The 56,058-nt window shown below is 65.2% G+C and carries 56 protein-coding genes (2 of these 56 running past the window's edge); 13 read left to right on the top strand and 43 right to left on the bottom strand.

Annotated features, from left to right (window positions below; translation table 11 throughout):
• From ACXR2W_RS00525 to rpsB, 9 genes are all read right to left on the bottom strand, one after another.
• Positions 1–1,534 carry the 5' portion of an HNH endonuclease signature motif containing protein gene (locus tag ACXR2W_RS00525; protein WP_489948818.1) on the bottom strand. 368 nt of this gene lie to the left of the window's left edge, so only the first 1,534 of its 1,902 coding nucleotides appear in the window; it begins with the start codon at positions 1,532–1,534; its stop codon lies off the left edge, out of view.
• A gap of 58 nt (positions 1,535–1,592) precedes the next feature.
• The gene (locus ACXR2W_RS00520) at positions 1,593–1,892 is read right to left on the bottom strand and encodes an Rv1322 family protein (protein ID WP_489945521.1); all 300 of its coding nucleotides are present in this window, start codon (positions 1,890–1,892) and stop codon (positions 1,593–1,595) included.
• A gap of 8 nt (positions 1,893–1,900) precedes the next feature.
• Positions 1,901–2,422 carry an aggregation-promoting factor C-terminal-like domain-containing protein gene (locus ACXR2W_RS00515; protein WP_458815612.1) on the bottom strand — a complete coding sequence of 174 codons (522 nt, stop codon included), beginning with the start codon at positions 2,420–2,422 and terminating at the stop codon, positions 1,901–1,903.
• 188 nt (positions 2,423–2,610) lie between these two features.
• Entirely contained in the window at positions 2,611–3,213 is a 603-nt protein-coding gene (locus tag ACXR2W_RS00510) for a DivIVA domain-containing protein (RefSeq protein ID WP_458815599.1), read from the bottom strand.
• Complete coding sequence (locus ACXR2W_RS00505) at positions 3,213–4,130, bottom strand: phosphatidate cytidylyltransferase (protein ID WP_458815597.1); 918 nt, start codon at positions 4,128–4,130, stop codon at positions 3,213–3,215. Before ACXR2W_RS00505 ends, ACXR2W_RS00510 begins: the two co-directional genes overlap by 1 nt.
• Positions 4,131–4,135: 5 nt before the next feature.
• Positions 4,136–4,654 carry a ribosome recycling factor gene (gene frr / locus ACXR2W_RS00500; protein ID WP_458815610.1) on the bottom strand — a complete coding sequence of 173 codons (519 nt, stop codon included), beginning with the start codon at positions 4,652–4,654 and terminating at the stop codon, positions 4,136–4,138.
• 109 nt (positions 4,655–4,763) lie between these two features.
• Positions 4,764–5,483, bottom strand: coding sequence for a UMP kinase (gene pyrH, locus ACXR2W_RS00495; RefSeq protein ID WP_458815595.1), 720 nt, complete (start codon positions 5,481–5,483; stop codon positions 4,764–4,766).
• Between the two features lie 217 nt (positions 5,484–5,700).
• Positions 5,701–6,531: a translation elongation factor Ts gene (gene tsf / locus ACXR2W_RS00490; protein ID WP_458815593.1), complete on the bottom strand. Its 831-nt coding sequence runs from the start codon at positions 6,529–6,531 to the stop codon at positions 5,701–5,703.
• 42 nt (positions 6,532–6,573) lie between these two features.
• Positions 6,574–7,407 carry a 30S ribosomal protein S2 gene (gene rpsB / locus ACXR2W_RS00485; RefSeq protein ID WP_458815591.1) on the bottom strand — a complete coding sequence of 278 codons (834 nt, stop codon included), beginning with the start codon at positions 7,405–7,407 and terminating at the stop codon, positions 6,574–6,576.
• Between the two features lie 275 nt (positions 7,408–7,682).
• On the opposite strand from rpsB, the gene ACXR2W_RS00480 reads away from it, so the two are divergent.
• Positions 7,683–8,204, top strand: a complete 522-nt coding sequence (locus tag ACXR2W_RS00480; RefSeq protein ID WP_458815589.1) for a M23 family metallopeptidase — start codon at positions 7,683–7,685, stop codon at positions 8,202–8,204.
• Between the two features lies 1 nt (position 8,205).
• Here the strand turns inward: ACXR2W_RS00480 and ACXR2W_RS00475 are convergent, their stop codons facing one another.
• The 9 genes from ACXR2W_RS00475 to ACXR2W_RS00435 all read right to left on the bottom strand — a co-directional run bounded on the left by ACXR2W_RS00475 (position 8,206) and on the right by ACXR2W_RS00435 (position 16,972).
• Entirely contained in the window at positions 8,206–9,153 is a 948-nt protein-coding gene (locus ACXR2W_RS00475; protein ID WP_458815587.1) for a tyrosine recombinase XerC, read from the bottom strand.
• A 7-nt stretch (positions 9,154–9,160) separates the two neighbouring features.
• Positions 9,161–10,429, bottom strand: a complete 1,269-nt coding sequence (dprA, locus tag ACXR2W_RS00470) for a DNA-processing protein DprA (RefSeq protein WP_458815585.1) — start codon at positions 10,427–10,429, stop codon at positions 9,161–9,163.
• Complete coding sequence (locus ACXR2W_RS00465) at positions 10,426–12,009, bottom strand: YifB family Mg chelatase-like AAA ATPase (RefSeq protein WP_458815583.1); 1,584 nt, start codon at positions 12,007–12,009, stop codon at positions 10,426–10,428. The genes dprA and ACXR2W_RS00465 overlap by 4 nt, the downstream gene beginning before the upstream one ends.
• Positions 12,006–12,455 carry a YraN family protein gene (locus ACXR2W_RS00460; RefSeq protein WP_458815581.1) on the bottom strand — a complete coding sequence of 150 codons (450 nt, stop codon included), beginning with the start codon at positions 12,453–12,455 and terminating at the stop codon, positions 12,006–12,008. Before ACXR2W_RS00460 ends, ACXR2W_RS00465 begins: the two co-directional genes overlap by 4 nt.
• Positions 12,456–12,616: 161 nt before the next feature.
• Positions 12,617–13,378, bottom strand: coding sequence for an iron ABC transporter ATP-binding protein (locus ACXR2W_RS00455; RefSeq protein ID WP_458815579.1), 762 nt, complete (start codon positions 13,376–13,378; stop codon positions 12,617–12,619).
• Positions 13,375–14,475: an iron chelate uptake ABC transporter family permease subunit gene (locus tag ACXR2W_RS00450; RefSeq protein WP_458815577.1), complete on the bottom strand. Its 1,101-nt coding sequence runs from the start codon at positions 14,473–14,475 to the stop codon at positions 13,375–13,377. Before ACXR2W_RS00450 ends, ACXR2W_RS00455 begins: the two co-directional genes overlap by 4 nt.
• Positions 14,472–15,458 (bottom strand): ABC transporter permease, encoded by a 987-nt coding sequence (locus tag ACXR2W_RS00445; RefSeq protein WP_458815575.1) that lies wholly within the window; start codon positions 15,456–15,458, stop codon positions 14,472–14,474. Before ACXR2W_RS00445 ends, ACXR2W_RS00450 begins: the two co-directional genes overlap by 4 nt.
• Positions 15,455–16,441: a siderophore ABC transporter substrate-binding protein gene (locus tag ACXR2W_RS00440; RefSeq protein WP_458815608.1), complete on the bottom strand. Its 987-nt coding sequence runs from the start codon at positions 16,439–16,441 to the stop codon at positions 15,455–15,457. Before ACXR2W_RS00440 ends, ACXR2W_RS00445 begins: the two co-directional genes overlap by 4 nt.
• 207 nt (positions 16,442–16,648) lie before the next feature.
• On the bottom strand, positions 16,649–16,972 hold the full coding sequence (locus ACXR2W_RS00435) for a DUF2469 domain-containing protein (protein WP_458815573.1): 324 nt from the start codon (positions 16,970–16,972) through the stop codon (positions 16,649–16,651).
• Between the two features lie 109 nt (positions 16,973–17,081).
• Between ACXR2W_RS00435 and ACXR2W_RS00430 the strand changes: the two genes are divergently transcribed.
• The 6 genes from ACXR2W_RS00430 to ACXR2W_RS00405 are packed head-to-tail and all read left to right on the top strand — an operon-like array spanning position 17,082 to position 26,047.
• A complete protein-coding gene (locus ACXR2W_RS00430) occupies positions 17,082–17,708 on the top strand; it encodes a DnaE2-dependent mutagenesis accessory factor ImuA' (protein ID WP_458815571.1) in 627 nt (208 codons plus the stop codon).
• Entirely contained in the window at positions 17,705–19,315 is a 1,611-nt protein-coding gene (locus tag ACXR2W_RS00425; RefSeq protein ID WP_458815569.1) for a DNA polymerase Y family protein, read from the top strand. The genes ACXR2W_RS00430 and ACXR2W_RS00425 overlap by 4 nt, the downstream gene beginning before the upstream one ends.
• A 30-nt stretch (positions 19,316–19,345) precedes the next feature.
• Entirely contained in the window at positions 19,346–22,915 is a 3,570-nt protein-coding gene (locus ACXR2W_RS00420; protein WP_458815567.1) for an error-prone DNA polymerase, read from the top strand.
• Positions 22,915–24,273 carry a nicotinate phosphoribosyltransferase gene (locus ACXR2W_RS00415; RefSeq protein WP_458815565.1) on the top strand — a complete coding sequence of 453 codons (1,359 nt, stop codon included), beginning with the start codon at positions 22,915–22,917 and terminating at the stop codon, positions 24,271–24,273. The genes ACXR2W_RS00420 and ACXR2W_RS00415 overlap by 1 nt, the downstream gene beginning before the upstream one ends.
• Positions 24,274–24,330: 57 nt before the next feature.
• A complete protein-coding gene (locus ACXR2W_RS00410; protein WP_458815563.1) occupies positions 24,331–24,831 on the top strand; it encodes a cation:proton antiporter regulatory subunit in 501 nt (166 codons plus the stop codon).
• A 13-nt stretch (positions 24,832–24,844) separates the two neighbouring features.
• Positions 24,845–26,047, top strand: coding sequence for a cation:proton antiporter (locus ACXR2W_RS00405; RefSeq protein WP_458815561.1), 1,203 nt, complete (start codon positions 24,845–24,847; stop codon positions 26,045–26,047).
• A gap of 2 nt (positions 26,048–26,049) precedes the next feature.
• Here ACXR2W_RS00405 and ACXR2W_RS00400 read toward each other — a convergent pair whose 3' ends face one another.
• The 3 genes from ACXR2W_RS00400 to ACXR2W_RS00390 form a co-directional block, all read right to left on the bottom strand.
• Positions 26,050–26,322 (bottom strand): DUF3039 domain-containing protein, encoded by a 273-nt coding sequence (locus ACXR2W_RS00400; RefSeq protein ID WP_458815559.1) that lies wholly within the window; start codon positions 26,320–26,322, stop codon positions 26,050–26,052.
• 63 nt (positions 26,323–26,385) lie between these two features.
• The gene (locus ACXR2W_RS00395) at positions 26,386–27,957 is read right to left on the bottom strand and encodes a hypothetical protein (RefSeq protein WP_458815557.1); all 1,572 of its coding nucleotides are present in this window, start codon (positions 27,955–27,957) and stop codon (positions 26,386–26,388) included.
• A complete protein-coding gene (locus ACXR2W_RS00390; protein ID WP_458815555.1) occupies positions 27,927–28,808 on the bottom strand; it encodes an ABC transporter ATP-binding protein in 882 nt (293 codons plus the stop codon). The genes ACXR2W_RS00395 and ACXR2W_RS00390 overlap by 31 nt, the downstream gene beginning before the upstream one ends.
• A 131-nt stretch (positions 28,809–28,939) precedes the next feature.
• Between ACXR2W_RS00390 and ACXR2W_RS00385 the strand changes: the two genes are divergently transcribed.
• Both ACXR2W_RS00385 and ACXR2W_RS00380 read left to right on the top strand, forming a co-directional pair.
• Positions 28,940–29,728 carry an ABC transporter permease gene (locus tag ACXR2W_RS00385; RefSeq protein WP_458815553.1) on the top strand — a complete coding sequence of 263 codons (789 nt, stop codon included), beginning with the start codon at positions 28,940–28,942 and terminating at the stop codon, positions 29,726–29,728.
• Between the two features lie 2 nt (positions 29,729–29,730).
• Positions 29,731–30,498: an ABC transporter ATP-binding protein gene (locus ACXR2W_RS00380; RefSeq protein ID WP_458815551.1), complete on the top strand. Its 768-nt coding sequence runs from the start codon at positions 29,731–29,733 to the stop codon at positions 30,496–30,498.
• An 89-nt stretch (positions 30,499–30,587) separates the two neighbouring features.
• On the opposite strand, the gene pyk is transcribed toward ACXR2W_RS00380, so the two are convergent.
• The 13 genes from pyk to rpe all read right to left on the bottom strand — a co-directional run bounded on the left by pyk (position 30,588) and on the right by rpe (position 41,625).
• Entirely contained in the window at positions 30,588–32,054 is a 1,467-nt protein-coding gene (gene pyk, locus ACXR2W_RS00375) for a pyruvate kinase (RefSeq protein WP_458815549.1), read from the bottom strand.
• Between the two features lie 10 nt (positions 32,055–32,064).
• Complete coding sequence (lgt, locus tag ACXR2W_RS00370) at positions 32,065–33,063, bottom strand: prolipoprotein diacylglyceryl transferase (RefSeq protein WP_458815547.1); 999 nt, start codon at positions 33,061–33,063, stop codon at positions 32,065–32,067.
• Between the two features lie 98 nt (positions 33,064–33,161).
• Entirely contained in the window at positions 33,162–33,986 is an 825-nt protein-coding gene (gene trpA, locus ACXR2W_RS00365) for a tryptophan synthase subunit alpha (RefSeq protein WP_458815545.1), read from the bottom strand.
• Positions 33,983–35,221, bottom strand: coding sequence for a tryptophan synthase subunit beta (gene trpB / locus ACXR2W_RS00360; protein WP_458815543.1), 1,239 nt, complete (start codon positions 35,219–35,221; stop codon positions 33,983–33,985). Before trpB (ACXR2W_RS00360) ends, trpA begins: the two co-directional genes overlap by 4 nt.
• 15 nt (positions 35,222–35,236) lie before the next feature.
• Positions 35,237–36,010 (bottom strand): indole-3-glycerol phosphate synthase TrpC, encoded by a 774-nt coding sequence (trpC, locus tag ACXR2W_RS00355; protein ID WP_458815541.1) that lies wholly within the window; start codon positions 36,008–36,010, stop codon positions 35,237–35,239.
• Between the two features lies 1 nt (position 36,011).
• Complete coding sequence (locus ACXR2W_RS00350; protein ID WP_458815539.1) at positions 36,012–36,245, bottom strand: DUF6704 family protein; 234 nt, start codon at positions 36,243–36,245, stop codon at positions 36,012–36,014.
• 79 nt (positions 36,246–36,324) lie between these two features.
• The gene (locus ACXR2W_RS00345; protein ID WP_458815537.1) at positions 36,325–36,930 is read right to left on the bottom strand and encodes a Trp biosynthesis-associated membrane protein; all 606 of its coding nucleotides are present in this window, start codon (positions 36,928–36,930) and stop codon (positions 36,325–36,327) included.
• A 1-nt stretch (position 36,931) separates the two neighbouring features.
• Positions 36,932–38,542, bottom strand: coding sequence for an anthranilate synthase component I (locus ACXR2W_RS00340; protein ID WP_458815535.1), 1,611 nt, complete (start codon positions 38,540–38,542; stop codon positions 36,932–36,934).
• Between the two features lie 9 nt (positions 38,543–38,551).
• A complete protein-coding gene (hisI, locus tag ACXR2W_RS00335; RefSeq protein WP_458815533.1) occupies positions 38,552–38,926 on the bottom strand; it encodes a phosphoribosyl-AMP cyclohydrolase in 375 nt (124 codons plus the stop codon).
• Positions 38,923–39,714, bottom strand: coding sequence for an imidazole glycerol phosphate synthase subunit HisF (gene hisF, locus ACXR2W_RS00330; protein WP_458815531.1), 792 nt, complete (start codon positions 39,712–39,714; stop codon positions 38,923–38,925). The genes hisI and hisF overlap by 4 nt, the downstream gene beginning before the upstream one ends.
• Before the next feature lie 11 nt (positions 39,715–39,725).
• The gene (gene hisG / locus ACXR2W_RS00325) at positions 39,726–40,568 is read right to left on the bottom strand and encodes an ATP phosphoribosyltransferase (protein ID WP_458815529.1); all 843 of its coding nucleotides are present in this window, start codon (positions 40,566–40,568) and stop codon (positions 39,726–39,728) included.
• A gap of 101 nt (positions 40,569–40,669) precedes the next feature.
• Positions 40,670–40,933 carry a phosphoribosyl-ATP diphosphatase gene (locus tag ACXR2W_RS00320; protein ID WP_458815527.1) on the bottom strand — a complete coding sequence of 88 codons (264 nt, stop codon included), beginning with the start codon at positions 40,931–40,933 and terminating at the stop codon, positions 40,670–40,672.
• Between the two features lie 23 nt (positions 40,934–40,956).
• Entirely contained in the window at positions 40,957–41,625 is a 669-nt protein-coding gene (gene rpe, locus ACXR2W_RS00315; protein ID WP_458815525.1) for a ribulose-phosphate 3-epimerase, read from the bottom strand.
• A gap of 76 nt (positions 41,626–41,701) precedes the next feature.
• Here rpe and ACXR2W_RS00310 point away from each other — a divergent pair, with 76 nt between their 5' ends.
• Positions 41,702–43,213: a hypothetical protein gene (locus ACXR2W_RS00310; protein ID WP_458815523.1), complete on the top strand. Its 1,512-nt coding sequence runs from the start codon at positions 41,702–41,704 to the stop codon at positions 43,211–43,213.
• A 102-nt stretch (positions 43,214–43,315) separates the two neighbouring features.
• On the opposite strand, the gene ACXR2W_RS00305 is transcribed toward ACXR2W_RS00310, so the two are convergent.
• Together ACXR2W_RS00305 and ACXR2W_RS00300 are read right to left on the bottom strand one after the other, a co-directional pair.
• Entirely contained in the window at positions 43,316–44,785 is a 1,470-nt protein-coding gene (locus ACXR2W_RS00305) for an RsmB/NOP family class I SAM-dependent RNA methyltransferase (RefSeq protein WP_458815521.1), read from the bottom strand.
• A complete protein-coding gene (locus ACXR2W_RS00300; protein WP_458815519.1) occupies positions 44,782–45,714 on the bottom strand; it encodes a methionyl-tRNA formyltransferase in 933 nt (310 codons plus the stop codon). The genes ACXR2W_RS00305 and ACXR2W_RS00300 overlap by 4 nt, the downstream gene beginning before the upstream one ends.
• 196 nt (positions 45,715–45,910) lie before the next feature.
• Here ACXR2W_RS00300 and trpB (ACXR2W_RS00295) point away from each other — a divergent pair, with 196 nt between their 5' ends.
• Positions 45,911–47,134 (top strand): tryptophan synthase subunit beta, encoded by a 1,224-nt coding sequence (gene trpB, locus ACXR2W_RS00295; RefSeq protein WP_458815517.1) that lies wholly within the window; start codon positions 45,911–45,913, stop codon positions 47,132–47,134.
• A 56-nt stretch (positions 47,135–47,190) separates the two neighbouring features.
• On the opposite strand, the gene ACXR2W_RS00290 is transcribed toward trpB (ACXR2W_RS00295), so the two are convergent.
• The 4 genes from ACXR2W_RS00290 to ACXR2W_RS00275 form a co-directional block, all read right to left on the bottom strand.
• Entirely contained in the window at positions 47,191–49,215 is a 2,025-nt protein-coding gene (locus tag ACXR2W_RS00290; protein WP_458815515.1) for a primosomal protein N' family DNA-binding protein, read from the bottom strand.
• Between the two features lie 20 nt (positions 49,216–49,235).
• Positions 49,236–50,429, bottom strand: coding sequence for a methionine adenosyltransferase (gene metK / locus ACXR2W_RS00285; RefSeq protein ID WP_458815513.1), 1,194 nt, complete (start codon positions 50,427–50,429; stop codon positions 49,236–49,238).
• A 142-nt stretch (positions 50,430–50,571) separates the two neighbouring features.
• Positions 50,572–50,892: a DNA-directed RNA polymerase subunit omega gene (rpoZ, locus tag ACXR2W_RS00280; RefSeq protein ID WP_458815511.1), complete on the bottom strand. Its 321-nt coding sequence runs from the start codon at positions 50,890–50,892 to the stop codon at positions 50,572–50,574.
• 104 nt (positions 50,893–50,996) lie between these two features.
• Positions 50,997–51,641, bottom strand: coding sequence for a DUF8185 domain-containing protein (locus ACXR2W_RS00275; protein WP_458815509.1), 645 nt, complete (start codon positions 51,639–51,641; stop codon positions 50,997–50,999).
• Positions 51,642–51,723: 82 nt separating this feature from the next.
• On the opposite strand from ACXR2W_RS00275, the gene ACXR2W_RS00270 reads away from it, so the two are divergent.
• Positions 51,724–52,590, top strand: a complete 867-nt coding sequence (locus ACXR2W_RS00270) for an acyl-CoA thioesterase (protein ID WP_458815507.1) — start codon at positions 51,724–51,726, stop codon at positions 52,588–52,590.
• Between the two features lie 49 nt (positions 52,591–52,639).
• On the opposite strand, the gene ACXR2W_RS00265 is transcribed toward ACXR2W_RS00270, so the two are convergent.
• The 3 genes from ACXR2W_RS00265 to ACXR2W_RS00255 form a co-directional block, all read right to left on the bottom strand.
• Positions 52,640–53,107 carry an acyl-CoA thioesterase gene (locus tag ACXR2W_RS00265; protein ID WP_458815505.1) on the bottom strand — a complete coding sequence of 156 codons (468 nt, stop codon included), beginning with the start codon at positions 53,105–53,107 and terminating at the stop codon, positions 52,640–52,642.
• A gap of 93 nt (positions 53,108–53,200) precedes the next feature.
• Positions 53,201–54,883, bottom strand: coding sequence for an energy-dependent translational throttle protein EttA (gene ettA, locus ACXR2W_RS00260; protein ID WP_458815503.1), 1,683 nt, complete (start codon positions 54,881–54,883; stop codon positions 53,201–53,203).
• A gap of 146 nt (positions 54,884–55,029) precedes the next feature.
• Positions 55,030–55,560, bottom strand: coding sequence for a DUF6993 domain-containing protein (locus ACXR2W_RS00255; protein ID WP_458815501.1), 531 nt, complete (start codon positions 55,558–55,560; stop codon positions 55,030–55,032).
• Between the two features lie 238 nt (positions 55,561–55,798).
• On the opposite strand from ACXR2W_RS00255, the gene ACXR2W_RS00250 reads away from it, so the two are divergent.
• Positions 55,799–56,058: the start of a single-stranded DNA-binding protein gene (locus tag ACXR2W_RS00250; protein ID WP_458815499.1), read on the top strand. 292 nt of this gene lie beyond the right edge of the window; 260 of the gene's 552 nt are visible here — the first part of the coding sequence; the start codon lies at positions 55,799–55,801; its stop codon lies beyond the right edge, outside the window.

Raw genomic sequence — 56,058 nt, 5'->3', positions numbered from 1 at the left:
ACCCCACAATCCGCCCCGTCTCACCCACCAGCACCCGCTGCGTCGCGCCCGCACACATGCTGTGCCGCACCGCCGCAAACCCCACCGGCACCGGCACCCCGTCAGCACCGTGTAGCCACGCCGCCCCCACCCGCTCGGGCCGGCCCTGCACACCCGTGCTGGTACAGCCACCACCAGCATGCGTGCCGCCGCGGCCCGCCGACTGCTGCGCTTCAGCCTGATCGGCGCGCGCGATATCGCGGGCCAGGCTCGCCGCCAGCTCGGCCTGGGTCGTCTGAATGAGTACCGTCACCGGCGCCCCACCCTGAGTAGGCATCTCGGCGGCCTGACCCGCCATCTGAGCGATCAACATGAGCGAGTCATGCATCTTCTGCCCCTGTGACCGGGCATCCTCTGGCCGGGGCGTCAAGTCGGGCTCAAGATCTTCGGAGCCTGGTTCATCAGCGGCACGAAACCGCACCCGCGACGCCTCGGAAAGATCACCCGTCGGGTTGTCGGTTGACACGGCTGACTCGGTTGAGTCGGTCATGTTGCCCGGGTCGGCCGCACTCGCCGGGTCCGCCGCGCTCGCCGGGTCGGCCGCGCTCGCCGGGTCGGTCGTGTTGGTTGCCGTCCTTGGGGAGTCGAGCGCCGTGATCAAGTTGCCCAGCAGCGCCGCCACCTCGGGCGTGAGCGCCCCACGCACGGGCACCAGGCCCCGCCACATACGCCCCAACCGAAACGAACGACGAGCAAGCACCGACTCCTCGTCAGGCTCAGGCCCGTCTTGATCAAGCGCCGTCACCCAATACGCACAAATCTCGCGCACCGTGTCATGCCCCACCGGCAACCGCTCCGCCACCCCACCCGCATCAACATCGCCGGCCGCGTCAACATCAGCATCAGCATCAGCATCAGCATCAGCATCAGCATCAGCATCAGCATCAGCGCCAGCATCAGCGCCAGCATCAAGGTCAGCATCACCCGCAGCACCTGCAAAGCCGTGGTCTTCGGGATACCCCGCCGCTTGATTCACAATGCACCGCTCAGCCTCTGCCACCTCCGCCGGGCCAACATGGCCAGGCACCTTGCGCAGCGCGTCAGCAATCATCTGCGCTGTCTCAAACGACACATCGCCCGCATAAAACGCGGCCGCGATCGCCGGAAACACGGGCCCAATCACACCACCCGAATACCCTTGATCAGGGCGTAGGTCACTCGCCAACAGGGCACGCTGCCGCAGTAGCCGATGAGACCTACGCGTAATGCGCTGCAGCACATCAAGCCCGTCGCGACACCCCAACCGGCCCGCGAGCGTCTCACGCGTATCACCCACGCAACGCTCCACCACTGTGCCCTCGGCCCGCACAATCAACGCTTCGAGCTGCCGGGACGCCTGCTCAAGCCCGGTTACGAGGGCGAGCAGGGAGTCATCTGCGATGAGTGCGAACTCGCGGTCACCCATACGCTCAGAAAGGTCAGCCAGACCTGACACAAGCTGCTCCGCTTCAGCTTCAACGGTCAAATCCTCTGTCCCAGCTACATTGCTGGACATAATCTAAGTATAACACAAATATGGAAGATGTGTTCGAATAATGCTCAAGTATTCGAAATCAAGACCCGATGCGCCAGCAGTGCGTATGAAAATGCCGCCGGTCGCGCACCGCTGCACCATCACCCATCACGTGATCAGCGCGCCAAGCCACTATGTGTGCCTGGCCAGCAGGAACCGTCACCCCGCACGCGGGGCACAGATAAGGCTTCTCTGCCCGGTGAGCCGGGATATCGCGCACAAACCATTCGTCGCCGCGATAGCTCTCTTTACGCGCCCCACCGTAAGACAGTCGAGTCACATCGGCGGGAGGGTTTCGCGCGGCCCGCTCATACTTGTTGACCCGGCGATTGCGCGCCATAAGTCAGATCACCACCAGTGGTTAGCGGTCCAGAAATCGTAGGCCTGCGCCCACCCACCATAACGGCCAGAGGCGTAACCGCTCGCCCAGCGTAGATTATCGATCGGATCGTAACCATTGCCTGGAACCTTGCTGCAGGGATACGCCTGAATCAATCCGCAGGCGCCTGTGCTGGCGTTTGTGGCGTTCGGGTTCAGGCTGCTTTCTCTCTCAGCAATGTAGTAGACGTAGCTCCAGTCAGATTCGGCGATGCCCGCTGCAGCCATCCATTCAGCCATGGACCCGCCACCCGTGTATTTGGGAGGGCCAGCGGCACGCGCAGCCTCAGCGGCTTCAGCAGCTTCAGCAGCTTCCTTCGCCGCAGCTTCGGCCGCCTTGGCTGCCTCGTCACGGGCGCGCTCAGCAGCAGACAAGTCAACCGGAACATCAGTGAAGACCAGGTCGAGCTCGGCGCTCGTATTGGGGGTGAACTGCTGATGGATGCGCGCTTGGAAGGCCAGTTCATCAGCCGAGGCCTGCTCGGTAGGCATCGTGAGAGGCGCCACGACGGCGGTTCCCAAGAAGCCCGCAGCTACAACCGCGGCGACAGGGGCGCGAAGGCGCGACCAGCGGGATACAGGTTTCAAATTCGGCACAATATAACGATTCTATCTCAGCGTGACCGTGTGATCAATAAATCGACCGGTAAAAGCCGAAGCGCACGAGTGCGACGAAGTTACTATCGCGTCGCGAGCATCAGATCGACAACGGCGTCGAGCAGCGCGTCGACCTGATCCTCGTCGTATCCGCTACGTTCAGAGTGAAACACCACGTCACGCACGTCGGCAGGCTTCAAGTCAAACTCGCGGCGCTCAAACATCTCGCCCACGCGCTCAAGAAAAGCATCAACCTGCGAGCGACGATAGCCCGTCGCGAGAATGCTGCGGCGTTTAAACTTGCGGCCGCGGGGCCGACCGATCCTGCCACGCACTTCAGAAAGAAGTGCGCGCGTCTCGTCCCACCAGGCGTTCTCGTCACCGCCGCGCACGGCGGCGCGACGCTCGCGTTCGAAGAACACCTCCTCGAGCCGATCGAGGGCCGCGTCGACGTAGCGGGCGGCGTATCCGCCGCGTTTCACGGCGAAAGAGGCGCCCCGAACATCACGCGAAGTGAGGGCTGCCGCCTGATCCGGAGCGCCCTCATAGGCGCCGCGAGCCAGCGACAGGAACGCATCGACCTGATCGGGGCGGTAGGCCAGTTCTGACCCTGTAGCGAGGGGAAACGCGGTGTGCATCTTGCCTTTGTCGTGCACGGGCTCTGCCGGCTTCTGAGAACTAGGCATTAGAGCGCCCCTAGCGCGAGCGCGATACCGTACACGCCAACCGCAGACGGCAGCAGCGAATCGAGCCGATCAAGAAATCCACCGTGGCCCGGAATCCAGGTACTCATGTCTTTCACTCCGAGGTTTCGTTTAATGAGGGACTCAGTCAGGTCGCCTCCGGTCGCAGTGAACAACACCACGATTCCGAGGAGAACACCAACCCACCAGGGCTGTTCGAGCGCAGTAAGTGAGACAATCACCCCTGCAGTCATGGCGACCACCGCCGCCCCGGCAAAGCCTTCCCAGGTCTTATTGGGGCTAATGCGGGGAGTCATCTTGTGTTTGCCAAGCGTGACGCCGGCCGCGTAAGCGCCAACGTCAACCGAAACAACCACGAGCACGAGGGCGAATACCCACCACTCACCCCGGTCTGCCTCCACGAGTAGCACGGTAAATGACGCGAGAAACGCCACGTACACGAGCGTGAAAAGGCCCGAGAACACGTCTCGCACGAGAGTGCGAGGTGGCGTCTCGTACCGGGGCATTAGGCCCTCGATGAGACGCCAGAGCGTGAGCAGCAGGGATCCGGCAAAAAGCCCGAAGAGCATGCCGCTCGCGCCCCAAAAATACGCGCCCGCAACGATCGTCAGCCCGCCGAGTACGACGCCAATGCGCGGTACTCGGCGGCCAGCGACACGAAATGCACTCGCGAGCTCAACGAGCGCGATTGACACAAGCGCGGCCACCAGCGCCACAAACAGCTGCTTTACGAGCAGCAGGCTGACCAGAAAAACCGCGCCAAACAGCAGCCCCGACCCAATCGCGAAGAACAGGTTACGACCGGCGCGGGCCTCGATCTTCGCGTTCGTCGCTTCGAGCTGCGCGCGCCTCGTTTCGAGATGCGCACGCAGATCTTCGCGCTTGTCGGGCTGTGTCATGGGTACTAGACCTCCAGCAGCTCTGCTTCTTTGCGCTTGAGCGTCTCATCGATCTGCTCAATGAACTGCTTCGTGAGAGCGTCGAGCTCCTTCTCAGCACGCACAATGTCGTCCTCGCCTACCTCTGACTTGAGGGCGTCAAGGTCGTCCTTGCCCGCGCGACGCACGTTGCGGATCGCGACGCGAGCGTCCTCTGCGCGGCCCTTCACAAGCTTGACGAACTCCTTGCGGCGCTCCTCGGTGAGGTCGGGTAGCGTCACGCGAATCACGGTGCCGTCGTTCGACGGGTTAGCGCCGAGGTTCGGCATGTCGCGAATCGCGATCTCGATGTCCTTCATGGCGCCCTTGTCGTACGGCGTCACGAGCAGGCTGCGGGCGTCCTGGTTCTGCACCGAGGCCAGCTGCGGCAGCGGCGTCGGCGTGCCATAGTAATCGACCATGAGGTTCTGCAGCAGGGCAGGGTTTGCGCGGCCGGTGCGCACAGTGGCGAAACCTTCCTTGGCAGACTCAACCGCGCGGTTCATGCGGTCCTTTACGTCGACGAAGACCTCTTCGATCACGGTGTTCTCCTTCTCGCAGGTACGAATGACTCAAGCTTACCGGTGCCCGCTTGGGGGCCCGGCGCAAAATTGGTTAGCGGTGTACGAGCGTGCCGAGCTTTTCGCCCCGGATCGCCGCTGTGACATTGCCCGCGGGCTCCATTCCGAAGACGCGCATCGGCATACCGTTGTCCATGCAGAGGCTGAATGAGGTTGAGTCGACAACCTTCAATCCGCGCACGAGCGCATCGTTGTAGCTGATCTCTTCAATCAGCGTCGCGTCTGGATCCTTGTTGGGATCTGCCGTGTACACGCCGTCGACGCCGTTCTTCGCAACGAGCACCTCTTCGGCATGAATTTCGAGCGCGCGCTGCGCCGCCACCGTGTCAGTGGAGAAATAGGGCAGACCGGCGCCGGCTCCGAAGATCACGACGCGGCCCTTCTCCATGTGGCGAATCGCGCGCAACGGAATGTAGGTCTCTGCGACCTGCGTCATCGTAATGGCCGACTGCACGCGGCTATCGACGCCCGCCTGCTCGAGGAAGTCCTGCAGGGCGAGTGCGTTCATGACGGTGCCAAGCATGCCCATGTAATCGGCACGGGCACGGTCCATACCGCGCTGCGAGAGCTCGGCGCCGCGGAAGAAGTTCCCTCCTCCCACCACAACCGCAACCTCAGCGTGCTCCATTGCAGCTGCGATCTCGCGGGCGATCTGACTGATCACGTCGGGGTTGACGCCGAGGGTGCCGCCTCCGAAGGCCTCCCCTGAGAGCTTCAGCAGTACGCGTCGTTTGCGGGTAGCGGTCTCGGTCATGTGGTTCCCCTTCGCGGATCTGGGAGATGGTGTGTTCGTTTCGGAGCCCGGGTGTGGGCAGTGCGCGCAGCCTGAGCCGCGCACGAGCCTCTGCTCGAGGCCATGCTATCGGTGCGGCGGGTAACCTGCCGATTGTCCTGCGTGGGGCGCATGTAAATAGCGCCCTGGCACAGCGAAGGACCCGGGCCACATGGGCCCGGGTCCTCGGGTGGTCAGCTTACGCGCCGACCTTACTGCGGGAGAAGCCCGTAACCTTGATGCCGGCTGCTTCAGCAACCTTGCCGACCTCGCGCTTGTCAGCGTCGAGCGAGTGCACCTGCTCGTTGAGCGCGACCTGCTTGAAGAAAGCGGTCAGGCGACCCTCGACGATCTTGGGCAGAGCCGCCTCGGGCTTGCCCTCGTTCTTCGAGATCTCGGTGACGATCTCGCGCTCCTTCTCTACGTCTGCTGCGGGGACATCCTCGCGGCTCACGTAGAGCGGGTCAGCGAACGAGATGTGGCGAGCGATCGACAGAGCAGCCTCTGCGTCGTCACCCTCGTAGCCAACGACCACGCCGATCTGCGGGGGCAGATCCTTCGAGGTCTTGTGCAGGTACACCGAGGTACCGGGAGCTTCGACGCGCGTTACCTTGCGCAGAACGATGCGCTCGCCAATGATGGCCGACTCGTCGGTGATGACCTCACCGACGGTCTTGCCTTCAGCGGGAGCTGCCAGGGCAGCCTCAGCGTCGGCAGCGCCTGCGGCGGCAATCGCCTCGAGCATACGGTCAGCAAGTGCGATGAACTTCTCGTTCTTAGCAACGAAGTCGGTCTCGCAAACGAGCTCGATCATCGTGGCAGCGCCCTCGGTCTGCTTGACGGCTACGAGGCCCTCGCTTGCTTCGCGATCGCCGCGCTTGGCAACACCCTTGAGGCCCTTGAGACGCAGGATCTCAATCGCCTTCTCGATGTCGCCGTCAGCCTCAACGAGTGCGTTCTTGCTGTCGAGCATGCCAGCGCCGAGACGCTCGCGAAGCTCCTTCACAGCGGCCATGCTTACTGCAGCCATGTGTGACTCCTTAAGTCTTATTAGTCGTTGGGTGAACCGAAATTACTCGGCTGCCGGTGCTTCTGCGGCGGGAGCCTGAGCAGCTTCGGTAGCCTCAGCGGCGGGAGCCTCGGTCTTGTCTGCACCGAGCAGCTCGACCTCCCACTCAGCGAGGGGCTCAGCAGCAGCTTCGCCAGCCTCGGGCTTCTGGTGGCGCTCCATGAGGCCCTCAGCAACCGCGTCAGCGATCACGCGGGTGAGCAGTGCCACCGAACGGATTGCGTCGTCGTTACCCGGAATCGGGTATGCAACCTCGTCGGGGTCACAGTTCGTGTCGAGGATACCGATGACGGGGATACCGAGCTTTGCAGCCTCGTCGATCGCGAGGTGCTCCTTCTTGGTGTCAACGACCCAGATCGCCGAGGGGGTCTTGCCCATGTTGCGGATGCCGCCGAGCGACTTCTGCAGCTTCTCGAGCTCGCGCTTCTTGAGCAGCAGCTCCTTCTTGGTGAAGCCGCTGGTGGTGCCCTCGTAATCGAGCTGCTCGAGCTCCTTCATGCGCTCCAGGCGGCCGGTGACCGTCTGGAAGTTGGTGAGGAGGCCGCCGAGCCAGCGCTGGTTCACGTAGGGCTGGTTGACGCGGGTCGCCTGCTCGGCGATCGCTTCCTGTGCCTGCTTCTTCGTGCCAACGAAAAGAATGTTGCCGCCGCGTGCGACGGTGTTCTTCACGAACTCGTAGGCTGCATCAATGTAACCGAGCGACTGCTGCAGGTCAATGATGTAGATACCCGAACGCTCGGTGAAGATGAAGCGCTTCATCTTCGGGTTCCAGCGACGCGTCTGGTGTCCGAAGTGAACGCCGCTGTCGAGCAGCTGGCGCATAGTTACAACGGCCATTGCCGTCTCCTTTTCTGCGCGCAAAAACGCGCATTGGTTAATATCGACCGCGGATGCGATCAGATCCTGGTGCCCGCGATCATCCCCGCTCTGCCAGGGCAGAGACCGTGGCGACGTTCGTTCGATCGGGCACGCGTAGTCACCTCGTTAAAGGTGCAGCGAAAAGTCTACCATCTACGTCGTCCACAACACGCACAGTTCGTGATTTTCGTGAAGTTATCCACCGATCCGGTTTCGCACGCCCACGCTCATCGCGGGCGTGCGACCCTCAGTGCATGCGATACCAGTTCTTCTCCCGGGTCATGCTGACGGCGCTGCTCGCCGCGAGCTTCTTGGCCGCGGGCTCCGGATCCGGGCCAGCAGTCGCCTCGCTGCCGGGGCCGTCACCGCGCTGGCTCCCACCCCTGGGCGCATCGCTCAGCATTGCTGCACCGTTTCGCGCACCGGCTCATCGGTACGCCGCGGGGCACCGCGGCTTCGACCTCGTGGCTGTGCCCGGGGCCTCAGTGGCGGCTCCAGCCTCGGGCACGGTCACCTTTGCCGGGCGGGTGGTGGACCGAGATGTCATCTCGGTCCAGGTAGACGCCGTCACCGTGGTGTCCCTTGAACCGATCACGAGCACGCTCACGCGGGGTGACACCGTTGCCGCTGGCGGTGCACTGGGCGAGGTATCGCGCGGCGGACACTGCGATGGCGCATGCGTACATCTGGGGGTGCGAGTGGATGACTGGTACGTGAACCCAATGCGATTCTTTCGCGACAAACCCATCCTTTTGCCCTGGAACGAGGCAGGGTAGGTTACGCGCGCGGGTGCGCCCGCCGATAGTTCGCCGCGAGTCGGTCTGTCGTCACGTGCGTGTACACCTGCGTGCTCGCAAGGCTTGCGTGACCGAGCATCTCTTGCACGACCCGCAGGTCTGCCCCACCGTTGAGCATGTGGGTGGCGGCCGTGTGTCGAAACGTGTGTGGCCCGCTCGGCCCGCTTCCCGGCGTGGCTTCAAGCTCCCGTGCGACGAGCTTGTAGACGGCGGCCGGGCCGATCGGGCCGCCACGGCTTCCGAGAAACAGCTCCCCGCGCGGCGGACCAGTGTAGGCCTGGGCGGCGCTGCCGCCCGCCTGGTGCGCTCGCATCGCGATGACCGGCCTGCCGAGCGCGAGGTACTGCTCGAGCGCCCGGGCCGCTGGCGCCCCCACCGGCACCACTCGCTCTTTGCCACCCTTGCCCAGCACACGCACGGTGCGCTCACGTTGGTCAAAACCGTGCTCGTTCAACCCGCACAGTTCAGACACTCGCAGCGCTGAGGCGTAGAGGAGCTCGAGGATCGCGTGATCGCGCAACGCCACGGGGTCTCCCCCTTCAGCGCGCCTGCGCGCGCGCTCTAACAATCGTGCAATGTGTTCCTCAGACAGCACCCGCGGCAGCGTCTGCGCTGGCTTCGGTGCCCGCAGTCGCGCGGCTGGGCTTGCGGGAACGTGCTCGCAGCGTTCGAGCCATGCACCAAAGGATTTGAGGGTAGCGACACCGCGCGCAAGCGTCGCTTTCGCGAGCCCCTGCTGCTGCCGCGCCCACATCCAGTCACGCATGAGCTCGATATCGCACGCCGCGACCGTCTTGCTGCCGCGCCCCTCGGCAAAGCGCGCGAAGTTCAACAGGTCGGTGCGATACGACTTGACCGTAAGCTCTGAGTATCCGTACTCCAGCTTCACCGCCGTGAGAAACTCGTCAATCGCGAAGCTCAGCAACATGGTTCCATTATCGCTTGAGGAGCCGCCACCCCGCTTCACCCTCAGCCGCTTCGTCAACTCGCACGATGTGCCCCAGCAGTTCGAGCTCTGCGAGCGCACCCCGCGCCTCCTCTCGGGTGACCCCGGCCTCTCGAGTCACCGCCGCAAGCCCCCTCGCACCCCTCAGTGGCAACGCGTCAAGCACACGCCTGTGTAGCGGCGGCGGCCGGTCAACGTCGGGCGCCAGGTCAAACAGTGCCACGTCGACACCGATGCCCAGTAACTCTTGCGCTTCAACCGCGCTCGTGACGAGCGTCGCGTTATAGTCACGAATAAGCCGGTGACACCCCGCAGATGCCGGGCTCGTCACCGGCCCCGGCACCGCCCCCAACGGCCGCGCCAACTCTGCCGCGTGCCCCGCAGTATTCAGCGAGCCCGAGCGCATGCCCGCCTCGGTCACGAGCGTCGCACGCGCGAGTGCCGCGATCACACGATTGCGCTGCAAGAACCGCCACCGGGTCGGAGCAGAGCCCGGCACCATCTCTGAGCAGATCAGACCGTGCCTCGCGACACTCGCGAGCAACTCAGCGTGACCTTGGGGGTATGGCCGTTCTACGCCGCCCGCAAGCACCGCAACCGTCTGGCCGCCGGCGGCGAGCGCCGTGCGGTGTGCAACCGCATCGATACCGTAGGCCGCCCCCGAGACAATGGCCACGCCCGCAGCGCAGATGCCGTCGGTGATCTCAGCGGTGACGTGGGCCCCGTACCCCGTGCAGGCGCGCGCCCCCACGACCGCGAGCGATGTCGCATGCAGCAGTGTCGGGTCACCCCGCAGCCACAGCATCAGCGGTGCATGCCGCCCCAGGTCTTTGAGGCCGTCGGGCCACAGGCTATCGCTCGGCACGAGCACGCGCGTGCCGGTCTCCTGCGCTCGCCTCAGGTCAAACAACGTGGCGCGCTGATCGAGCCTGGGCTGCCAGCGCGCGAGTCCCTTCGCAAATGTGGCCGGGTCGCATGCGTCTGCCTCGACGAAAGCCGCTGGCTCGGCCCGCGCGGCCCCGCCCACGATCCCATATTCACCTCGAATGACCGCGTCGAGCGCGGGCGCCGCGCCCACGGCCGCGATGAGCGCGCCGGCGGCTGCGTCCCCCGGTTCCGCGAGCCTCGCCCACGCTGCTCGCGCGAACACTTCGAGCGCGCCCGCTGCATCGCTTTCTGGCTCATCTGCGGGCTCCGGCCCGCTGGCACGCAGCGCGCGAGCAAGCTGCAGTGCCTCAGCGTCCATGGTGATGGTCATGGTGTCTCCCCTCCCCTGAGTGTGAGCGCCTGCGCCAGTTCGGCGCGGCCCGGCTTCGCCTTACCCGCAAGGTCGGCGACGCTCCAGGCGATGCGCAACGATCTGTCATAGCCACGCATGGTGATCGCACCGCGCGCGTATGCCTGGTCGAGCACTGCTGTGTCTGCCCGGTCGAGTCGCAGCGCGCCGCGCAGCATGGGCCCCGGCACCTCGGCGTTTACCCGCCACGGGGTGCCACTCAACCGATGTGCCGCCCGTTCGCGCGCGGCAAGAACGCGAGCGCGAAGCTCACTGCTTGTCGGCCGCTTGCCCACATCGGCGTTCACGAGTGCCCGCGATACCCTGTGCAGCGTGAGCCGCACGTCGATACGGTCGGCGAGCGGGCCCGAAATGCGCTGCTGATAGCGCACACGCGTCACCGGTGTGCACGTACACTGAATCGCCGTTTCCACCGACCCCGCATTACCGCACGGGCACGGGTTCGACGCGAGCACAAGCTGCAACTGGGCTGGTAGCACCGCCCGAACACGGGAACGGTGAATCTCAACCGTGCCCGACTCGAGCGGCTGCCGCAGCGCCTCAAGCACGTCACGCGCAAACTCGGGCGCCTCATCCATAAACAGCACGCCGTGGCAGGCCCGGGTGATCGCGCCCGGTCGCACCTCACTCCCGTGGCCGCCCCCGATAATCGCGACCGTCGAAGCCGTGTGGTGCGGGCTTTCAAACGGCGGGGTGCGCACGAGTGCGCCCAGAGCCGTGCCTCCCAGCGATGCGATACAGCTGGCCCGCAGCGCCTCATCGTCGTTTAACGGTGGCAAGATACTGGCAAGCCTCGTCGCGAGCAGGGTCTTACCCGCGCCCGGCGGGCCCAAGAGCGATATGTGGTGTCGCCCCGCCGCAGCCACCACAAACGCTTCTACTGCTTCTGGTTGCCCGATCACATCAGACATGTCGCCCGCATACGGTGTACCGACCGGCACCTGCTGCTCGTGTGCGGAGCCCCGTACGCTCGGCGAGTCTGCGGCGCTCGCCGCCGCCTGAGCTGCGGCGAGCGCCGCGGGCTTGCCGCTGTACCAGTCGACCGCCGCCGCGAGGTCTGCCACGGGCACCACGTCAATGCCGGGCACCAGGCGTGCTTCGACGGCGCAGTCGGCGGGCACCATGACCCGGGTGAACCCGTGGGCGCGCGCAGCGACCACAGCGGAGAGCAGTCCCGCTGGTCTGCGCAGTTCACCGCTGAGCCCCAGCTCGCCCAGGTGCACCGTCTCGTGCATGTTGCCCTCGGGGACTTTGCGCGACGCGGCGAGGGCCGCGAGGGCGATGGCGAGGTCGAAGCCCGAGCCGTGTTTGGGGAGGGCTGCCGGGGAGAGATTTACTGTCACGAAACGTTCAGCGACTGACAGCCCGATCTGGCTGGTGGCGGTGCGCACCCGCAGTTTTGCCTCTGCGAGCGCCGCGTCGGGGAGCCCAATGATGGCCATGCCCGGAAGCTGTTGTGAGACGGCAGCCTCGACGAATACGACGGTCCCGTCGAGGCCCGTGAGCGAGACTGCCGCCGCGCGGCACACCCTGGCGCTCACGAGATGCCCCGCAGGTGTTCGATGTTGGGCGAGAGTCGCTGGCGCAGCACGATGCCAATGGCATCTATGCGCAGGTTGGCCCACCACGGGCGATCGGGTCGCCCGGCCGCATCGGTAAACCCCGTCGCGTTGGCGTCGCTCGTGCGGCACCAGTCGAGCAACAGCCTGCGCAGCCTGTCGGCTTTACGCTGCGTGATGGCTTGGAGCGGGTGCCCGTAGCCGAGGCCCGTGCGCGTCTTCACCTCGACCGCCACGAGCGTGTCGCCCTCTGCTGCGACCAGGTCGAGCTCGCCGTACCGGCTATACCAGTTGCGGTCGAGAATGCGGTACCCCAGGCCTTCAAGGTAGGCCGCCGCAATCGTCTCACCCCTGGCTCCCACCGCCTTGTTGTGGCTGACCGCGGGCGTGGCCGTGGTCCTTGAACCCGCCACGTTTTTTTGATTCATGGTGCACCTCCTGGTGCACCATCATTGGCCCCGATGCCCCCTCTCCAACAGTGGGTAAACGAGATTGTGGATATCTTGCCCGCTTGTATGCAAATCACTGGGCTGTGGACGACGTGTTGCGATCCGGAGCAGCCTCGCGAGCAGCGTCGCGAGCGAGCAAACTACGCCCGGTAGTACACCGCGACCCGCTTGCCCGCGTGCTCGAGTACTTCGACGGGCGTCTCAAACACGCGCTCGAGCACCTCGGGGGTAATGATTTCGTCGGGGGTGCCAGAGGCGACCACGCGACCGTCGGCGAGCGCGACGATGCGGTCGGCATAGGCAGCCGCAAAGTTCACGTCGTGGATCACCAGCACCACGGTTTTTCCGAGCGCATCGGCGGCGGCACGCACCTGCCCCATCATGGCGACCGCGTGGCGCATATCGAGCCCCGTGAGCGGCTCGTCGAGCAGCACGTAGTCGGTATCTTGCGCGAGTACCATCGCCACGAAGGCGCGCTGCCGCTGCCCGCCCGAGAGCTCGTCGATGAATCGTTCCTCCATGCCTGCAAGGTTGAGAAACGCGATTGCGGCGTGAATCGCACGCTCGTCTACGGGCGTGATGCGGCCCGCAGAATGTGGAAATCGGCCGAACGTGACGAGCTGGCGCACCGTGAGCCGCGCCATGAAGTGGTTCTCTTGCCGCAGAATCGAGACCGCTTTCGCGAGGTCTTTGGGGTGTGCCGTGCGCACGTTAAGCCCGCCCACTTCTACCCGGCCACCGTCGGCCTGCAACAGCCGGCCGATGATCGTGAGCATCGTGGATTTGCCCGCCCCGTTGGGCCCGATCAGCGCGGTCACCCCGCCGCGTTCGATCGTAATATTGATCGGCCCGAGCACCTGGCGCCCCCGATAGCTCTTGATTATTTCTTCGAGGCGTATCAACGCAGTCCCTTTCGCAGCAGCATGATGAGAAATAGCAGCCCGCCCGCAAACTCGATGATCACGGTGACAAGCCCCGCCGCCGCGAACACGTTCTTGAGCACAAACGTGGCACCGAGCAGCGTTACGAGCCCGATCCCAATGGCGAGCGGCAGGGTTTCTGAGTGCGAATCGCCGCGGGCAAGCTGGTACGCGAGCGTCGCGACTAAAAACCCGTAGAACGTCATGGGCCCCACCATTGTCACCGACACCGAGATCAACACCGCCACCGTGATGAGAATGCCAATGACCTCGCGCCGATAGTGCACGCCCAAGCTCGTCGCGACATCGCGGCCCAGGGACACGACGTCGTACACACGCCTGCGTCGCCACACCCACACGAGCACAGCCACGACAATCACGGCCGCCACCGGCAGGTACTCGGTGTTGCCCTTCCCAATCGATCCAAAGAGCCTGGCGCTCAGCACGTCAAACTCGCTCGGAGTCAACAGTCGCTGCATAAACGTCGACACCGAAGCAAATCCCATGCCCAGCACGAGGCCCACGAGCAGCAGGAGGTGCAGGTTGGTGCGTTTGCCCGAGAACAGCCAGCCGTAGAGCACCGTCGCAAACGCGATCATCATAAGGCTCTGCGCGATGATCTTTGTGATGCCCTCGAAGCTCTGCGCAGACACCCCAAACACAAACACAAGCGCGGTCTGCGACAGCACATACAGCGCGTCAAAACCCAAAATTGACGGCGTCAAAATGCGGTTTGCGGTCGCCGAGTGAAACAGCACGGTGGCGACCGCCTGGCAGACCGCGACAAGCGCGATCGTGCCGAGGGAGCCAAGCCGCGAGCGCACGATCGTCATGAAACCGGCGGATCCGGGTTCGGCGGGGTTGCCATAGGTGAGCATCGCGATCGCGAGGACGGCCGCGATCACAAACGCGGTCATCACGGGCATGTAGCGCCGGATCGGTGTCACCCGCTGCGCTGGCAGCTTGGGGTCATCGCCCAAACTGCCCAGCTGCACGGCGCCAGCCGCGCTGGTGTCATCGGTCGTCCTGACGTCGCCGGTCGACCTGACGTTGGCAGCAGGCCTAACGTCGCCGGTCATGCGGTCTTCCTGAGGAGCAGCGCAATAAATGCGGCCGCCCCCACGAGGCCGAGCACCATCGATACCGGTATCTCAAACGGCATGATGATGAGCCTGCCAATAATGTCGCAGGCGACGACAAGCCCCACCCCGCCGAGGCACACCCAGGGCAGGTTTGAGCGCACATTATCGCCGCGCGTCATGGACACAATGTTGGGCACCACGAGACCAAGAAACGGCAGAAACCCCACCACCACGGTGGTCACCCCCGACGCGATAGCCACGAGACCTGTGCCGAGAAATAGTACGCGCCGGTAGTTCAACCCCACGTTCGTTGCGACGTCTTTACCCAGCCCCGCAACCGTGATGCGATCGGCGAGCACAAACACGAGCACGGTGACGATGCCGACGATCCACAGCACTTCGTAGCGACCGCGCACGACCTGCGTAAAACTGCCCATGAACCAGGTGGCCAGCATCTGCAGCAGGTTGAACTGCGCGGCGAGAAAGGTCGTGACGGCGCTCACCACGGCGCCGAGCATGATCCCCACAAGTGGCACAACGAGCGTCGTGCGAATGGCGATGCGCCCCAGGATCGTCATGAACAGCACCACTCCGATGAACGCGCACACGCTTGAGATGACCATGCGGGTGACCATGCTGGCGTCGGGCGCGAGCAGCACGGTAACGAGCAGGCCGAGCGCCGCCCACTCCGTGGTGCCCGAAGTGGTGGCGTCGACAAATCGGTTCTGTGTGAGCATCTGCATCACGAGCCCGCTCACGGCCATCGCAGCTCCCGCCAGCACGAGTGCGAGGGTGCGCGGCACCCGGGTGATCCAAAACAGCTCAGACCCAAACTGTGTACCCGAAATGTCGTACACACCCACTGACAGTGAAGCGACAAGGAGGCCCGCCACGACGAGCACCGCGGCGGCGAGCGCCCACGGCTTGGCTGGCCTTGTGCCGGGGCGCACCGCAGTGCTCAAACCTTCATGCGCGCTCATGCGGTGGCGAATGCCTCCGAGATTTGGTCGAACAGCGACGTGTATGCCTGGATTCCCTCGGTGAGATAAAAGTTAGCATCCAGCACGACAACGCGGTCGTTCGTGACCGCGGGCACCTGCTTGAGGGCCTCGGCGTCGCGAATGAGCTCATTCGCGGGTGCCGATCCGGCCTCGCGGTCTTGGGGCGCAAAAGCCGCATCACGGTCGAGCGCGAAGATCCACTCGGGATTCGAGTCCGCGATGGCTTCGACGGAAATATCATCGCCCTGGTGGTCGCTCGAGGCGTTTTCGATTTCGAGGGCCGGGGTCAGGTCAAGAGCCCCGAACACGGGTCCGAGCGCACGGCCGACACCGGGGGCGATATAGCCGATCTGCCCCGCTGAGGTGTTGACCGCCATCACGCTTTCTCCGGTCGGGTAGTTGGCCTTGGCCTGTTTGATGGCCCCGTCGAGTCGGTCATTGAGCTCGGCCGCTTCTTCTTCATGGTCAAAGATCTGCCCCAGGATCTGGGTTTGACGCTTCAGCTCAGAGAACTTATCTTCTCCGTCACGCGGTGAGATCTCGATCACGGCGGCGCCCGGGTTTTGCTTTTTGATCTCGTCATAGTGATCGCCGAACCGGTAGCCGCCGATGATCAGATCGGGCTCGGCCGCCACAATCATCTCGAGGTCGGGTTCGCGGTGGTTGCCCACATCGAGCACGGCGTCGTCGTCGGTGTACCCGGGCCAGACCGAGCCCATCACACCCTTGGGGGCCGCAACAAGCTCGACATCCCATTCGGTGAGGGTGTCGAAGGCCGTGTTGTCTAGCGCTACGACGCGCTGCGGGTTCACGGGCACTTCGATGACACCGTGATTGTCGGTGATACTCACGACGCCCGCAGGCTCAGCGTCACTGGGTTGCTGGGCCGCGCTGGTCCCCGCGTCGGTGGGCGCGCAGGCGGCCAATCCAGCGGTGAGCAGCAGCGCGGTGCTTGCTGCCAGCGCAAGCCGGGTACGCCGGAGTGCGCCTGCGGTGGAATGAGTGCGAGTGGGGCGAGCTGCCACGATATGGGCTCCTTAACGGTTGGAGATTTTTACCTGAGGACAGCCTATCCTTACATTCATCAGATGATCAAAATGAGGATAAAAAATGCCAGTGGGCGGGGGTGAAATAACTTCACCCCCGCCCACTGGCAGCTCACCGCCGCGTTACTCGTCGAGCGCAAGCTCCTGTGGCAGCGAGAACTCGCGCGCCGACAACTCCTCGACATTGACGTCTTTAAACGTCAGCACTCGCACCGATTTCACAAACCGGTCAGAGCGGTACACATCCCACACCCACACGTCACTCATGGTCAGTTCGAAGTAAAAATCACTTCCGGCATCCTGGCGTTTCAGGTCAACCTCATTGGCCAGGTAAAACCGGCGCTCGGTTTCCACCACGTAACGAAACTGACTGGCGATATCGCGGTACTCGCGAAAGAGCGACAGCTCAGCGTCACGTTCGTAATCGTCTAGCTCGTCCTCGTTCATCCTCACCATCCTACGCCCTCCGGGCACAAGTGGCGGCTCCGCGCCAAACGGGCCACGCGCACAGGCCCTTCGGGTTGACTTATTCGAATAAACATTCGAGCATTGAACCATGGCTTCTCTCACCGTTCAGTCGCTGCAGCAACGCATCTCGCAGATGCAGCCCGCACGCATGCCAGAACGCAGCCTGCCCACCCATCCGGGGCTCAGGCCGTTGCTGCCCGGCGGCGCCATCAAGGCGGGGGCCGCGTACACCGTACACGGGTCATGGCAGCTCGCCCTCGCGTTTCTGACCGAGGCATCGGCCTCGGGCGCCTGGTGCGGTGTAATCGGGTGCCCCTCGTTTGGTGCCGAGTCCGCGGCGGCGCTCGGCGTCGCGCTCGACCGCTGCATACTCATCCCCCAGCCTGGCCCCGATGCCCACGCCCTCGCGGGGGCACTCAGCGAAGTACTCACGATCACTCTGCTGCACACTGCAACCCCCACCACGACCGGCTCTGTGGAGCGTATCGCCGCCAGGCTTCGCGAGCACGGTTCCGCCCTCATCGTGACCGGCGCCTGGCCCGGTGCCGCAGCCACGCTCGACGTCACCGGATCACGCTGGGAAGGGATCGAACGCGGCTTCGGCCGCCTACACACACGGGCGCTCACAGTCACCGCCAGCAGCAATCGCGGCCCTTCTAAGCGGCACACTCTGCGTTTCACGGCCGGCGCCCTCTCGCCCTCGGAACCCACATGACCGTTTCACCTCCGTCCCAATGCGCTGAGCGCGTGATCGCCGTGTGGGTGCCCGACTGGCCCGTACACGCCCTGCGCCGCTCACTCGCGGCCACCGCAACAGCCACCCCGCTCGCGCTGGTAGCTCGCCACCGCATCGTGGCGTGCTGTTCTGACGCCCGCGAGGCCGGGGTGCGCACGGGCATGCGCGAGCGAGACGCGCAGGCGCTGTGCCCCACACTCGAACTGCACGCGCATGATCCGGCGAGAGACGCCCGCAGTTTTGCGCCTGTCGTGAGCGCGCTTGAAGAGGTCGTGACAGGCGTTGAAGCGCGTCGCCCGGGGCTCGCAGCGCTACGCGCGCGCGGCCCCGCCCGTTACTACGGCGGCGAAGAAGCGGCAGCGCACACGGTTATTCACCGATTGGAGGCTCTCGAGGTGACGGGCACATGCGTTGGCGTCGCCGACGGGCTCTTCGCCGCCGAGCAGGCCGCCCGCGCACCCCGGGGCGATGCCAGCCACGCGGTAACGGTGATCCCCGCGGGAGCGGCGCGTGCCTTCCTCGCGCCGCTGCCCGTCGCCCGCGCAGCCCCCGGGCCGCTTGCGACCACCCTGCAGGGGCTCGGTATTCACACCCTCGGAGCGCTCGCCGCGCTGCCAGAAGACGCCGTACGCCAGCGTTTCGGAGTCGACGGTATCGCGGCTCACCGGCACGCGCTAGCGCTCGGGCCGCAGCACGGGTCTGATGTGCGCGCGCGCACCCCGCCGCGTGAGCTAGCGACCGAAGCCGAGTTCGAACCGCCACTCAATGCGGGCGCCCAGCTCACCGAGGCGGCCAGCGGCACCGTTGCACGATTCTTCGCTTCGCTGCACGAGGCAGGCCTCGTCTGCACCGGGCTACGCATTGAACTCACCGACGACACCGGCGCTCGCCACGAACGCGTCTGGTCTCACCCCTCTCGCTTTACCGAAGAGGATCTGCTCGACCGCGTACGCTGGCAGGCTGAAGGCGGCACCCCCGGGCTCACCGCGGGCGCTGCCCCGGGCGAAGAACGCGGGGGTGCCGGGATCGTACACCTGAAAATCACGCCCACGCACACGGGGCGTGCACAACTGAGCGAGCTGTGGGGCGCAGAATCCGATGAACGCGTGCGCCATCACCTGCGCGGCATTCAGTTAGCCCACGGCCAAGGCAGCGTTGTGACGGCGTCGCTCGGCGGCGGGCGGCTCACAGCCCGCCGTCAACAGTTCACGCCCTGGGGCCACGCGTCTCGTGCCAGCCCATCCGACACTGCCCGGGGCACAGCTGGGCTGCCGTGGCCAGGCGCTGGCCCAGCGCCAACGCTCGTGTTTCCGACTCCCCTCCCCGTCACTCTCGTAGGTGCCACAGGAGTCCCTGTGCGCCTCAACGAAGAAGACCTCTTGACCACAGACCCCGCCCTTTTCAGTGTGCTCGCGCCACCCATGAACGCCCCCGTGATTGCGTGGTCTGCCCCGTGGCCGCTGCGGGAGCGTTGGTGGGTGGATACCCCGCCACGCGCACGCTTACAGGTGGTGACCGCCTCGGGCAGCGCATGGCTGCTCGTGCACGAAGCCGACCGCTGGTTTGCCGAGGGGAGGTACGACTAGCAGCACACCGAACGTTCAAAGGAAGACACCATGGGATGGAATAACCCGCCGCTATCGTGGCAGGAGTTCGAGCGCAGGCTTTCGCGCCGCCCCGCTCCCGCCGCTCATCATGAGCACACGATGCCAGACGCTGCACAGGCAGGCGCTCCCCTCGCGAGCCCGCCCGAAGCAGAAGCAGAAGCAGAAGCAGAAGCAGAGGCACACCGCGCACCGGCGGTGCCCTACGCCGAGCTACACGCCCACTCGAGTTTCAGCTTTCTCGACGGCGCCTCATCACCCAAAGACCTTATCGAAGAGGCAATGCGGCTCGGCCTCACGGGGCTCGCCCTCACCGACCACAACGGGCTCTACGGCGCCGCAAGTTTTGCCCAAGAGGCACAGCTCGCCGCACGCAAGACGCCGAGTGCACCCCCGCTGCTCACCGTCTACGGCGCCGAACTCTCAATCGGACTTGGCGCCCCACCGTTGGGGGTCGCAGACCCTGCTGCTACCCATCTGCTCGTGCTCGCCCGCGGGGCGGCCGGGTACCACAAGCTCGCCGCCGCGATCACCGAAGGGCAGCTTGCGGGCGGCCAGAAGGGCCGGCCGCTCTACGACATCGAGCAGCTCGCTGACACCGCCGCGGGCGACTGGGTGGTGCTCACGGGCTGCCGCAAGGGCGCTGTGCGCCAGGCTCTCGGCGGTAACGCGAGCGCGGTCGGCGGGGGCCGCTCAGACCGCGAAGCGCACGCCGCCCGCGAAGTGCGCACGCTCGTCGAGCTCTTTGGCGAGAGCAACGTCGCGGTCGAGCTCACCCACCACGGCCACCCGGGTGACGACGACACCAATCTGGCGCTCGCGCAGCTCGCGCAGCAGCACGGGCTCCCCACGGTCGCGACGGGCGGCGTGCACTACGCGTCAACCCAGCAGGCGCCCCTCGCCGACGCCCTCGCTGCGGTGCGGGCCAGGCGCAGCCTCGACCAGATGGACCCCTATCTGCCCGCCACGGGGGCGGCGAGGCTCCGATCCGGCGCGGCAATGGAACGCAGATTCGCGAGGTTCCCGGGGGCGGTGGCCCGCACCGTGCCGCTCGCGCGCGAGCTGGCTTTCCCATTGCGGGCCGCGACCCCGCGGCTCCCAAAGCTCGATGTGCCCGAGGGACACACGCAGATGAGCTGGCTCAGGCGGCTCACCTGGGAGGGGGCCGAGAGGCGTTACGGCAGCATCTCCCCCGGCACCCGAGAGCGGCTCGAACGCGAGCTCCAGGTGATCGAGGCGAAAGATTTTCCCGGCTACTTTCTGATCGTGCACGACATCGTGCAGTTTGCGCGCGGCCGCGGGATCCTGTGCCAGGGGCGCGGCTCAGCCGCAAACTCGGCCGTGTGTTACGTGCTCGGCATCACCGCCGTTGACTCTATTTTGTACGACCTGCCCTTCGAGCGGTTTCTGTCGAGCATGCGTGATGAAGAACCAGACATCGACGTCGACTTCGACTCGGGTCGCCGTGAAGAGGCGATCCAGTACGTGTACGAGCGCTACGGTCGCCAAAACGCCGCTCAGGTCGCGAACGTGATCAGTTACCGTCCCAAGGCCGCCATCAGGGACGCGGCGAAAGCCCTCGGATACAGTGCGGGGCAGCAGCTTGCCTGGTCACGGCAGGTCGAGCGCCGCGGCGCGATCGAAGCGAGCCAGATTCCGCCGCGGGTGCAGCAGCTCGCCACACAGATGCTGAGCCTGCCACGGCACCTGGGGATCCACTCGGGTGGCATGGTGCTCACCGAGCGACCGGTGGGCGAGGTCTGCCCCATCGAACACGCGCGCATGGAGGGGCGCACCGTACTGCAGTGGGACAAAGAGTCGTGCGCGTTTATGGGGCTCGTGAAGTTCGACCTGCTGGGCTTAGGCATGCTGAGCGCGCTGCAGCAGGCAATGGATCTCGTCGCCTTGCACACGGGCACGAGGTGGGAGATGAGCACGATTCCCAAAGAGGAGCCCGCGGTCTATGACATGCTCTGCCGGGCCGACGCGATCGGCGTGTTTCAGGTCGAAAGCCGCGCGCAGCTGAACACGCTGCCCAGACTCAAACCACGCCGCTTTTACGACCTCGTCATCGAGATCGCACTGATTCGCCCCGGCCCCATTCAGGGCGGCGCGATCCACCCCTACCTCAGACGGCGGGGCGGCGAAGAGCCCATCACCTACCCGCACCCGGCGCTCGAGCCGGTACTCAAGCGCACCCTCGGGGTGCCACTGTTTCAAGAGCAGCTCATGCAGATGGCGATGGCTGTAGGCGGCTGCAGCGCCGAAGACGCCGACCTGCTGCGCCGTTCGATGGGCTCAAAGCGCGGCGAAGAGCACGTCATCACTCTGCGCGAGAAGCTGTTCGCCGGCATGCGTGCGAACGGGCTCGCACAAGAAGACGCGCAGCGCATCTACGATCAGATCGAGGCCTTCGCGAGCTTCGGCTTCGCCGAGAGCCACTCGATCAGCTTTGCGCTGCTCGTCTACGTGAGTGCCTGGTTCAAGCTGCACTATCCCGCCGCGTTTCTTGCGGCGCTCTTAAACGCGCAACCCATGGGGTTCTACGCGCCCCGCACCCTCGTGGATGACGCCCGGCGTCACGGCGTCGCAGTTCTACCGGCCGATGTGCAGCACTCGGCGGCCTCGGCGGGGCTCGAGACCGCCGGCAGCACCGCAGGCAGCACCGCAGGCAGCACCGCAGGCTCCGGATCCCGCGCGCGCGCGGCCCGCGACTGTACCGCGGCCCCCGGGCCGGTGCCGCCCAGCGGCCCGGGCGCTGACCCCGGCGGCCCTGCCGCCGATCCGGCGCAGTCACAGCACCCGCAACAGCCCAGCGCCGCAACACCGTTCGACCCCGCCGCCCCCGACACGAGCGGGGCGCACCGGCTCGACCGCGGATTTGCCGTGCGCCTCGGCCTCACTGGCGTGCGGGGCATCGAGCCTGCAGCGGCCGAACGCATCGTCGCGGCCCGCGAGCGAGGCCCGTTCAGGGGCCTGCCCGACCTCGCCAGGCGCGCCCACCTGGGTCGCCCCCAGCTCGAAGCTCTCGCCGCGGCGGGGGCTCTCACCAGTCTCGGGCTCGACCGGCGCGCCGCGCTGTGGGCCGCAGCCGGCGCGGCCGAGCACAGGGAGGAGTTTCTCGCGGGCAGCGCGATCGAGGTGCAACCGCCGCTGTTGCCGGTGCTCAATGCTCAAGAACAGAGCGCGCTCGACCTGTGGGCGACGGGCGTCACGACCGGCGTGCACCCGCTGGCGCATGTGCGCCCGCAGCTCGACTCCCGCGGAATTGTGCGCTCAGACGGCCTGCCGCGGGCACGCCCGGGCCAGCGAGTCACGGTCGCGGGCATCGTGACGCACCGCCAGCGGCCCGCCACCGCCAGCGGCGTCACGTTCATTTCGCTCGAAGACGAATCGGGGTCGGTCAACATCGTTGTGTGGCCCAAGGTGTGGGAGCGTAACCGGTTTGTCGCGAAGTCTGCCCCCGCACTCGTCGTGTGTGGCGTGTACGAGCGTTCGCCCGAGGGCGTCGGCAACATCATCGCCCAAACCTTTGAGCCACTCGCGGCCCCCGCCAGCGTGAAGTCACGAGATTTCCAGTGATGCTGAAACCCTCGCATCGCGCACGCAGATACACTGGGCAGGTGCACGAGTCTTCAGCCCTGTTCACCGATCACTACGAACTCACCATGGTCGACGCCGCCCTACAAGCGGGCACGGCGCACCGCCAGAGTGTGTTTGAGCTCTTTGCACGCAGGCTCTCGGGTGCTCGCCGCTACGGGGTCGTAGCTGGTACCGGCCGACTTCTCGAGGCCATCAACCGGTTTCGCTTCGATGACGCCGAGCTCAGCTTTCTCAGCAGCACCCATGTGGTGCGGCCAGAAACGATCGATTGGCTCGCCAACTACAAGTTTTCGGGCGATATTTGGGGCTACCCCGAAGGCGAAGTATTCTTTCCCGGCTCCCCCGTGCTCACGGTCGAGTCGACGTTTGCCGAGGGCGTGCTGCTCGAGACGCTTGCCCTGAGCATTCTGAACTCTGACTCTGCCATCGCCACCGCCGCTTCGCGCATGGTCAATGCGGCAGCCGGTAAACCGCTCGCCGAGATGGGTTCGCGCCGCACGGGCGAACACGCCGCCGTCGCAGCCGCCCGCGCCGCATACATTGCGGGCTTCAACGCCACGTCAAATCTCGAGGCGGGCCGTAGCTACGGCGTACCCACCATGGGCACCGCCGCGCACTCCTTCACCCTGCTGCACGACACCGAGCGAGACGCGTTCGCTGCCCAGGTCGCGGCCCTCGGGGTCGATACGACGCTGCTCGTCGACACCTACAACATTGAGCGCGGCGTGCGCACCGCCATTGAGGTCGCGGGCACGGGCCTCGGTGCTGTGCGCATCGACTCGGGTGACCTGCCCGTCGTCGTCGCACGTGTGCGCCGGCTGCTCGACGATCTGGGCGCCACTCGCACGCGCATCACCGTCACGAATGACCTCGACGAGCACACTGTTGCAGCCCTCGCCGCTTCTCCCGTCGACAGCTTCGGCGTGGGGACCTCGGTTGTTACCGGGTCTGGCACCCCCACCATGAGCATGGTGTACAAGCTCGTGGCCAGGCAAGACGACGAAGGCTCGTGGGTGTCTGTCGCCAAGAATGCCGAGGGTAAGGCTTCTGTGGGTGGCCGTAAAAACGTACTGCGCGCACACGACGAATATGGCACGGCGACCGCAGAGCTGATTGCCGTGGGTGATGGCCCCGCAGGCATGGACGAGTTTGAGGGACAGCCCGGTCGCCGCGTACTCACGCCGCTCATGCTGGCGGGTGAGGTGCAGCCCGGCCACACCGGCGCCGAAGGGATCGCCGCTGCACGTGCTCGGCACCGGCGCAGCGTCGCCGAGCTGCCCCCCGTAGCGATGAGCCTCACCCGCGGCGACCCCGCGATTGTCACCCACTACCGCTAGCAGCGGCCCCGCTCGGGTGGGATAATTGGGGGTGTTCTAACGCTCACGGGAGGCACCATGCCCAGCGATGATTCCATCGAGGTGAATGAATCCCCGCTGCCCGGTATCGGGCTGCGCGACGACTTTGTCACGGCAGGCGGGAAGCGGGTCGGCGTCGTGTCGCACCACACGGGTCAGCGCGACCTTGTGGTCTACGACGACAACGATCCAGACGCATGCGCGGCCTCCGTCTCGTTGACCCCGGGAGAGGCCGACACCCTCGCCGAGTTTCTGGGAACCAGGCGCGTGGTTGAACGTCTCGCTCAGCTCTCAGAACAGGTCGAAAGCCTGCGCACCAAGAAGCTCACCGTCGCAGCCGGATCACGGTTTGACGGCGCCGCGCTCGGCCACACTCAAGTACGCAGCCGCACCGGAGCCTCGATCGTCGCGGTGCTGCGCGGGGCAGAGGCAATCGCTTCTCCCCCACCCAGTTTCACGCTCAACGGCGGCGACGAGCTCATCGTCGTGGGCACCGACGAGGCGCTCACCGCGGTAGCGACCATTCTCGAGCAACCCTGAACAGGCGCGCACGATGGATGCCGAGACGACGAGGAGCGCGCTCACGCTGCTCGAACTCGGATGCATCATTACGGCGCTGGGTTTACTCGGCCGGCTCGCCACCCGCATCAGGCTCTCCCCCATCCCCCTGTACCTCATAGCCGGGCTACTGTTTGGGGTGGGCGGTATCGCCCCGCTGCACACGAGCGAGACCTTCGTGAGGACGGGCGCCGACATCGGCGTCATCTTGCTCCTGCTGCTATTGGGCCTCGAGTACACGGCCCACGAACTCATTGTGAATCTGCGCAGCCACACCACCTCAGGGCTCGTCGATTTCGTCGTGAATGCTACGCCCGGCGCGCTCGTGGGCGTGTTGCTGGGTTGGTCTGTGCCCGGCATACTCGCGATGGCGGGTGTCACCTACGCCAGTTCCTCTGGTATCGCGGCCAAGCTGCTCGCTGATCTCGGTAGGCTCGGCAACCGCGAAACGCCCACAGTGCTGTCGCTCCTAGTGTTCGAGGATCTCCTCATGGCGATCTACCTGCCGCTCCTCACCGCGATGCTCGCGGGCGTGGGTCTTTGGGGCGGCCTATTGAGCATTGGGGTGGCTATCGCGGCGGTCACGGTCGCGCTCATCGTGGCGCTACGCTTCGGCCGCGTCATCAATCGGCTCGTCTTTTCGCCCAATGACGAGCTCTTGCTGCTCGGCGTCTTTGGGCTCGTGCTCGTTGTCGCGGGCGTCGCCGAGTCGCTCAACGTGTCAACCGCCGTGGGCGCGTTTCTGGTGGGCATCGCGCTCTCGGGCAAGGTGGCGGAGAGCGCGCGCGCCGTACTCACGCCGCTGCGCGACCTCTTCGCGGCGGTGTTCTTTGTGTTCTTTGGGCTCGAAACTGACCCCCGGCAGATACCGGCGGTGCTGCCCCTGGCACTCACCCTCGCGGTAGTCTCGGCGATCACCAAAATCGGCACTGGAATGTGGGCCGCCCGGCGCGCGGGCATCGCGAGGCCCGGCCAGCTTCGCGCGGGCACAGCACTCGTGCCTCGCGGCGAATTCAACATCGTCATCGCTGGTCTCGCCGCCACCGCCGGCGTGCCGGGCATTGGCCCGCTCGCCGCTTGCTATGTCATGATCATAGCGGTGGCGGGCCCGGTGCTTGCGCGCGCGGCCGGCGGCGCGGTACAGTCCCTGGGATCCGGATCAAAAAAGCCCGGGAGCCGCAGCTCCCGGGCTTCGTAGCGCTACTTCTTCATGCGCTCGTAGACCTTTTTGCAGTCGGGGCAGACCGGAAACTTCTCGGGGTCGCGCGAAGGGGTCCACTTCTTACCGCAGAGGGCCCGCACGGGCTTACCCGTCATGGCCGACTCCATGATCTTGTCTTTTGGCACATAGTGCGAGAAGCGCTCGTGGTCACCGTCTTCGATTTGCGCGTCTTCGAGGAGCTTTTCAAGCTCACGATCGAGCACATCGGTGCCACCGCCGGTGGACTTGTCATCACGCGTGAAGATACCCATGGGGTGATTCTACCGCGCTCGCGCCCGGATCGGCAGTGCGCGGCCGCACCGATGCGTGATGAATCAGTCGAACACCTGGGTGACGGCGATCAGTTCTGGGCCATTGCGTTCAAACAGTTTGCCGCCAATGTAGATGCCGAGCAGCAGCACGAACAGCCCGTAGCCCGCCCCGAACAGCAGCGCCCACAGGTTCTCGAAGAAGGTGACGTCGATCACAGCGTGAATAGCAATCCAGACGGGTGGCACCGACAGGCCCAGCGCGAACAGCATCGACAGCGTCTGCGACAGCCCCGAGCCCGAGCCCGACCACTGCGGCTGCACAAACGGGCTGTCGCCCGGCCTCGTCGTGGGGTAGGGCATGACCACCGAGAACACGCTTGTGACGCCGGCGGCCACGAACAGCACGGCCAGGTTGAGCCCGAGCACCGCGGGCAAGATGCGCCACTCGCCCGCAAACGCGACCGTGACACTCGAACCAATGATCGCGAGCGGTACACCGAGCATCAGCACCGGGGCGAGGCGGCCAGCGCGGTCAGCCGTGCCGCGAATTCCGCTCGCCACGTGCTCCCAGATAGCTGTTGAATCCATGGCCACGTCGTTGTGCTGTGACCACGCGAGCAGCAGCAATACCACAGGCAGCGGCACGAGTGCGAGGTTGCGCATGTCTGCCCCCGCCACCGTAAACGCGACAAGCATCATGATCGGCGCGATCGGAACAGCGAACAGTGCAACGCGGTATCGAGGGTCACGCGACCAGTAGGTGAGGCTGCGCGCGGCAATCACCTGTGCGGGGCGAGCAGCGAATCGCTCAAACCAGCCCAAACCACGGCGAGCGACACCGGGGTCATATGGACGGTCCACCCGAAACAGCGTCACCCGCACGAGCGGGATCCACAGCAGCAAGAGCACGGCGATCGCCCCCGCCGTGAGACCCAGGTGCACGAGGGCGGCCTCGGTATCGCCCGCGGCGGCGAAACCGATCGCCGCAAACGGTGCCCCGAACGGGGTCAGTCCCGCTATGCGTGCCGCTTCCGCTGTGGCGGCCTCACCACTCGCGCTGATCGCCGCAGAGGCGGCCAATACGATGAAGGGGACGCTGGCGACGAGCAGCACGACACCCGCGGTGCGCAGGGCGCCCGCGTAACGTCGACCGGTTAACCGCTGAGACAGCGCCGACATGACACGCACGGAGGCGACTGCAAGCAACGCCGCGAGCACCAGCGCCACGGGCTTGACCCAGCCAGACCCATGCCATTCTGAGCGAGTCACGCCCAACGCAACGAGCCAGGCCGTCAGAAGCAAGAAGGGCCAGCTCACTACCGTGGTGATGAGCAGTCCGCAGCCTACGCCGCCAGGTGTGGCCGGAAACTGTGCGAGGTGTGCGGGCGACAGGGAGCGCTTGTTCGAGAAGAATGGCACCGCAAAAGTCGCCGCGAGTACCGAAGCACCAGCGAGCACATCAATCATGGCGCGCTGGGCGTCTGAGATGTCAAGCAACGACGGGGCCGCGGCAGCAGCAGCGACGGCCGCAAATGCGACGACAAGCCCGAGGCTCACCCGAATCGCGCGCCCCACCGACCCTCGAAAGATCCCGCCGAGCAGCGCTATTCTGAGTCGGAAGAGCCGTGCAGCCATTCGAGTCCCTTTCGTGTGTCCCCGCCACCGGTGAGCTGCACGAAGCGCTCTTCGAGGCTCTGCCCGTCACGCACCGCGTCAACGGTGCCCTGCGCAATGACGCTGCCATCAACGATGATCGACACGTGGTCACAGACGCGTTGAATGAGGTCAAGGCTGTGGCTCGACATGACAACGCTGCCGCCGCCCGAGACATACTTCTCGAGAATCTCGGTGACGTTTGAAGCCGAGACCGGGTCGATTGCTTCAAAAGGCTCATCGAGCACGAGTACCTCGGGCGCGTGAATCATTGAGCAGGCGAGCGCAATCTTCTTCTGCATACCCGCAGAGTAGTCAGATACGAGCCTGCCGAGCGCAGACTCCAACCCAAACGCTGCCGCGAGTTCACCCGCGCGCTGCGCGACAGAGGCTTCGGGGACTCCGTGCAGCACACCCGAGTAGTAGAGCAGCTGCGCGCCGGTAAGTCGGTCAAACAGGCGCAGCCTGTCTGGCAGAGTGCCGATGAGTCGTTTGGCCGCTCGGCCGTCACGCCACACATCGACTCCGCCGACTGTGACACGCCCGGAGGTTGGTCGCAACAGGCCACTGATCATCGAGAGGGTCGTGGTTTTGCCCGCACCGTTGGGGCCCACTACGCCCGTGAACGAGCCAGCGTGCACGTCCATCGTGACTTCGTTCGCCGCGACGAGCGAGCCGTAGGTCTTCGTCAGCACCTCGGTGCGCAGCACCACGGGGTTCTGCGCGGCGATCCGCCCACGCTCACGCGCACGCACCACTGAGGGCACGGGCACCTGGATCCTGCCGGTGCGTGGGGCCCTGGGCCGTTCGCTGTTTGTGGGTTCAACGCGCACCTCACCCTCTCCTAGCTGGGGGGCGGGCACGGCGGAAGAACTCTGTGGCGGCACAAGCTCTAACCTACCAAATTCAAACGCCCCCGGCGTCCCGCGCGCCGACTCACACAGCGACACGGCAGAATAGAGGGGTGATCTCCCCCATCCCCGCACCCCGTTCGCGCTCACGCGCATGGTCATCGCTGTGGCTTTTAACAAGGCGCGACCTCAAAGTGCGCTACTCAACCTCGATGCTTGGGTACCTGTGGTCGATCCTCGATCCGTTGCTCATGAGCCTGATTTACTGGTTCATTTTTACTCAGGTGTTCACGCGTGGTGTGGGCGAATCACCGTACATCGTGTTTCTACTCACCGCCCTACTGCCGTGGGTGTGGCTCAATGGCGCTGTTTCAGACTCAACTCGCGCATTCTTACGCGACATGAAGCTCGTGCGCTCGGTTGCGCTGCCGCACTGGATCTGGGTGGGACGCATCGTCTGCTCCAAGGGCGTTGAGTTCTTGCTGAGCCTGCCCGTTCTGGTGCTGTTCGCCGTATTTTCTGGTGCGCACGTGGGCGCAGGTCTCATCTGGTTTCCCGTAGCAACTCTCATGCTGGGCACCCTCATTCTGGGCGTCGGTCTGATCATCGCCCCGCTCGTCGTCTTTTTCCGCGACCTCGAGCGAGCGGTGAAGCTCGTGCTGCGGGTGCTGTTTTACGCCTCACCCATCATCTACGGCGCGGCCGATCTGCCCGCCTTTGCACAGCCTCTGGCCTGGCTGAACCCGCTGTCTGGCATCTTCTCGCTGTTTCGGGCCGGGTTCTTTCCGGATCAGCTTGACCTCGGTCTCGTACTGAGTTCAGCTGCGATCACACTCGTTACGCTCGCCGCTGGCATCATCGTCTTTCGTCGCGCTATTGGCGGCGTCTTGAAGGAGCTCTAACCGTGACCCCTCACTCAGACTCGGCGGCCCTGCTCGGCGAACCCATCATCACCGCGGCGGGTCTCGGCGTACGATTTCGCCGTAACCGTGGTTCTCGCCGCAGCTTCAAGGATCTCTTCTCGAACAGCAAGCGTCGTACCCGGCCAGGAGACTTCTGGGCGCTGCGCGGCGTGTCTTTCACCGTACGACCCGGTGAAGCGATTGGTGTCGTGGGGCGCAACGGTCAGGGCAAGTCCACCCTGCTCAAGCTCGTCGCGGGCGTCATGTTTCCCGACGAAGGGCATGTGCGCGTGCACGGCGGGGTGGCCCCCCTCATCGAAATCACGGGTGGATTCGTCGGCGACCTGACGGTGCGTGACAATGTAAATCTCACGGCCGGCCTTCACGGTCTGAGTCGCGCTGAGATCGCAGACCGGTTTGACGACATCATTGATTTTGCCGGGGCGGGCGACGTGATCGACACCCCGTTCAAACACCTTTCGAGTGGCATGAAGGTGCGTGTCGCTTTCTCGCTTATTTCCCAGCTCGATGAGCCCGTGCTGCTCGTCGATGAGGTACTCGCGGTCGGCGACAAAGCGTTTCGCGCCCGCTGCTATAAGCGTATCGAGCAGCTTCTGAAAGAAGGAAAGACGCTGTTTCTCGTTTCGCACAACGAACGCGACCTGCGCAGGTTCTGCACCCGCGGACTCTACCTCGACGGCGGCAAGCTGCAGCTTGATGCGCCCATCGAAGAGGTGCTCGAGCGGTACAACGCCGATCACCCGGCATAGCTACACAACACACATAACACGAAGGCCCGGCTGGTCTCATCACACAGGATGAGACCAGCCGGGCCTTCGTGTTCAACGCCAAATAAACGCTAGTTGTTGCGCCCCAGAACGTGCTTACGGGGGCCCGCCTCGGGCAGTTGCCCGGTTGCTTCGCCCATGCGGTGAATACGTAGGGTGTTCGTAGTTCCCACGACGCCGGGAGGCGATCCAGCAATGATCAAGACCTTATCGCCGAGTTCGGCGCGATCCTGCGCGAGAAGCACATCGTCAACCTGTGCAAACATCTCGTCGGTGCTCTCCACGCGAGGCACCTCGTAGCTGCGCGCACCCCAGGTCAGCTCCATGCGGCGCCTGGTCTCAGCATCGGGCGTGAACCCGAGAATCGGAATGGGCTTACGCAGACGTGACATCCGGCGAACGGTGTCACCGGACTCTGTGAACACGCAAATGTACTTTGCGCCCACGAACTCAGCCACCTCTGCGGCAGCGAGCGTAAGCGCCCCACCCTGGGTGCGCGGTGCGGCGCCCAGAGGCTCAATGCGCTCGAGCGCATGCTCTTCGGTCGCTTCGATGATGCGGGCCATCGTTGCCACGGCCTCAACCGGATATGCGCCGACGCTCGTTTCACCCGACAGCATCACCGCGTCAGCGCCGTCAAGCACAGCGTTGGCGCAGTCAGATGCTTCTGCTCGCGTGGGGCGAGGGTTCTCGATCATCGACTCGAGCACCTGCGTAGCCACGATCACAGGCTTTGCGTTGCGCCTGGCGAGTGCAACCGCTTCGGTCTGCACGAGCGGCACTCGCTCGAGCGGCAACTCGACTCCGAGGTCACCACGCGCGACCATGATGCCGTCAAAGGCGTGCACAATCTCTTCCAGGTGCTCCACCGCCTGCGGCTTCTCGATCTTCGCGATGACGGGCAGGCGCACGCCCTCCTCGTCCATGATCTCGTGTACGCGCACAATGTCGGCAGCGTCACGCACGAAGGACAACGCGATGTAATCGGCGCCAAGCGCGATGGCCCAGCGTAGATCCTGTTCGTCCTTCTCAGACAGCGCAGGTACGTTCACCGCGACACCGGGCAGGTTGATGCCCTTATTGTTCGACACCGAGCCGGGAATCTCAACAACGGTGTACACCGTGTCCTCGGTGACGCGCACCGCGCGCAACCCTACCTTGCCGTCGTCGACGAGCAGCGGATCACCCACGTTTACGTCACCCGGCAGCCCCTTGTGGGTCGTGCCGCAAATCGTCTGGTCACCCACAATATCGCGCGTCGTGATTGCAAACTCGTCGCCCACGGCCAACTCGTAGGGGCCGCCCTCGAACTTGCCCAGACGAATCTTGGGGCCCTGCAGGTCGGCGAGCACGGCGATCGGGCGCCCGACCTCGGCCTCTGCCCGGCGAATGTTGCGGTAGATGCCCTCGTGCACGTTGTACGTGCCGTGAGACATGTTCAGGCGCGCGACATTGACGCCAGCCTGAATCAGTTCGAGGGTGTGGTCATAGCTGGAGACCGCGGGCCCCCAGGTGGCGACGATTTTGGCGTGGCGCATGTAAGCTCCCTTACTTGTTAGCGGGTGTTGCCTGGTCTGACTCAGTGGCAGCCGCGGGCGGCGCCACTACTTCGTCATCTGGTTCCGCGACGCGGTCGCCCGCGTGGGGAAGAATATGAAAGTACTCGTCTGTATTTGCCGTGGCGGCTAGCGCGCTGTCGGCGGGGTTCATGCGGCCGGGCAGGTATACAGACTTCTCGATACCGACGTGCCGCTTGCGCTGAACGATAAACAACACGAGCCCTACGACAATCGCGGCGAGAGCGGCCAGCACGTTGGTGCGGATTCCGAGGAACAGCAGGCTCGGGTCGACACGCAGCGACTCAGTAAACGCACGACCGACGCCGTACCACACGAGATACATTGCAAAGAAGGTGCCCCAGCGCGGCTTCAGCTTCCGCTCGATTGCGAGCAGCACGATGACGCCCAGAATGTTCCAGAGGCCCTCGTATAGGAACGTCGGGTGGAACAGCGTGCCGTCGGGCAGGCCGATCGGGAACGCGGGGTTATCGGCCGAGATCTGCAGCCCCCAGGGAAGCGTCGTAGGCCCGCCAAAGAGTTCGTGGTTGAACCAGTTGCCGAGGCGCCCGACGGCCTGAGCAAGCAGGAGACCGGGCACGAGTGCGTCGGCGAACGACCAGAACCGTACGCCAGTGATCCGGGACGCGATGAGCACGCCGATCGCGCCGCCCAGCAGCGCACCGAAGATCGCGATGCCGCCCTGCCAGAACGCGAATGCGTCAAGCGGGTTCTTGCCCGGTCCAAAGTAGTCACCCCAGTGCGTGACTACGTGGTAGAGACGCGCACCGATGATGCCGAGCACGAGCGCCCACACGAGGAAATCGAAGACCGCGCCGCGTTCGCCGCCGCGCTTGCCCAGCCGACGAGCGGTCCAGATGCCCGCCAGCACAATGCCGAGGATGATGCAGAGCGCGTAGTAGTAAATGCGCAGTGGGCCGATCTGCAGAAACTGCATGTCGGGGCTCGGGATACTGAGCGGGAGAATCATTCACTCCTCTTTCACTGGCGGCGAGGCCGCCCTAGTGGCGCGGGCGGCGATGCTGCCCGAATGGTGGGACCGCTTGCGCGGCAATTACTGAAATAATCCTAGCGCGCGGTGCTGGCTGGATCGGTGGGTGTGCGGTGAGTGCCGCTCGCGATATGGCGTACCACCTCGGCGAGCGCGGGCACTCCCCCGTCTCGCAGGGCGCGCACGAATGCCGTGCCGACGATGGCCCCATCAGCGTATTCGAGGGCCGCTGCCACCTGCTCGGGCGTAGAAATGCCGATGCCGACGCACGCGAGCGGCGCGCCCGCTTCGCGCAGGCGAGCAGTGAGCGTGCGAGCCGCGCGGTCGAGCGACGCGCGCTCACCGGTGATGCCCATCGTCGACACGGTGTACACAAACCCGGTCGTTGATTCAGACACGAGCCGCAGCCTGGCATCGCTCGAGCTCGGCGCCGCAAGAAACACGCGGTCGAGACCTTCACGCTGGCTTGCAGCGATCCAGTCTGCGGCCGCCTCGGGCGTAATGTCTGGCGTAATGAGGCCCGCGCCGCCCGCCGCAGCGAGATCGCGGGCAAATCGGTCAACCCCGTACTGCAGCACAGGGTTCCAGTAGGTCATGATGAGAACGGGCACATCGACTGCCGCGCGCACGCGGCGCACCGCTTCAAACACCTGGGGTAGTTTGAATCCTCCGGCGAGCGCCGTCTGCGTCGCTTCTTGGATGACGGCGCCATCCATGACGGGGTCAGAGTAGGGCACCCCCAGCTCAATGACGTCGGCGCCGCTTCGCGCGAGCGCAATCGCGGCCTCAATGCTCGTATCGAGGTCGGGGAACGCAATGGGAAGGTAGCCAATGAGCGCGCCCCGGCGTTCAACACCCGCCCGCGTAATCGCGCGTGAAACAGATGATTCTTGCACGCTCACTCCCCCATCTCAGCATCTGCATCGAACAGGTCGAAGTATCGACCTGCCGTTGCCATGTCTTTATCGCCTCGGCCCGAAAGGTTCACTGCGATCAGGGCGCCCTCACCGAGTTCACGGCCGATACGCAGCGCGCCTGCGAGAGCGTGAGCAGACTCGATCGCGGGAATAATACCCTCGGTCTGGCTGAGCAAGCGCAGTGCCTGCATCGCCTCGTCGTCGGTGGCCGGAATGTACTCTGCACGCCCAATGTCCGCGAGCCAGGCGTGCTCGGGGCCAACGCCCGGGTAGTCGAGCCCCGCTGAGATCGAGTGAGATTCGATGGTCTGCCCGTCTTCGTCCTGCAGCACATAGGTTTTTGCACCGTGCAAGATTCCCGGGCGCCCGCGTTCGATCGAGGCCGCATGCCGGTCGGTGTCGACGCCATCGCCCGCGGCCTCAACCCCGTAGAGCCTCACATCTGCATCATCGAGAAACGCGTCAAACATGCCGATTGCGTTGGACCCGCCGCCGACGCAGGCCACGACGGCGTCGGGCAGCCTGCCCGCGCGCTCAAGGAGTTGAGCGCGCGCCTCTTCAGAGATGATCTTCTGAAAGTCGCGCACCATTGCGGGGAACGGGTGCGGGCCAGCGGCCGTGCCAAAGATGTAATTGGTGCGCTCGACGGAGGCGACCCAATCACGGTAGGCCTCGTTGATAGCGTCCTTCAGCGTACGGGACCCTGCTTTGACCGCCACGACCTCGGCGCCCAGCAGGCGCATGCGCGCCACGTTCAACGCCTGGCGCTCGGTGTCGACCTCACCCATGTAGATGGTGCACTCGAGCCCAAAGAGCGCGGCGGCCGTGGCTGTAGCCACGCCGTGTTGGCCGGCGCCGGTCTCCGCGATCACGCGCGTCTTGCCGAGGCGCTTAGTGAGCAGCGCCTGGCCGAGCACGTTGTTGATCTTGTGCGACCCCGTATGGTTGAGGTCTTCTCGCTTCAAGAAGATGCGTGCGCCGCCCGCGTGTGCCGCGAACCGCGGCACCTCGGTAATGGGCGACGGCCGCCCAGCGTACGACATCAACAGCTCGGTCAGCTCTGCCCCGAACTTGGGGTCAGCCTTCGCTTCGTCGTATGCGCAGGTCAGCTCATCGATCGCCGCAATGAGCGACTCGGGCATAAAGCGCCCACCGAATTCACCGAAGAAGGGTCCGTTCGCCTCGCGGAGGCTCCCGGTTCCCACGTCGTTGTGTGTCATGGTCTCCCTGTCGGGTTAGACGCTGAGGTAAGACTTCAGCGTCGAAATTGGATCGCCGCCGGTAACGAGCGCTTCGCCGACGAGCACCACATCGGCGCCCGCCTCTCGATAGCGCTCGACGTCGGTGACGTTCAGCACGGCTGATTCTGCAACACGAATCACGCCTGCTGGGATCTGATCGGCGACGCGACCAAACAGCTCTTTGTCGAGCTCAAACGTGCTCAGGTTGCGCGCGTTGACGCCCACCAGCTGTGCGCCAAGGTCAACGGCGCGTGCCACCTCATCGGCCGTGTGAGTCTCCACAAGAGCCGTCATGCCGAGCTCTCGGGTAAACGCGTAGAGCGCTTCAAGTCGGTCCTGTGGCAGCGCGGCCACGATCAGCAGCACGAGGTCGGCGCCCGAAGCTCGGGCCTCTAGTACCTGATACTCGTCACCGATGAAGTCTTTGCGCAGCACGGGAATGCTGACGGCCTTGCGCACCGCTTCGAGGTCTGCCAGGGACCCCTTGAACTTACGCTCTTCGGTGAGCACACTCACGACGCTCGCACCGCCCGCCTCGTACTGCGCGGCGACTGCCTGCGGCTCGGCGATGGCGGCGAGGTCACCCCGCGAAGGGCTAGCGCGCTTCACCTCTGCGATCACCTTCATGTGATCGGCGGGCGAGAGGGCAGCCAGCGCGTCGAGCGCTGGCGTACGCGAAAGGGCGAGCTTCTCGAGCTCGCCGTAGGGCAGCCGCACACGGCGCTGGCGGGCGTCCTCAAGGGAGCCCGCCAGCAACTGTTCCAGCACCTTAGTCGTGCGACTTCGGCGTGTACTTGGGACCGTTGACCCCGTAGCCGGCCTTCGCGAGGATCCAGCCAAGAAGTGCGCCCACTGCGACAATGCCCGCTGACACCCACACCATGGTGGGGTTATGCAGGAAGAAGAAAACGGTGCCGCTTGCGACTCCGATCAGCATCACTACAACCGCCGTCCATGCGGCGGGCGAATCGCCGTGACCAGGTTCTTCGTGCTGGGTACTCATGAATCTCCTCTGAATGGGTGTGAACATCTCAAGCCTACCTGAAATTGGGCACGCACTCGCACCGTGCGTGGCCACCGGGTCAGTCCCGATTGGTGTCAGGCGCGTCTGACGCGTCCGACTCAGCCTCGGTCGGGTCTTCACCCTCACTCAGCGAGTCCCAGTCCGAGATCCGATCGCGCGATGCTTCCGGATCTTTTGCGGGCGAAGCTTCGTACTTGCGGCCCGCCACGGCCCAGCGGCCACTCACGAAGATGACGACGATGCCAGCGCACGCAGCGAGCACGCCCGCTCCAGCGGTGACAAATGACCAGGGCGTAAGGCTGTAGTCGAGCACCGATGCCAGGCCTGCATGCCCGGCAAGCCCCGTGAGCTCGGTGACGCGGGCCGTCATCGCTTGGACAGGGTCGGAGGCGGCTGTCACCGACAGTGCGGTGATGCCCGCGCCGAGCCCCGCCACCAGCACGCCGAGTACCCGGCGAAACACCGGTCCTGCGATTGACAGGGCGAGCGCTGCCGCGACGACCGCGATCGCGACCGGTGACAGGGCTGCATTGAGGTCGTACCCCGAGGGTGTCTCGGCTGCTCCGCCCTCGAGTGCAATCTCGATCCACGGCTGCGATCCCGCCCCGAGCGCGACCGCGCCCGCGATCGCGATGACGCCGAGCGTGAGTGGTTTAGCGCGCACTTTAAGCCCCCGTTGGTGTCGTTTGGGTGCCGCCCTCAAGCGGGACTGCCTCTGTCAGCTGGGCGAGCGAGTTAGCGATCGCAATCGCGCGCAGCGGCGCCGCGGCCTTACTCGCGCACTCGGCGTCTTCGCTTTCGGGCACCGAGTCGGCCACAATGCCTGCCCCGGCCTGCACCATCGCGACGCCGTCTTTAATGGTCGCTGTGCGAATCGCGATCGCGAGATCGGCCGCGCCCCCGAGCCCAAAGTATCCGACTACACCGCCGTATACCCCGCGCTGCACGGGCTCGAGTTCGTCGATGATCTGCAGTGCGCGCGGCTTGGGTGCGCCTGAGAGCGTGCCAGCGGGGAACGTTGCACGAAACACGTCGACCGGGTTCTCACCACGACTGATGCGCCCCTCAACGGTTGACACAATATGCATGATGTGGCTAAAGCGTTCAATGCGCATAAACTCGGTCACTTCGACGCTGCCCGGCTCGCACACGCGCAGCAGATCGTTACGTGCCAGATCGACGAGCATCAGGTGCTCGGCGCGCTCCTTTTCATCGGCGAGCAACTCGCGCTCGTGCCGCTGGTCTTCGGGCGTCGTGGCGCCTCGCGGCCGCGAGCCTGCGATCGGATGGGTCATCACGTGCCCATCGCTCTGCACTGTCACAAGCGCTTCGGGGCTCGAACCGACGACAGCGAATGCCTCACCCTCGGCATCCTCCAGCTGCAGCAGGTAGAGGTACGGGCTCGGGTTCAGGTGCCGCAGTACCCTGTACACGTCGAGCGGATCGGCCGTACAGGGGTGATCGAACCGCTGCGAAGGCACCACCTGGAAGATGTCGCCGTCAACGATGTACTGCTTAGCACGCAGCGTAGCCGCAATGAATTCGGGGGTCGTGGTGAGGCGATCCGGCGCAGCAATAGCCGAGCGATCGAGCGTGCCGAGCGGCGAGGGGGCCGCTTGGGCCAGGTCTGCCTGCAGCGCGTCGAGGCGACGCTGCGCGCTCTCCCACTGCTCGTCGGCCGTGGGTGCCGCGCCCCCCGCCGTCTCACCCAGCGCGTCGTCATTGAGCACATTGGCGAGCAACACAACGCTGCCTTCGCGGTGATCGATGACGACTAGCTCTGAGACAAAGCTGAGTGACTGCGTCGGCAGGCCGGGCCCCGCGGCTGGCCTGTGCTCGAGCTTCTCAAACTGCCGCACGGTCTCCCACCCGAGGTAGCCAACGAAGCCGCTCGCGAGCGGAGGCAGGCCGGGCACCTCGGGGGTGCGCCAGCGCTCGTAGACCGCGCGCAGCGCTTCGACCGGAGCGAGGTGCGCGACACCACCCGGCAAGAGCCGTTCCTCACTCAGCCCGCGGCCCTGGGCGGGCGCCCAGTGCGCCTGGCCGCCGCGCTCCCCCAGCACACCGAAACTACCGGCCCCCACGAAGCTAAAGCGTGTCCAAACCCCGCCCTGCTCGGCAGACTCCAGCAAGAACGTACCGGGGCGCGAGGCCGCCACCTTGCGATAAATACTGACCGGGGTGTCTGCGTCAGCGAACACCTCGCGGCAGACGGGAATAACGGCGTTGGTGGCTCGCGCGGCGTCGAAGGCCGCTCGCGTCGTCGTAAGGCTCACCGTTTCAGCCTACAGCTTACCGTCGGTGCTCGGGTCGCCCACGACGGCCGCAAGCTCGCGGCCGGTGAAGCAGGTGCGGGTGCCCGTGTGGCAGGCGGCCCCCAACTGGATCACACGCACGAGCAGGGTGTCACCGTCGCAGTCCATCTGGGCGCTGCGCACGTATTGCCGATGGCCAGACGTATCGCCCTTGCGCCAATACTCCTGACGCGAACGCGACCAAAATGTGACGCGCCCGCTCGTGAGCGTGCGCCGTGCAGCTTCACGGTCCATCCACGCGAGCATCAGCACGTCACCGGTTTCGTCATCTTGAATGATGGCGGGAACGAGGCCATTCTCGCCGAAGACGATGTGTGCGACGTCGTCGGTCACGCTGTCGCTCATGCTGTCGCCTCGGGCGCCGCATCCGGCAACCGCACCGTGTGACCTGCATCTGCGAGGGCACGTTTCACATCACTAATCGTAAAGTGGCCGTCGTGAAACACCGAGGCTGCGAGCACCGCGTCGGCACCAGCGTCCACGGCGGGCGCAAAGTGCTCAACCTTGCCCGCGCCGCCCGACGCAATGATCGGCACCTGCGCGATCTCGCGCACCAACCGGGTCAGCTCAAGGTCAAAGCCCGCGAGGGTGCCGTCGGCGTCCATCGAGTTGACCAGCAGCTCACCGGCCCCCCGCTCGACTGCCTCGCGGCACCACTCGAGCGCATCGAGGTCGGTCTCGCGCTTGCCGCCGTGGGTGGTCACTACGAAGCCGCTGGGGGTGCGCTCACTGCGCTTCACATCGAGCGACAGAACGATCACCTGTGATCCAAAGCGATCTGCAATCTCGCCCAAAACATCGGGGCGGGCGATCGCGGCACTATTGATGCCAATCTTGTCAGCCCCCACCCCGAGTAGCCGGGCGACGTCGTCGGCCGAGCGCACACCACCGCCCACGGTGAGGGGAATGAACACCTGCTCGGCCGTGCGGCTGACCACGTCGTAGGTGGTCGAGCGGTCATCGACGGTCGCGGTGACATCGAGAAAGGTGAGCTCGTCTGCCCCCTGCTCGGCGTAGCGTGCGGCGAGTTCAACGGGGTCGCCCGCGTCACGCAGATTTAAGAAGTTGACGCCCTTGACCACGCGGCCGGCCGCAACGTCAAGGCAGGGAATAACACGAGTAGCGATGCTCATTTGCTTACCCCCTACAGTCGCGCAGCGTGAATCGCGGTAACGATGATCGCCTTGGCGCCGAGCTCGTAGAGCTGGTCCATCACATCGTTTGCCTCGTCAGCGCACACCATTACGCGCACAGCCACCCAGTCTGGGTCTTTCAGCGGTGAGACTGTCGGTGACTCGCTGCCGCTCGCAATCTGGGTCGCTTGTTCGAGCTTGGCGTGCGGCAGGTCGTACTCCACCATCACGTACTTCCGTGCGACGAGCACGCCGCGCAACCGGCGCATGAGCCGTTCGATACCCGCATGCTCCGTGGGCCCTCCGATGAGCACGGCGGTCGACTCGAGAATCACGGGACCAAAGATGTCGAGGCCCGCGGCGCGCAGCGTCGCCCCGGTAGATACGACGTCTGCCACAGCGTCAGCGACGCCCAGCTGCACGGCAGACTCTACAGCGCCGTCGAGCTTCACGAGCGTTGCGATGATGCCGCGCTCACGCAAGAAATTGTCGACGAGGGTCGGGTAGCTGGTGGCGACCCGCTTGCCGGCCAGGTGTGTCAGTTCAGTAACCTCGCCGCCCGCGGGGGCCGCAAAGCGAAACGTCGAATCCGCGAAGTCGAGGTGTTCGATTTCGCGTGCAGCAGAGCCCGAGTCGAGCAGCAGGTCGCGACCGGTGATGCCCACATCGAGCGCGCCAGAGCCCACATAAGTGGCGATGTCGCGCGGGCGCAGGTAGAAAAACTCTACGTCGTTGCGCACGTCGGCGTGCACGAGCTTGCGGCTATCGCGACGACCGGAATAGCCGGCCTCCGCGAGCATCTCGGAGGCGATTTCAGACAGCGACCCCTTATTAGGGACGGCGATGCGAAGCATAAGTGTTAGTTCCTCACGGGTACGGCCGACGCGGCTTCACGCCGGCCACGGGATATTACAAAAGGCCGGAGAGCGTCAGCGCGCGGGGTGAGGCGCTGACGCTAGAGATGCGTGTAGACGTCCTCGAGGGAGAGTCCCTTGGAGAGCATGAGCACCTGCAGGTGGTACAGCAGCTGGCTGATTTCTTCGGCGCAGGCTTCGTCTGATTCGTGCTCAGCGGCCATCCACACCTCGGCGGCCTCTTCGACGATCTTCTTGCCAATCGCGTGCACACCAGCGTCGAGCCGCGCGACGGTGTCGCTGCCCTCGGGGCGGCTAGCCGCCTTTTCGCTCAGCTCGGCAAACAGCGTTTCGAACGTTTTCACGTCTCTACCCTATCGTGCGCGGCTTAGGCGCTGTGCACGTGAGCCGCGGCGGCGGCACGCAGGTCTGCAATGCGGTGCTCTGGTACGCCACCGTACACGGCTGACCCGGCTACGAACGTGTCGGCGCCAGCTTCTGCTGCCATGGCGATCGTGTTGACCGTAATACCGCCATCGACCTGCAGCCACACATCAAGCCCCAGCTTGGCTTTTGCCTCGGCGAACTTGCGCAGCTTCGGCATCATGTCGGGCATAAACGACTGCCCACCAAAGCCCGGCTCTACGGTCATCACGAGCACCTGATCAAACTCGGGCAGCAGTTCGAGATAGGGCTCCGGATCAGTACCGGGCTTCAGCGCGATGCCCGCGCGCGCACCCATGTCACGGAGCTTTCGGGCGAGTCGCACCGGGTCTTCGGTGGCCTCGGCGTGGAACGTGACGGAGTATGCGCCGAGTTCGGCGTAGCCGGGCGCCCAGCGATCGGCGTTAGAGATCATGAGGTGCATGTCGAGCGGAATCGGCGACACCGCCTGGATGCGCTCCACAATGGGAGGCCCCATGGTGAGGTTTGGCACGAAGTGGTTATCCATCACGTCGACGTGCACGAGGTCGGCGGTCGCAATCGCCTGCAACTCGGCCTCGAGGTTTACAAAGTCTGCGGAAAGAATGCTCGGGTTAATGCGCTGCTGGCTCACCCCATAAGCTTATGGGTTCGGTCGTGAAATCAACATTCGGTCTTCATCTGTCTCACGGTCGCCTAGGCTTGAGGGTATGAGTGATTCACCCGACCACCCAACTACGCCCGCGCAAGACCCCCAGCAGCCGCAGCAGCCACAGGCCGCAAACCCGGCAGAACCTACGCCGTCCTCTGCTGCTCCGGGCGGACTCGCGCCTTCACCCGGCATCGCGCCCCCGGCTGGCATGGCCGCTCCTGAGCTTTCGCAGCCTACCGAGCAGCCCCAGTTCGCGCAGCCCCAGTTCGCACAGGAGCCCACCGCTCCGCAGTACGGCCAGCCCCAGTTTGAGCAGGCGCAGTTTGAACAGGCGCAGTCTGAACAGCCGCAGTTCGCGCAGCCGCAGGACCCGACGCAGCCTCAGTTCGCACAGGAGCCCGCCGCACCGCAGTACGGCCAGCCCCAGTTCGCGCAGGATCCGGCAGCAGCCCAGTTTGCGCCCGCAGCGGGCGGCCCGGGAGAGCCCACCGCCCCCGGTGGTCCGGCAGGTCCGGGAGGACCCAAGAAGGGGCTCTCCACGGGCGCCATCATCGGCATCGTTGGCGGCGCGATCGCACTCATCATTTTGCTCGTCGTCGGCGGCCTATTCGCGTTCCGCGCGCTCTCGGGCCCCGCAGACAGTGGCGACTCCGCGGGCTCTGCCAGCAGCTCTGAGGGCAAGGCAATCAAGCGAGCAAAGACGCCCGACGGCACGATCGAGCAGTTCTTGAACGCGCTCGCCGAGGGCGACGCCAACACGGCACGCAAGCTCGCGGGCGGCGCCACCTCTGACGATCTGCTCTCTGATGAGGCCCTGGCAGCGCAGCTGAAGGTGGCCCCGATCACTGCCATCGAGGTCGACCCCGTCGTTGACGAGCCAAACGACTACGAAGCCACCGTCACCGCATCGTTTGACATCGGCGATACCACCGTCACGCGCGACTTCAAGCTGTGGAACTCGCGTGATTCGTGGGAGATCTCTGACGCACTCGTGAGCTTCTCGCTCGATGCGTTCAAGGGTCTCGAGCCGCAGGTTAACGGCATCGAGGTGCGCCCCAGCACGTCGCAGAAGGCGTTCCCCGGCGCCTACCAGATCTCGCTCGGCCTCGAGCAGTTCGAACTCGACAGCAAGGTCGACACCTTTGTGCTCGGCGATCGCAACGACGCCGACGCAATGTACAGCTTGAAGCCGCGACTCACCGAAGCCGCGACCGAAGAGTACCGCACCCTCGTGGCGGCCGCACTCACGAAGTGCCTCGAATCGACCACGTTCACGACCGACTGTGGCCTTGAGGTGTCGCAGGAGCTCAGCGGCGGCGAAAAGGTCATCGACGGCACGATCGTGCGCACAATCGGCACCGAGGGTGAAGCGAAGCTGAAGCGCCTCGAACCGACCACCAGCTACAGCGCTCCGACCGTTGTGTCGACCTACGACTACATCACGGTCACCACGACCGCGCAGGTCGACAACAATGGCACGACCGAAGAAGGCACCCTGTACGGCGGCGGCATGATGCTCACGCCCACCGTCGACTTCGCAGAGGCGAAGCCCAAGGTGACCTGGGAGTAATAACACCGGTTACGTGCGACAGGCGCACGCACACGACGGGCCCGGCAGCAATGCCGGGCCCGTCGTGTTTATTTTTGCGCCGGATCGCCCGGCGCCGCGCAACTACCGCGTGAAGAGCGCAATAAACATTGCGTCGGTGCCGTGGCGATGCGGCCACAACTGCACGCTGAGTTCGTCACCCGCGAGATCGATGTCTCCGCGCGCGAGAGTTGACACGGTCTGGCGCGCGTCGAGCTCCCGCAGGCCCTCGTGCCTGGCGAGCAGCCTGTCGACGCCCGCCCGAGTCTCGGCGAGGTGCGGTGAACACGTCACGTAGGCGAGCACCCCGCCGGGCTTCAGGTGTGCCACAGCGGCATCGAGCAGGTCAGCCTGCAGCTGGGTCAGCTCGGGCAGGTCGCTCGGTTGTTTGCGCCAGCGCGCCTCGGGCCTGCGCCGCAGCGCCCCGAGCCCTGAACACGGCGCGTCAACGAGAATTCGGTCGAACTCTTCGCCACCGTACGCTTCGTCTCGGCGGCCATCAAAGGAGACCACCTCTACCGTGTCGGCGACCGCTTCGACCGAGCTGCGCACGAGCTGGGCGCGATGCGGCGCCACCTCGTTCGCACGCACCGTCGCCCCAGCTGCCCGCGCCTCGGCTCCGAGCAGCGCACTCTTGCCGCCTGGGCCAGCGCACAGGTCGAGCCAGCGCTCGCCCGATGCGATCGGCCGCGCGCGGCTGAGCGCGAGAGCGGCGAGCTGTGAGCCCTGGTCTTGCACACGAAGTGCCCCCTCCGGGAGCCCCGCCGCCGCGATCGCGCGCGCCGGGTCTCCGCCCGCCAGCGTGTAGCCGACGGGCGAGAAACCAGACGCCACGATGACCGCATCGCCTTCTGGCCCGTGCTGCCTCTCGAGGTCTGCGCTCTCGCCGAACCCGGGCAGTAGTGCCAGGTTCACAAGCGGGGCGATATTGTCGGCTTCCAGCAGCGCCGGCAGTTCATCGCCGCGCCCCTCAGCTTTGAGCGCTGCGCGCAGCGCACGCAACACCCAGGCGGGGTGGGAGGTTTGGGCGGCGAGCGCTTGGTCCTTCGACGACGCCCCGGCCGCGATGCGCTCATCCCACTCCTCCGGTGCGACGCGGCCCACCGCGCGCAGTACACCGTTGACGAAGCCCGCGCCGCCGGGCGAAGCCACGAGGCGCTGCAGTTCAACGCTCTCGTTGACGGCCGCGTGTGAGGCTGTGCGCATGCCGAGCAGCTGGTGCACACCCAGGCGCAACACGTTGAGCGTACGCGGATCTACCTGTGCAACCTCACGGGCTGACGCAAGTTCAATAATGCGGTCGTATCGGCCGCGCCAGCGCAGCGTACCCGCTACTAACTCGGTGACGAGCCCCGCGTCGCGGTGATCAAGGCCCGCCTCACGAATACGTGCAGGCAGGGCGAGGTTCGCAAAAGCTTCGCGTTCGGTCACGTCCCGCAACACATCGTAGGCGGCGAGCCTTGCGGGTGACACCCGCGGCTTGCCCTGTTGACGTTTGGGCTGGCGACGCTGCGAATGCTGCTGTTGGCGCTGTGAGCGCTGCTCGCCGCTCATGCGATCACCGCGCTTCCGCCGCGGCCACGCAGCCAGTCGGCAGCAGCCATCGCGGGCTTACCCGCGGGCTGTACCCGCACGAGCTCGAGCGCTCCGTCAGTCAGCTGTAGCAGTACGCGGCCAGCGACGTGGGTCACTGATCCGGCGCGCAAACCCGACGCCGCAGCTGCCTCACCGGCCCCTGGCGCCGGGCGCAACTCGTGGAGCTTGAGCGGCGCGTCGTCGTGCAGTGCATAGGCGCCGGGCTCTGGCGTCATGCCAGCCCACTGCGCTAATACCTCGGCCGTGCCGCGCGCGAGATCCAGCTTGCCGTCTTCGCGGGTGAGTTTGTGCGCGTAGCTCGTCTCTCCCTGCTGCGGTACCCCGGCCGCGGGGTCGTGCGCAAGAGCCGTAATCGCTTCAAGCAGGGCGCTCGTACCAAACTGCGAAAGCTGGGTGAGTGCCTCGCCTGCACTCGTGCCTGGCGCGAACTCGTGAGCGTCGCGGCTGAGCACGTCGCCCGCGTCGAGCGCCGCCACAAGCCTGAAAGCGGTGACCGAGAGCGTCTGCTCCCCGGCGGCGAGCGCACGCTGCACGGGCGCCGCGCCGCGCCAACGAGGCAGGTCCGAGAAGTGGAGGTTGATCCAGCCGAGAGTGGGCAAGCTCAAGAGCGGCTCGCGCACGAGGCCGCCGTACGCGACGATCACGCCGAGCTCGGCGTGCAGTTCACGCGCCCACGCGAGGGCAGCGTCGTCGAGCCTGTTGGCTTTGAACACGGGCAGCCCGAGTTCTTCGGCGGCGAGCGCGACTGGTGAGGGGGTGAATACGCGCTTGCGCCCGAGTGGGGCGTCTTCTCGTGTAATGACGCCCGCAATGTCGTGCCCGTGCGCTGCGAGCGCACGCAGGCTGGGCACGGCGAACTCTGGGGTTCCGGCAAAAATGATCCGCATGGTTCTATTCTCTCAGGGCGGCAGTGCGTCAATGTGCTGGTACACTCAGCGACATGCATGCAGCGAGCCTCACCACCGTGAATTTTTGGTGGACCGTCTGAGGACGGTCTAGGCACGCAGCTGCATTTCCGACACCGCCTCTCGCTGGGCGGTGTTTTTTCGTCTCGAGTGGCGCAATGAAGCAAAGGATCCTTACATGTCACACTCTGATTCGCTCTCTCCCTACCGCGCGAACGCCGAGGGCTTTTTCGGTGAGTACGGCGGGGCGGCGCTGCCACCGCATCTCGCTGGCCCCATGGCCGAGGTCGCTGCGGCCTATGAGGAGGCCTCGGCTGACCCGCAGTTTCAAGACGAGTTGCAGGCGCTGCTTGCCAAGTATGTCGGCCGGCCGTCGCTCTTGTACTTCGCCCAGAACCTCACGAACGAGCTCGGCGGTGCCCGCGTGTACTTCAAGCGCGAAGACCTCAACCACACGGGCGCGCACAAGATTAACCACTGTTTGGGTGAGGCGCTGCTCGCAAAGCGCATGGGCAAGAAGAAGCTGATCGCTGAGACGGGGGCAGGCCAGCACGGTGTGGCACTCGCGACGGCGGCAGCGCTCGTGGGCCTCGAGTGCGAGATTCACATGGGTGCGATTGACGTGGCGAAGCAGCATCCCAACGTGGTGCGCATGGAGCTGCTCGGCGCAAAGGTCGTGTCGGTTGAAGAGGGTGGCCGCTCGCTCAAGGAGGCCGTCGATTCGGCGTTCGGTGTGTACGCGGCGGCGCCCGACGAGTATTTCTTTGCGATCGGCTCGGTCGTGGGGCCACACCCGTTCCCGTCGATGGTGCGCGACTTTCAATCGGTGGTGGGGCGCGAGGCGCGCGCCCAGATTCTCGAGGCAGAGGGCCGGCTGCCCGACCTGCTGATCGCCTCGGTGGGTGGCGGGTCGAACGCGCTGGGGCTCTTCGACGCGTTTCTCGCCGACGAGGGCGTGCGTGTGATGGGTGTCGAGCCGGGGGGCGAGGGCCTGGAGGGTGACCGTCACGCGGCGACGATGACGCTGGGAACTCCCGGCACCCTGCACGGCATGTTCACGAAGGTGCTGCAGACCGAATCGGGTGAGCCCTCGCCCGTGCACTCGATCGCGTCGGGTCTTGACTACCCCGGTGTGGGCCCGCAGCACGCGCACCTCGAAAGCCTCGGCCGCGCCGAGTACGTGTCGGTGTCGGACTCAGAGACGCTGGCGGCGTTTGAGACGCTGTCGCGGGTGGAGGGAATTATTCCGGCGCTCGAGTCGTCACACGCGATCGCGCAGGTGATCAAGGTCGCGCCGACCATGCCGAAGGACGCGATCATCATCGCGAATCTGTCGGGGCGTGGCGACAAAGACGTGGACTACGTCGCCGAGCTCATCAAACAGCAGCTCACCGCGATCTAGGAATTCGCGGTCGAGGAATCCGCGGCCTAGGAATCCGCGGCCTAGGAATCCGCGGCCTAGGAATCGAATACGCCGCGGTCGTCGAAACGCAAGCGTAGGGCCTCGGGGCGTGCTCGCCCCGGGGCTCGTGCTTTTGTGCGGGCGGAAGCGCCCGCCGCGTCCGCGACGAGCGCGCCCCGCAGCCGCGACGCCACCTCCGCACCGCGAGCGTAGTCGAATCGTACGATGGCGCGCACGAGCCCCGGCGGAGTTTTGCCGGGACCGCCAGCGGGCAGCTGTGTGGGGCCGAGGTGATCTACCCCCGGCATGCTTTGGAGAGCATCGAGCGCCCGGCCCACCTCTGCGTACCCACCGGTCACGCTCGCCACACGCACCGCCGGCGGATACCTGAGCTGGTGTCTGTCGTGCAGTTCTTGGTGCAGCCACTCTTGGGTGCGGCCGGTCACGAATGCGCGCACGGCGGGACCGCCGCCTGCCGCGAGCAGGCAGTGCCCGTCGGGGGCCGCGAGCGCCGCCGCGTTCTCCCACCAGCGCACGCAGTCCTCGGCCGAGCGCAGCGACTCTCGCGAGAGCAGCCGCTCGGCGTCGAGCAGCACGACCGCACGGTACCCGCCCGCCGCGAGCGGCTCGGCCCCGCGGGTTGCTACAACGAGTGCGGGCCTCGCGTCAACGCGTTCACGCGCGTGTTCGCCATCACTCAGAAGTATGCGGGCGCCCGCGAACTGTCGTTCAAACTGTTCGACTGTGCGCTCTGACCCCATGCCACGTTCGACGAGATACCGGCCGTTGCACTCACTGCAGTGCCAGGTGGCGGCGTTCGTGCCACACCAGCGGCACGCCGCGCGCTGCGCCGAACGAAACCCGATGGGCCCCTGGCAGGCCAGGCAGCGAGCAAGCTCACCGCAGTCGTGGCATGCCGCTATCGGCGCGTATCCCGGGGTCGCCACCTGCACGAGCACGGGCCCGGACTGCAGCGCTTCTCGGATGGTACGCGCTGCGATCTCGGGTACGCGGCCCGCAAATGCGTCGGGCGTCATCGCAGCATCGGCGTGCAGAATGCGTGTGCGCTTGGGTGGGTTCTGCTGGGCCCGCACATACCCAATGTCGATGAGGCGTTGTACCTCGGCGCTGCGGGCGTGCGCGCCAAAGAACAGCCCGGCTCCGGCCTGCCCTGCACGTACGAGCGCCGAGTCTCGCGCGTGCACGTACGGTGCGAGCGGCTCGGCAAGCACGGGATCACCATCGTCCCACAGCAGGATCGCGCCGAGCGCGTGCGCGGGGGCGTAGACCGCTGAGCGGTTGCCGACGATGATGCGCGGTTCGTGGTCGAGGGCGCGCAAGAACCCGGCGTAGCGCTCGCCGTTTGACTGCCGCGAGTCGACGCGCACCACGTCTTCGTGCCCGAGCGCGGCGAGCGCATCGCGCAACTGGTCGAGGTCGCGCCAATCGGGCACGGCACAGATCACGCTGCGCCCCGCCTCGTACACCGCCATGGCGATGCGGGCGTACTGCGCTGCCCACCCGCCCACCCACTCGCCCGTGTGTAACCGTTCGGGGCCGTGGGAGGCGGTGAGCGCAAGCCTCGCGCCCGTAAGCAGCTCGTGCGCGATCACTTCTTCTGCACTGGGCTCACGATCGAGCGTGACCGGGGCAGTCCCTGGCTCCGGATCCCCCTCGGCCGGCACCTCAGCAATGTGCTGTTTCTCGACCCGTACCATGCGCTGCGGGATCGCGAGACGCAAAATGTCGCCCGCCGAGCCACCCGCCCGGTCAGCGACCGCGCGGGCCACCCGCCACACCTCAGGGGTGAGGAGCGGCACCGGAGACACGATGTCGGCGATGGGGGCGAGTTCGCCGCCAAACTCGCTGCGCTCGGCAAACTCGATGACGTAGCCAAAGCTCTTGCGATCCTTCGACCGAAACGGCACCCTCACCCGGTGCCCCACCCGCAGCTTGTCGTGCAGCTCGGCAGGTACCGCGTAATCAAACAGGTGGTCGAGCTGTGGGAGCGCCGAATCGAGCAGCACACGAGCGACCCTGCGTTCCCCCGGCTGCTCGGCTTCTTCGATTCCGGCGCTCACCACACTCCCTTTATTTGACGCTAGACGCCCGCAGCGGCACGCAGCTCGGCGACGCGGGGCGTTGCCTCCCACGTAAACTCGGGCAGTTCACGGCCGAAGTGTCCGTACGCACTTGTCGCAGCATAGATGGGGCGCAGCAGTGCGAGGTCACGAATAATCGCGAGCGGGCGCAGATCAAAGACCTCACGTACGGCAGCTTCGATGCGCTCGCGCGGTACCGTTTCGGTGCCGAATGTTTCGACGTACAGCCCCACCGGGTGGGCGCGGCCAATCGCGTACGCCACCTGCAGCTCGGCACGCTTCGCGAGCCCCGCCCGCACAACGTGCTTAGCTACCCAGCGCATCGCGTAGGCGGCCGAGCGGTCGACCTTTGAGGGGTCCTTACCGCTAAAGGCACCGCCGCCGTGACGGCTCGTGCCGCCGTAGGTGTCGATGATGATCTTGCGACCGGTGAGACCGGCGTCGCCCATCGGGCCACCAATCACAAACGGGCCTGCCGGGTTAATGAAGATGTCGGCGTGATCGCTCAAGAGATCGACCCGGCCGAGCACGGGGCGAATGACCTCGCGCTCAATGACCTCGCGCAGCGCAGGCTGTGAGATGTCGGCGTGGTGCTGTGTCGAGAGCACGATCGCTTCTACGCTTGCGGCGCGATCGCCGTCGTAACCGATCGTGACCTGCGTTTTACCATCGGGGCGCAGCTCGGGCACGATGCCCGCTTTGCGCACCTCGGTGAGGCGTTCTGCCATGCGGTGGGCGATCCAGTTGGGCAGCGGGTGCAGCTCGGGGGTCTCGTCCGTGGCATAGCCAAACATGATCCCCTGGTCGCCCGCGCCCTGTGCGCTGAGCGGATCAACTTCTTCCGCTGATGTGCGTACCTCGAGCGACGAATCCACACCGCCCGCGATGTCGGGCGACTGCTGCCCGATCGACACCGAGATGCCACATGACGCGGCGTCAAATCCCATCTCGGAGCTGGTGTACCCAATGTCGCGGATCGCCTCGCGCACGATCTGCGGGATCTCGACGTAGCCGCTGGTAGACACTTCGCCCGCCACGTGTACGAGCCCTGTCGTGACCATCGTCTCGACCGCGACGCGGGCGCCCGTGTCTTGCTCGATCATTGCGTCGAGAATCGAGTCAGAGATGCGGTCGCAAATCTTGTCGGGGTGCCCTTCGGTAACGGACTCAGAGGTGAACTGGCGCAGTGGCACGGGGGCTCCTAGCAGTGCGAGCGAAAAATGAACGTGGGAAAACAGCGGTGGCGCCGGATCCCTCCAATAAGGGTATCCGACGCCACCGACATCGCTGCTTTCGCGGCGAAGTGTTACTTCGTGCAGGCGAACCTGCGTACGATTACGCTTCTTCGCCAGCCTCGAGGGCTTCGTCAGCAAGCTCATCGTCTTCAAGCTCAGCGAGATCTGATTCCTCGATGGGCTTCATTTCAAGCTTGCCCTCGACGATCTCGTGCAACGCGATCGACAGCGGCTTGTCATCGACCGACGAGTCGACGAGCGGCCCGACGTTATCGAACAGGTTGCCATCGTGCAGATCCGTGTAGTAGTCGTTGATCTGGCGGGCGCGCTGTGAAGCGAACACCACCAGCGCGTACTTAGAATCCACCTTTTCGAGCAGATCGTCGATCGGCGGGTCGATGATGCCGTTGGGGTTGGCCATGTACACACTCCTCTAGTAGACCTGTCTATCTTACCCGAGGAATGCTGCCAGTGGGGCGCGGCCGACTTTTAGGCCGGGCCCCGCCGATCCGGAGCGCGTGAATGCTAGCCCAGAAGCGACCGAATCACGACGTGGCCGCGGCCCGTAGACACCCGTGTCCAGGTGAGGGTGCGCGTGACGCGCGCAGGCTCCTCCCCCAAGAAACCCAGCGCCTCAGCTGCGAAGGCGGCAGCAGCGGGCACACCCGGGGCCACTTCGGCCCCCCACACCGACGCGCGCACCTTATGCACGACGGCCTCGCCGGGGTCCTGCGGCAGCGCTTCGGCAACCCGCGCGATTCCTGCCTCGGCGACGGCGCTGAGTGACGAGGCGTCGATCGCGCCGGCAGGCTCCCATCCGGCAGCGGGGGGCAGTACGCCCGTCCAGGCCGCCATCGCGGGCACGTCGGGCAGCTCGAGCGCAAGCCCGATGATGCCTAGCCGAGCGATGCGATCGAGCAGCGCGCGCCCCTGCACCGTGACGTCGATGGGTGTCTCGGGCGTGTGAGCGAGCGCAAAGGCGCGCATGACGAGCACGACGGGCACCGAATCCGTGATGCCCATGGGGGCCTGCGTGCAGCCGTATACCGCGAGCACACCGCCGCGGGTCACCATGCGCACCTCGGGCTTACCCGCCCGCTGCAAACGTTCGAGAAAGATGCGCAGGTCGTCGCGCGTGGCATGGTCTAGGAGAGCGAGTGTGGCGGCCATCCCACGAGCCTACCGGGGCGACCTGCGCTGAAAGCGCGCTAGTGTTGAGGCACCGCCCGTGCAACCCACTCAGGAGGACTCAATGACCGCGTTTCCAGACCTGCTCGCGATGCTTTCGGTGCTCGATTCGGGCGCTAGAACGACCGAGGATATTCTGACGGGGCCCGCATTTCCCACCCCGCACGGTCGGTCGTTTGGTGGCCAGGTGCTCGGGCAGGCGATCTCGGCGGCAGGCACCACTGTGCCCGAAGACCGCCAGATTCATTCGATGCACGGCTACTTCTTGCGCCCGGGCAACAGCGAAGAGCGCATGACCTTTGAGGTCGCAAGGCTCTATGACGGGCGTTCGTTCTCGACACGCCGCGTACAGGCCTACCAGGGCGGCGACGTCTTGATGTCGATGATCTCGTCGTTTCAGGAAGACGACCCCGGGGTCGAACACCAGGAACCGATCGACCTGTCTGACGTGCCCGACCCCGAGTCGCTTCCGAGCGTGTGGGAGAAGTATGGCCACCTCGCTGGCGACGGCCGGGCCTCTTGGGTAATGAATCGCCCATTCGATTTTCGCTACGTCGAGTCAGACATCATCTTGCGCGTGCCCGAGCGCACCAACACGCAGCGGGTGTGGATGCGCAGTCGCGATAACTTCGACGCGTCAGCGCTCTTGAACGCCGCAGCGCTCGCGTTTGGTAGCGACTACTTGCTCCTTGAACCCGTCGCACGCCAGCACGGTATCCCCTGGGCCACTCCCGGTATGCGCGCAGCGAGTCTTGACCACGCGATGTGGTTTCACCGGCCGTTTCGTGTCGACGAATGGCTGCTCTACGAACTCGAGTCACCGACTTCGCAGGGCGGCCGCGGCCTCGCCACGGGCCGCTTCTACGATCGCGACGGTGCGCTCGTTGCGAGCGTTGCGCAAGAGAGCATGTTCCGCGTTCCCGAGGCGTAGGGCACGGGCAGCGCGTAGCGCGTGCCGCTCGTGTGCCGACGTAGGCGCGCTAGGCGCGCCGCATCGACACCGGCGCGTCACACCACGGCTCAACGGCGGCGCGCCCCGCTTCAGACAGCCGGATCGGGCGCATTGTCTCGCCATCGACGATGACGATGTGGGAGATCGCCTTTGCGACCACCGTGCGCTCGGAGTGCGCACCGTCGATGATCTCGTAGTGCACTTCAAGGCTCGAACCACCGAGTTTACCCACCCAGAGCTCGACGGTGATCGGCTGCGCCGAATACTCAAGTACGCGAGCGTACTCGATCGTTTGGCTGGCCACGAGCATTTTGGGACCTAACGGGTCGCCACCACGAAAATGCTGCTCCATGCCGGTCTTCTCACGCCCTGAACCGAGCCAGAAAGTGCGCACGCGTGCCTCTTCAAGGAACCGTGCAAAAGCAACATTGTTCACGTGCCCGTAGGCGTCCTGGTCGCCCCAGCGCAGCTCCATGTCAATGTGTGTGCGAGCCATGGGTAATACCTCTTCTCGTGCCGCGAGTTCAAAACGAAACGCCACGGGCGCGGCTCCCCGTGTCTACAGGAGGAGCCGCGCCCGTGAGCGATATTAGTCGCGTGTGAGCTTGCGGTAAGTCGCGCGCGACGGCTTCGCAGCGTCGGCGCCGAGCCGCTCGACCTTGTTCTGCTCGTACGCTTCGAAGTTACCCTCGAACCAGTACCAGCTCGAAGGATTCTCCTCGGTGCCCTCATACGCGAGAATGTGAGTCGCGATCCGGTCCAGGAACCAACGATCGTGCGTAATGACCACAGCACAACCGGGGTACTCCAGGAGCGCGTTCTCAAGGCTCGTGAGGGTTTCAACATCGAGGTCGTTCGTGGGCTCATCGAGCAGCAACAGGTTGCCGCCCTGCTTGAGCGTGAGCGCGAGGTTCAATCGGTTGCGCTCACCACCAGAGAGCACACCAGCAGGCTTCTGCTGATCCGGGCCCTTAAAACCAAACGTCGAAACATACGCGCGCGACGGGATCTCGACGTTGCCGACCTGAATGTAGTCGAGACCGTCAGATACGACCTCCCAGACGGTCTTCTTGGGGTCGATGCCGCCACGAGTCTGATCGACGTAGCTGAGCTTGACGGTCTCGCCAATCTTCAGGTCGCCGCCGTCGAGCGGCTCAATGCCCACGATCGTCTTGAACAGCGTTGTTTTACCCACACCGTTCGGACCAATGATGCCGACGATGCCATTGCGAGGCAGCGTGAAGGAGAGCCCGTCGATGAGCGTACGCCCGTCGAACCCCTTATTCAGGTTCTTGGCCTCGAGCACCAGATTGCCCAGGCGCGGGCCTGCGGGAATCTGAATGTCCTCGAAGTCCAACTTACGAGTGCGCTCGGCTTCGGCAGCCATCTCTTCGTAGCGCGCCAGACGCGCCTTCGACTTGGCCTGGCGGCCCTTAGCGCTCGACCGAACCCACTCGAGTTCTTCTTTCAGGCGCTTCTGCAGTTTCTGGTCCTTCTTGCCCTGCACCTCCAGGCGCGCGGCCTTCTGCTCGAGGTACGTGGTGTAGTTGCCCTCGTACGGGTACAGACGACCGCGGTCGACCTCACAGATCCAGGTGGCAACGTGGTCTAGGAAGTAACGATCGTGCGTCACCGCCATGACAGCGCCCGGATACTTCGCGAGGTGCTGCTCAAGCCACAGCACACTCTCGGCGTCAAGGTGGTTCGTGGGCTCATCGAGCAGCAGCAGATCTGGCTTCTCAAGCAGCAGCTTGCAGAGTGCAACTCGGCGTTTCTCGCCGCCCGAAAGGTTCTTAACGATCGCGTCAGACGGCGGGCAGCGCAGCGCGTCCATCGCCTGTTCGAGCTGACCTTCAAGCTCCCAGCCGTCGACAGCGTCGATGGCTTCTTGCAGCTCACCCATTTCGGGGAGCAGCTTGTCGTAGTCTGCGTCGGGGTTCGCCATCTCGGCCGAGATCTCGTTGAACCGGTCAAGCTTGCCCTTGATGTCTGCGACGCCCTGCTCGACGTTGGCGAGCACGGTTGCCTCTTCGTCAAGCTCGGGCTCCTGCATCAGGATGCCAACGGTGAAACCGGGCGTGAGGTGCGCCTCGCCGTTCGACGGCGTGTCGAGACCCGCCATGATCTTGAGGATCGTGGACTTACCGGCGCCGTTCGGGCCAACGACGCCAATCTTGGCGCCCGGCAGGAACGCCATCGTAACGTCGTCAAGAATCACCTTGTCGCCGTGCGCCTTGCGCGCGCGAACCATCTGGTAAATGTACTCAGCCATATACTTTTTTTGAGCGCGAAGGCGCCCAGAACTCCCTTATGCAAAGACGGTGTGTTGCAGTTACCTCTACTGTAGTCTGCCTCGCTGGCTGGCTGCTACGGCTTCGCACCGGATCACGCGTCGCACGCTCTTCTTGGAAGCCTGCGCTACCAGGTAATTGGGGCGGTCTCTCCGATCAAGCAGATCGTATTCTCGGGCCCCACCGCAGGCACTGCCTCCGCAACAAAGCTGCGGTCAGAGGTAACCACCTGCCCGACGAGACAGCTGTCTTGCAGCAGCACTGAAACAAAAATGTTGTCGGCTTCGAGACCGGTCTCGGACCGGTCGAAGCTTATCTGCATCACGCTCTTGTCGAAACCGGCCGCAATCACGGCGCGCGAAATTGGCTCCCCTTTGATCGTACCGTCTCCCGCCGCGTAGTCGCGCAGCACTTCGGTGAAGTAGGGCAGGTTCTCCTCTGCTGTGCCGCCGGCAATCAGCTCAGGATCGGTAGCAGGGACCGCGGGGGCTTCGCGCTTCGGCGCTTCAGGCGTCGGCCCTTCCAAGATCGCACATGCGGGGAGCACAGTAACTGCGGCGACAGCGATAGCCAGCGCAGCGTTGCGCAGGCCAATTCGCTCACGCTGTAAGGTAGCGCGCGTCACGCGAGCAGAGCTTTTCTTGGTGCGATAGGTCACGAGTCCAGTCTATGCAGGTTCTGCCAAGGGCCAGCGCATCGACTCGTCCACAGGCTGACCTTTTGCGCGACTTGACAGCATTATCCACAGATTGCTTTTGTGTGGCCTACGCGCACCCCGAATGATGCACGCTAGAGGCGAACGGGGAACCCGGCACCTGCACGGCCCGGGTTTCTCGTTCACCCGGCCCGAGCACCGCCCGGGTTCGCTGAAAACGATTCGCGAAGGAGCGATTCACATGCACACTCAAGTTTGCGTCGTTGGCACGATAGCCACCGACCCGAAGCTCACCCAGACAGCAGGTAAGTCCGCCTTCTGTTCGTTCCGTTTGGCCTGCAACGAGCGCCGCTACGACGCTGAGAAGAAAGAGTGGGTCGACACAGAAACGAACTGGTACACGATCAACTCGTTTCGCGGTCTCGCCGAGCATGCGGTGGTCTCATTCAAGAAGGGTGACCGCGTACTCATCAGTGGACGGTTGCGCGTGCGCGACTGGGT

This window comes from Leucobacter faecis, from assembly GCF_054456695.2.
This window is presented reverse-complemented; position numbering and strand designations above follow the sequence as displayed.

What these genes read in the sequence shown, in the direction of transcription:
- ACXR2W_RS00520 (WP_489945521.1), bottom strand. Translation starts at nt 1,892, where the DNA reads ATGGCGCGCAATCGCCGGGTCAACAAGTATGAGCGGGCCGCGCGAAAC.
- ACXR2W_RS00515 (WP_458815612.1), bottom strand. Translation starts at nt 2,422, where the DNA reads ATGCCTACCGAGCAGGCCTCGGCTGATGAACTGGCCTTCCAAGCGCGC.
- ACXR2W_RS00510 (WP_458815599.1), bottom strand. Translation starts at nt 3,213, where the DNA reads ATGCCTAGTTCTCAGAAGCCGGCAGAGCCCGTGCACGACAAAGGCAAG.
- ACXR2W_RS00505 (WP_458815597.1), bottom strand. Translation starts at nt 4,130, where the DNA reads ATGACACAGCCCGACAAGCGCGAAGATCTGCGTGCGCATCTCGAAACG.
- frr (WP_458815610.1), bottom strand. Translation starts at nt 4,654, where the DNA reads ATGAACCGCGCGGTTGAGTCTGCCAAGGAAGGTTTCGCCACTGTGCGC.
- pyrH (WP_458815595.1), bottom strand. Translation starts at nt 5,483, where the DNA reads ATGACCGAGACCGCTACCCGCAAACGACGCGTACTGCTGAAGCTCTCA.
- tsf (WP_458815593.1), bottom strand. Translation starts at nt 6,531, where the DNA reads ATGGCTGCAGTAAGCATGGCCGCTGTGAAGGAGCTTCGCGAGCGTCTC.
- rpsB (WP_458815591.1), bottom strand. Translation starts at nt 7,407, where the DNA reads ATGGCCGTTGTAACTATGCGCCAGCTGCTCGACAGCGGCGTTCACTTC.
- ACXR2W_RS00480 (WP_458815589.1), top strand. Translation starts at nt 7,683, where the DNA reads ATGCGATACCAGTTCTTCTCCCGGGTCATGCTGACGGCGCTGCTCGCC.
- ACXR2W_RS00475 (WP_458815587.1), bottom strand. Translation starts at nt 9,153, where the DNA reads ATGTTGCTGAGCTTCGCGATTGACGAGTTTCTCACGGCGGTGAAGCTG.
- dprA (WP_458815585.1), bottom strand. Translation starts at nt 10,429, where the DNA reads ATGACCATCACCATGGACGCTGAGGCACTGCAGCTTGCTCGCGCGCTG.
- ACXR2W_RS00460 (WP_458815581.1), bottom strand. Translation starts at nt 12,455, where the DNA reads ATGAATCAAAAAAACGTGGCGGGTTCAAGGACCACGGCCACGCCCGCG.
- ACXR2W_RS00450 (WP_458815577.1), bottom strand. Translation starts at nt 14,475, where the DNA reads ATGACCGGCGACGTTAGGCCTGCTGCCAACGTCAGGTCGACCGGCGAC.
- ACXR2W_RS00445 (WP_458815575.1), bottom strand. Translation starts at nt 15,458, where the DNA reads ATGAGCGCGCATGAAGGTTTGAGCACTGCGGTGCGCCCCGGCACAAGG.
- ACXR2W_RS00435 (WP_458815573.1), bottom strand. Translation starts at nt 16,972, where the DNA reads ATGAACGAGGACGAGCTAGACGATTACGAACGTGACGCTGAGCTGTCG.
- ACXR2W_RS00430 (WP_458815571.1), top strand. Translation starts at nt 17,082, where the DNA reads ATGGCTTCTCTCACCGTTCAGTCGCTGCAGCAACGCATCTCGCAGATG.
- ACXR2W_RS00425 (WP_458815569.1), top strand. Translation starts at nt 17,705, where the DNA reads ATGACCGTTTCACCTCCGTCCCAATGCGCTGAGCGCGTGATCGCCGTG.
- ACXR2W_RS00420 (WP_458815567.1), top strand. Translation starts at nt 19,346, where the DNA reads ATGGGATGGAATAACCCGCCGCTATCGTGGCAGGAGTTCGAGCGCAGG.
- ACXR2W_RS00415 (WP_458815565.1), top strand. Translation starts at nt 22,915, where the DNA reads ATGCTGAAACCCTCGCATCGCGCACGCAGATACACTGGGCAGGTGCAC.
- ACXR2W_RS00410 (WP_458815563.1), top strand. Translation starts at nt 24,331, where the DNA reads ATGCCCAGCGATGATTCCATCGAGGTGAATGAATCCCCGCTGCCCGGT.
- ACXR2W_RS00405 (WP_458815561.1), top strand. Translation starts at nt 24,845, where the DNA reads ATGGATGCCGAGACGACGAGGAGCGCGCTCACGCTGCTCGAACTCGGA.
- ACXR2W_RS00400 (WP_458815559.1), bottom strand. Translation starts at nt 26,322, where the DNA reads ATGGGTATCTTCACGCGTGATGACAAGTCCACCGGCGGTGGCACCGAT.
- ACXR2W_RS00395 (WP_458815557.1), bottom strand. Translation starts at nt 27,957, where the DNA reads ATGGCTGCACGGCTCTTCCGACTCAGAATAGCGCTGCTCGGCGGGATC.
- pyk (WP_458815549.1), bottom strand. Translation starts at nt 32,054, where the DNA reads ATGCGCCACGCCAAAATCGTCGCCACCTGGGGGCCCGCGGTCTCCAGC.
- lgt (WP_458815547.1), bottom strand. Translation starts at nt 33,063, where the DNA reads ATGATTCTCCCGCTCAGTATCCCGAGCCCCGACATGCAGTTTCTGCAG.
- trpB (WP_458815543.1), bottom strand. Translation starts at nt 35,221, where the DNA reads ATGACACACAACGACGTGGGAACCGGGAGCCTCCGCGAGGCGAACGGA.
- ACXR2W_RS00350 (WP_458815539.1), bottom strand. Translation starts at nt 36,245, where the DNA reads ATGAGTACCCAGCACGAAGAACCTGGTCACGGCGATTCGCCCGCCGCA.
- hisI (WP_458815533.1), bottom strand. Translation starts at nt 38,926, where the DNA reads ATGAGCGACAGCGTGACCGACGACGTCGCACACATCGTCTTCGGCGAG.
- hisF (WP_458815531.1), bottom strand. Translation starts at nt 39,714, where the DNA reads ATGAGCATCGCTACTCGTGTTATTCCCTGCCTTGACGTTGCGGCCGGC.
- hisG (WP_458815529.1), bottom strand. Translation starts at nt 40,568, where the DNA reads ATGCTTCGCATCGCCGTCCCTAATAAGGGGTCGCTGTCTGAAATCGCC.
- ACXR2W_RS00310 (WP_458815523.1), top strand. Translation starts at nt 41,702, where the DNA reads ATGAGTGATTCACCCGACCACCCAACTACGCCCGCGCAAGACCCCCAG.
- ACXR2W_RS00305 (WP_458815521.1), bottom strand. Translation starts at nt 44,785, where the DNA reads ATGAGCGGCGAGCAGCGCTCACAGCGCCAACAGCAGCATTCGCAGCGT.
- ACXR2W_RS00300 (WP_458815519.1), bottom strand. Translation starts at nt 45,714, where the DNA reads ATGCGGATCATTTTTGCCGGAACCCCAGAGTTCGCCGTGCCCAGCCTG.
- trpB (WP_458815517.1), top strand. Translation starts at nt 45,911, where the DNA reads ATGTCACACTCTGATTCGCTCTCTCCCTACCGCGCGAACGCCGAGGGC.
- rpoZ (WP_458815511.1), bottom strand. Translation starts at nt 50,892, where the DNA reads ATGGCCAACCCCAACGGCATCATCGACCCGCCGATCGACGATCTGCTC.
- ACXR2W_RS00275 (WP_458815509.1), bottom strand. Translation starts at nt 51,641, where the DNA reads ATGGCCGCCACACTCGCTCTCCTAGACCATGCCACGCGCGACGACCTG.
- ACXR2W_RS00270 (WP_458815507.1), top strand. Translation starts at nt 51,724, where the DNA reads ATGACCGCGTTTCCAGACCTGCTCGCGATGCTTTCGGTGCTCGATTCG.
- ACXR2W_RS00265 (WP_458815505.1), bottom strand. Translation starts at nt 53,107, where the DNA reads ATGGCTCGCACACACATTGACATGGAGCTGCGCTGGGGCGACCAGGAC.
- ettA (WP_458815503.1), bottom strand. Translation starts at nt 54,883, where the DNA reads ATGGCTGAGTACATTTACCAGATGGTTCGCGCGCGCAAGGCGCACGGC.